This is a genomic window from Streptomyces sp. NPDC086080 (genome assembly GCF_044540255.1).
Lineage (GTDB): Bacteria > Actinomycetota > Actinomycetes > Streptomycetales > Streptomycetaceae > Streptomyces.
In genome coordinates this window covers 57,672-110,944 of record NZ_JBITRU010000001.1, presented here as the reverse complement: position 1 = coordinate 110,944, position 53,273 = coordinate 57,672, and the positions used below count along the sequence as shown (strand labels likewise).

Genomic DNA, 53,273 nt, shown 5'->3' with positions numbered 1-53,273 from the left:
GCGGGTGGTCGGTGCGGCAGTGGTCGGCTGCCGACTGCCATGAGCTGATCACAGACAGCAAACCGTCAGCCCATGGATCACGTCAAGGGCACCCAGGCTGTTACACGCGTCAACTCCGGTCACGAACGGGCAACTTGTGACACCGGAGGCGTCGCGTCATCGCGGGTGCGCGGCGTTCGGGCACCGCTGCTTTGATGGCCGTATGAGTGCTGACGAGATCATCGACATCGTCGACGAGAACGACCGGGTGGTCGGGCAGTCGCCCCGCGGTGAGGCCTACGCCCGGGGCCTGCGCCACCGGTGCGCCTTCGTCCTGGTCCGGGACGCGCGGGGGCGGGTCTTCGTCCACCGCCGCACGGCCACCAAGCTGGTCTTTCCCTCGCTGTACGACATGTTCGTCGGCGGGGTCGTGGGCGCCGGCGAGGGATACGACGAGGCGGCACTGAGGGAGGCGGAGGAGGAACTGGGCGTGCGTGATCTGCCGCGCCCCGCGCACCTGTTCACGTTCCTCTACGACGACGGCGCGGGGCGGACCTGGTGGTCGGCGGTGTACGAGGTGCGCTGCGAGCGGCCCGTGCGGCCGCAGGCGGAGGAGGTGGCCTGGCACGCCTTCCTGCCGGAGGCGGAGGTGGAGCGGCGGCTGGGCGAGGGCGAGTGGGAGTGGGAGTGGGTGCCGGACGGGGTGGCGGCGTACGAGCGGCTCCGGGCGTGGCGGCAGGGAAGGCCCGGGGGGTCGGTAGGGTCCTCGGCGTGATCGAATTCGTGCGGAACGTCCGGTTGTGGTTCGCGCCGGCGGAGGTGCGGCGGGAGGGTACGACGCCCGACTACCGGTTCTCGCTGGCGAACGAGCGGACGTTCCTGGCCTGGCTGCGCACCGCGCTCGCGCTGATCGGCGGTGGATTCGCCGTGGATCAGTTCCTGCCGGATCTGCCGTGGGGGTGGCGGGTCGGGCTCGCGCTCGCATTGCTCGCCGCGGGTGCGCTGTGCGCGCTGCGGGCGGTCAACCACTGGGTGCGGTGCGAGCGGGCGATGCGGCGGGGGGAGGACCTGCCGGTGTCGCGCTTTCCGGCGCTGCTGAGTGCGGTGGTGGCGGTGGTGGCCGTCGCGATGGTCGTGGTGGTGCTCTTCGGGTGGACGGAATGAGCGGGGCGGTCCCCCGCGGGGCCGAGCGGGATCCCGGGCTGCAGCCCGAGCGGACCCGGCTGGCGTGGCGGCGTACGACGCTGTCGAGCACGGTGGTGCTCGCCCTGGCGGGGCGGGCGGCACTGGCGGGCGGGGGGTCGTCGGTGGGTGGGGTGGTGGCGGGGGTGGTGTGCTGCGGGTGCTGGGTGGGGCTTCTGGCCATCGCGCATCGACGGATTCGCGCGTTGGCCCGTGGCGGGGTGCCCGGGGAGCTGGTTCCCCGGTATGCGGCCGCGGTGGCGGTGTGTGTGGTGGGGCTGGTGGGGGGTGGGGCGGGGCTGGTGCTGGGCGGGTAGTCGCGGGCGAGTTGTCTTCGCCCCAGCCGCCCCTTCCCGTCCCGTCCCCGGGGCTGCGCCCCGGACCCCCGTGTCGTCCCCCTTCGGGCTTCGTCCTCGGAGTCCCCCGGAGGGGGTACCACCCCCGGACTCCCCCGCTCACTGGGGCAGCGTGACCACGATCTTGCCCCTGGTGCGGCCCTCCTGGTTCAGGCGGTGGGCCTCCGCCGCCTGGGCCAGGGGGAAGGTCTGTGAGACGTGTACCGTCAGGACGCCCTGGTCGGCCAGTTCGGAGAGGCGGGACAGGTCCTGGGGGTCGGGGCGGACGAACCAGTACTGGCCACCGAGGTCCACCACCCCCGGGTCGGCGATCGAGGCCAGGCGGCCGTCGGGGGCCAGGAGGTTCACGGAGGCCTTGAGGGCGTCCTGGCCCACGGTGTCGAACACCGCGTCCAGGCCCTCGGGGGCCAGACCCCGTACCCGTTCCGCGAGGCCCTCGCCGTAGCTCACCGGCTCCCCGCCCAGTCCGCGGACGAAGTCGTGGTTGTGCTCGCTCGCCGTGCCGATCACCCTGGCGCCGAGGTGGGCCGCGAGCTGGACGGCGATGGATCCCACCCCGCCGGCCGCGGCGTGCACCAGGACGGTCTCACCCCGCTCGACACCGAGGACACGGTGCAGCACCTGGTACGCGGTCAGGCCGACGAGGGGAAGGCCCGCCGCCTCCTCGAAGGACAGGGTGCGCGGCTTGCGCGCCAGGGTGCGTACCGGGGCCGCCACGTACTCCGCGAAGGTGCCCTGGGACAGGACGTCCTTGCGGACATAGCCGATCACCTCGTCACCGACGGCGAACTCCGGTACGGCCGGACCTGGTTGCACCACCACGCCCGCCATGTCCCAGCCGGGGACGACCGGGAAGACCGCCGGAAGGACCGGGTCGAGGTAGCCCTCGCGGCACTTCCAGTCGACCGGGTTGACGCCTGCCGCCCGCACCTTCACCAGCACCGAGTCGGGACCGACCTTGGGGTCGTCGACCTCTCCGAGTTCGAGTACCTCGGGGCCGCCGTACCGTGCGTAGCTGATCGCCTTCATGGATCCGACCCTCCAAGGTCCGCGCCCGCCGTGCAAGCCGGATCGTCCGATACACGCCATTCGCGTGGCGGCGGAACATCCGGCGGACACCCTCAACGCCTATCGTGGGCCCGATCACGTTTCCCCCTCGCTCTGGACGGCATACCGACCGGTCGGCATCATAAGGCGGGTAGTGTTTCCCGCCCGGAGGAGCGACGATGAGCACCGACCACCCGCCCGGACTCGATCTCGACCGGCTTCGCGGCCTGCTGAGCCGGGAGCGGCCCGGCCTGGTGAGCGGCCCGCTCTCCGGCCGGCTGATCGAGGGCGGCCGGTCGAATCTCACCTACGCGGTCTCCGACGGCACCGCGCGATGGGTCGTACGGCGCCCGCCGCTCGGCCATGTCCTGGCCACCGCGCACGACATGCGGCGCGAACACCGGGTGATCAGCGCGCTGCACCCCACCGCCGTACCGGTGCCGCGCCCCGTGCTGCTGTGCGAGGACGAGGAGGTGCTCGGGGCACCCTTCTACGTCATGGAGTTCGTCGAGGGCACCCCGTACCGCACCGCGGACCAGCTCGCCCCGCTCGGTCCCGAGCGCACCCGGGATGCCGTGCTGAACCTGGTGGACACCCTGGTCGAGCTGCACGCGGTGGATCCCGGCGAGGTGGGGCTCGCGGACTTCGGCCGCCCCGAAGGCTTCCTGGACCGTCAGTTGCGACGCTGGGGCAAGCAGCTGGACGCCTCCCGCAACCGGGAGCTGGCCGGGATCGACGAGCTGCACGCAGCCCTCGGGCGCGAGCTGCCCGTCTCCCCGGCGCCGTCCGTGGTGCACGGCGACTACCGGCTCGACAACGCGCTGATCGGCGAGGACGACAGGATCAGGGCCGTCCTCGACTGGGAGATGTCCACCCTCGGTGACCCGCTCACCGACCTCGGGCTGCTGGTGATGTACAGCATGCCGCTGGGCATGCCGGACTCGCCCGTCTCCACGACCGCCGAGGCCCCCGGGCACCCCACACCGGCCGAGCTGGTCGAGCGGTACGCCGTCCGGTCCGGGCGCGACGTCTCCGCGGTGTCCTGGTACACGGCGTTCGCCTGGTTCAAGCTGGCCGTGATCCTGGAGGGCATCCACTACCGCTACACACTGGGCCGGACGGTCGGGCGCGGCTTCGACCGCATCGGCGATCTGGTCCCGGTCTTCATCGAGCACGGTCTGACCACTCTTCAGGAAGGCTGACCCGTCATGGACTTCGCGTTCGACGCACGCACCGAGGAACTGCGCGCCAGGCTTCTCGCCTTCATGGACGAGTACGTCTACCCGGCCGAGCGGCTCGCCCACGAGCAGCGTGCCCGGCTGGCCTCGCCGTGGGAGGACGTCCCCGTCGTGGCGGAGCTGAAGGCCGAGGCCCGTCGGCAGGGGCTGTGGAACCTCTTCCTTCCCGACGACGAGTACGGGGCCGGCCTCACCAACCTCCAGTACGCCCCGCTCGCCGAGATCATGGGCCGCTCCCCGCAGATCGCCCCGACCGTCACCAACTGCGCGGCTCCCGACACCGGGAACATGGAGGTGCTGGCGCAGTTCGGCGACGAGGCCCAGAAGAAGCAGTGGCTGGAGCCCCTGCTGGCCGGTGAGATCCGCTCGGCGTTCGCGATGACCGAGCCGGACGTGGCCTCCTCGGACGCCACCAACATCACCACGCACCTGCGGCGGGACGGCGACGAGTACGTGGTCAACGGCCGCAAGTGGTACATCTCCGGGGCGATGCACCCGGAGTGCAGGATCTTCATCGTGATGGGCAAGACCGACCCGGAGGGGGCGGACGTCCGCCGCCAGCAGTCCATGATCCTCGTCCCGCGCGACACCCCGGGCGTCACGATCACCCGCGCCATGCAGGTGTTCGGTTACGAGGACCATTACCACGGCGGACACGCCGAGGTGATCTTCGACGACGCGCGCGTGCCGGTCTCGAACCTGATCGGTGAGGAGGGCGGCGGCTTCGCCATCGCGCAGGCCCGGCTCGGCCCCGGCCGGATCCACCACTGCATGCGGCTGATCGGCATGGCCGAGCGTGCCATCGAGCTGATGTGCCGCCGCGCGGTGTCCCGGGACGCGTTCGGCAAGCCGCTGGCACAGCAGGGTGTGGTGCAGAACTGGATCGCCGACGCGCGCGTGGCGGTCGAGCAGCTGCGGCTGCTGGTGCTGAAGACGGCCTGGATGATGGACACCGTCGGCAACCGGGGCGCCCACACCGAGATCCAGGCCATCAAGATCGCCACCCCGCGCACGGTCGTCGGCATCCTCGACCGGGCGATCCAGCTGTACGGCGCGGGCGGGGTCAGCCAGGACTTCCCGCTCGCCGAGCTGTACGCCGGTGCCCGCACCCTGATGATCGCCGACGGGCCCGACGAGGTGCACCAGCGGTCGCTGGCGCGCCGGGAGCTGAAGAAGTACCGGTAGGCACGGTCGTCAGGAGCCGCCGGTGGTGGGGGGTGTGCGGACGGACGCCCCCCCACCACCGGGGTACGGGCCCTTCGTCACCCGCGGGCCGGTGAAGGGAGAACGGCGCGCGACGCCGTTCCCGCTCGTCGGCCGGTCAGCGCTCCAGGTCCCCGCGCATCCGCACGAAGAGCTTTCCGGCGTCGGCGAGCGTGCTGTCCTCGAAGAGCGCGACGGCCGCCGTTCCCTCGTCGGCCCACCCGCAGATGACGTTGCCGTCCTCGCTCAGGGAGGCCAGCAGGCACTCCACCGAGCCGCCGAGCGGTCCGGGCTCCACCGGCTCCGCCTGGGGCTGCCCCAGCTCCGGGTCCCACTGGATGTACTCGAGCATGCCCCGGAACAGGTGCTCACGGCGCTTGCTGGTGTCCTCGGGCACCTGGTCCACGCCCTCGAACAGCACCGGCGCGCCCTGTCCGCCCGGGTCGCCGTAGTTCCCGACGACCAGGGTCATGCCGTCGCGCATCTCGCCCGGGTCGACGGGAGTGTCCGTCAGCGCCCTGTCCCCCGTCAGTTTGTCCAGGCCGCCCGCCGTGGGGGCGTCCACCAGGGCGCGCGGAGCGTTGGGCTCCGCGGAGGGCGCCGGTGACTGTGCTCCGGAGACCTGCCCGCTCGGGGAGGCGACCGGGACGGGCACGTCGTCCGCCCGGCAACCGCTGACCGCCGTCAGCATCGCCAGCACCGCCACCGCCGTCAGGCCCGCTCTCGCCGCAGACGCACGCTTCATGAAACCCCCCGCTGTCGATCCACTCGTCCTGGCCGCCGCGCCGGGCGGCGGGCATGATCAGTGACGAGCCGTTCCGGCCGGATGGTTCCCGTTCGGCACGGTCGCCCCGCCGGCCGGGCGCCGCGCGGGGACGGGCGGGGTGACGGCGCGAAGACGGGCCGGCGATGCGGCGGCCCGCCACCACACGGGGCCGCCGCCCCGGCCCCGCAGCGGTGCCCCGGGCGGCCGTCGACGCGGATGCTCCCCGATGCCGCCGGGCGGCTCAGGGGCGCAGCGCCCGCAGCAGCAGGTCCGCCAGGTGGTCGGCGACCTCCTGAGGGCTGAGCGGGCCGTCGGGGCGGTACCAGGTCGACAGGTGGTGCACGGAGCCGAAGTGGTAGTCGACCACGAGGTCGGCCGGGGTGGCCGTGGAGAAGACGCCCTCCCGCTGGCCCTCCTCGATCAGCGCGCGGAAGCGTTCGTGGTAGCGGCGGCGCTCGGCGCGCACCTGCTTGTTCTTCTCCGGGCCGAGGTGGTGCATGGAGCGGAAGAAGATGGACGCGTCGTCGAGGTTCTCGATCGTGGTGACGACGACGTCGGCCGCCGCGCCGCGCAGCCGCTTCTCGATCGGCTCGTCGGCGTTCGCGAAGTGGTCCAGCCGTTCCTGCTGGAGGCGGAGCACGCGCGCGTACACCTCGTGCAGCAGGTCGTCCTTGGAACCGAAGTAGTGGTACAGCGCCCCCTTGGTGACGCCGGCCGCCTCCACGATCTCCTGCACCGAGGTGCGGTCGTAGCCCTGCTCGGCGAAGAGCCGGGTGGCGGCGGCCAGCAGCCGCTGCGGCACGGGAGCCCCGTCACCGTCCGTCGTCCTGGGCACTGCCGCCACCCGCCTTTCCGTGTCGCTGTCAGTCGTCGTGGGCCGGGGAACGCGGTTCCCGACGGAGGATCTTCCCACTGTCCGCGCCCGGCGCGTCCGGCAGGATCTTTGCCCGGTGTGGTTCCGTGCGGGCGGCCAGTCTCTCCCCGGGACGGGCGGCGGGTACAGCCGGGTCCGTGCCGGCACCGGCCGGGGCGGTCACCGGACGGTCTCCCAGTGCTGCTGGATGCGGTTCATGCCGGAGAGCCAGCGGTCGGGATCGGTGGCGCGGGCCGTGTAGTACTCGGCGACCTCGGGGTGCGGGAGGATCAGGAAGCGGTCCTCCTCGATGCCGCGGAAGAGGGCGTCGGCCACGTCGTCCGGTTCGATCGCGGTGGGCTTGAGAACCAGGTCCCCCGCGCTGCCGGTGGCGTCGAGCATGTCGGTGCGCACGCCCTGCGGGCAGATCGCGTGCACCTTCACCCCGCGGTGGCGGTACGTCAGCGACAGCCACTCGGCGAAGGCGTAGGCGCCGTGCTTGGTGACGCTGTAGGGAGCGGTGCCGATCATGGTGAGCAGTCCGGCGGCGGAGACGGTGGAGACGAAGCGGCCGCCGCCGCGCTCCAGCCAGTCCGGCAGCAGTGCGTGCGCCGCGCGGACGTGCGCCATCACGTTGACGTCCCAGGAGAGGGCCCAGCCCGGCTCGTCGAGGGGTTCGCCGGGCTCCCCGCCGTCGCGTCCGACGCCGGCGTTGGCGCAGTAGACGTCGATCGTCCCGCCGAGCGCCTCCCGGGCCTCGGTGACGATCGAGGAGGCGTCGCCCGGGACGGCGGTCCCGCCGATCTCCGCTGCGACGGCCTTCGCGCGGTCCGCGTCCAGGTCGTTGACCACGACCCGCGCCCCCTGGGCCGCGAAGCGGCGGGCGAGCGCCGCTCCGATGCCGCCCCCGGCTCCCGTGACGACCACGTTCGCACCCTGCACGGCTCGCACCATCGGACTCCTTCGACACGGCTCCCAGCGGCTTCCGGCCATCAGACTAACCGGTCGGTATGCACAGTGGAAGAGGTCTTCGGCGTGGGGCCGGTCCGGTTCGTTCCCCGGGCCGGTCGCCCGCGCTAGCGTGCGTGGGCATGACACCCGCCGCGATCACGGAGGTCACCGTATGACGTTGTCCAGACGAAACCTGTTAGCCACCGGCACGGCCGCGTTCGCGGCCTCCGCCGCACCGGCGGCCGCCGCTTCCGGGCCGACGGCACCCCGTGGTGGCGGCGGAAGGCTGCGCACGGGATTCGAACGGCTCGCCGCGGACGGTTACGCGCTGCTCGACGGGCAGCGGGTGGGCGTGGTCACCAACCCCACCGGCATCACCCGGGACGTGCGGCACATCGTCGACGTCATGCACGGCGACGACCGGGTCGATCTGATCGCCGTCTTCGGTCCCGAGCACGGCTTCCGGGGCACCGCACAGGCGGGCGGCTCCGAGGGCCGCCACGACGACCCGGCGACCGGCCTGCCGGTCTACGACACGTATCTGAAGAGCGGTCAGGCACTCGCCGACATCTTCACCGCGTCCGGCGTGGACACGGTGGTCTTCGACATCCAGGACGTCGGCGCGCGGTTCTACACCTACATCTGGACCCTGTTCGACTGCATGGAGTCGGCGCGGACGGCGGGCAAGCGGTTCGTGGTCCTGGACCGGCCGAACCCGGTGACCGGGCGGGCCGCGCTGGGGCCGGTGCTGCACAAGGAATTCGCGACCTTCGTCGGACGGCAGCCGATCTCGCAGGCGCACGGCATGACGGTGGCCGAGCTGGCGCGGCTGTTCAACGGGGAGTTCCTGCCGGCGCCGGTGCCGCTGGAGACCGTACGGATGTCGGGCTGGAAGCGGTCGGACTTCTACGACGCCTCCGGGCTGCCGTGGGTGCCGCCGAGCCCGAACATGCCGACGCCGGAGACGGCGCTGGTGTACTCCGGGACGTGTCTGTTCGAGGGCACGAACCTGTCGGAGGGGCGGGGCACCACCCGGCCGTTCGAACTGCTGGGCGCGGAGGGGATCGGCCGGGACTGGGCGGAGGAGGCGAACGGGCTGGGGCTGGGAGGCGTGCGCCTGCGTGAGGCGTACTTCGCGCCGACGTTCTCCAAGTTCCAGGGGAAGACCATCGGCGGCGTGCAGCTGCACGTCCACGACCGGGAGGCGTTCGACCCGGTGCGGACGGGGATCGGGCTGCTGATCACGGCCAGGCGGTCGTGGAGCGGGTTCGCCTGGCGCCCGGACCACTGGATCGACAAGCTCACGGGCTCCACGCTCGTGCGCACAATGATCGACGCGGGCGCGGACACGGACGAGGTGGTCGGTGGCTGGCAGGAAGAGCTGACGGGGTTCCGGAGGATGCGGCGGGAGTACCTCCTCTACCGCTGAGCGGGGCGGGGCGGACGGCGGCGGGTCACGGACGACGACCCGCCGCCGTTCCGCCTGGGAGCGCCCGCACGGCTGTGACCTGCGGTGTCGCGGGTCTCGCCGGATCGGTACGGGGCTGCGGTCCCGGTGGATCGGTGAGCCGTGTGCATATCGGGCGGCTGTTCAGGAACCCGTGGAAGCCGCGGGGAGTTCTCAGTCTGTCGAGGAGGCGCTCCTTCCCCGCGGGGAGGGCCCGGATCGCGTGACCGGCGGTGTTTCCGTGTCCGACCACAACTGAAGCACGAGCCACAGGAGTTGGCCCGCGTGCCCCCGGCCGCCGGCTGAAGGGGGCAGCGGAAAAAAGGATGGAGCCGATTCATGTGTCGATACGTCTATTCGGCGACGTCCGTTCGACGACGCCGAAGTGACCGGATTACAGGTGCAGGTGTGACGGAGGTGCAGGACGATGGCCGGTTTCCGGAGTCTGGCGAGACAGGTCCGAGATCCGCGGTGTGATCTGGCACTGCGGCGCTATTCGCTGCGCAAGTGCCTTGAGCGGTTCGCTCCTTACGGGCACAGGGCGACCTGGGACCATCTGTGCTCGCGGGCCGGGTTCGATCCCGAGGACCGCTCCGTCGACCCGGTGCGGCTCGTGGCCGCGCTGGACGAGCTGGAGGAGGCCCGGGCGGTCTGGCTGGCCTACGAGGTGGAGTTCGCCGAGCGCCGCAGGAAGGAGAAGCACGACGGACTGCGCAGGCCGGGCAGTGTGGACGACTGGCACCGGCTGACCTGGGGAGGTTTCGGTGTGGCCTGGTGCGACGACCCGCGGGTGCATCCGCGGGAGCCACTGGCCGAGGTGCTGCGGCGGCTGATCGCCGCCCTGGAGCGTGAGCCGGGTACGGCCTGCCCCGTGTGCCGGGGGGAACGGCTCGTGTGGCGGCACGACCTGGATCACGAGCCCTCGACGGGCCCGGTCTGCACGGACTGCGGAATCCTGGTGCCGCGCCCCGTGCTCACCCCCGGGGCCATGGCGGACGCCCGCCGGGCGAGGCTGCTGGTCTCGGCCTGAGACGTAGGGAGCAACGGGGGCAGGGGGTGCGCCGGGGATGCCGCACCCCCGAGGGCTCCGGGGACGGTAGCAGGCGTTAAACCGCTCGTACCGGAAATTTTCACCCTGGACAGTCGGTGGCGACGAAACGCACCTGAGAGCCCAGGGGAGCTGTCCGATGTCGACGCTACGCGTCACCGCCGAAGTCCTGACCGTTCACGAACACCCGGGCGCCGACGCCCTCGAACTGGCCCAGGTGGGCCTGTACCGGGCCGTTGTCGCCAAGGGCGCCTACCGCACCGGCGACGTGGCGGTCTACATCCCCGAACAGTCCGTGCTGCCGGCCGGGCTGATCGAGGAGCTGGGGCTGACCGGGCGCCTGGCGGGCGGGAACCACGACCGGGTCAAGGCGATCCGGCTGCGCGGGGAGCTGTCGCAGGGCATCGTGTGCCGGCCGAAGGCGCTCGCGGATGTCGACCTGGTGCGGTCCGCCGCCGACGGCACCGACTTCGCGGAGCCGCTGGGCATCACCAAGTGGGTTCCACCGGTGCCGCCGACCATGAACGGCGAGGTGGAGTCCGCGCCGGAACTGCTGCCCTGGGTCGACATCGAGAACATCCAGCGCTACCCGGAGATCTTCAGCCCGGGCGAGCCCGTGGTGCTCACCGAGAAGCTGCACGGCACGGCCTGCCTGCTGACGTACTCCGCCGAGGAGAACCGGGTGTACGTCTCCTCCAAGGGGTTCGGCGCCCGGTCGCTGGCCCTGAGGGAGGACCCGCGCAACCTGTACTGGCGTGCGGTGCGCGCACACGGTGTCGCCGAGGCCGCGGCGGAGCTCGCCGTCAGGCTGGGGGCGCGGCGGGTCGGTGTCTTCGGCGAGGTGTACGGCGCGGGGGTGCAGGACCTGACGTACGGCGCGGACGGCCGCCGCGACACCCTCGGGTACGCGGTGTTCGACGTGTCCGCCGAGATCGACGGCCGGGTGCGCTGGCTGGACGCCGCGGCACTGCTGGAGGACCGGCTGCCGCTGGTGCCACGGCTGTTCTCCGGCCCGTACGACAGTGAGCGGGTGCTGGCGATCGCCAGTGGCCGGGAGACGGTGTCCGGCCGGGAGCTGCACCTTCGGGAGGGCGTGGTGATCCGGCCCGCGGTCGAGCGGCACAGCCCGGTGACCGGCGGTCGCGCGGTGGCCAAGGCCGTGAGCCCGGCGTATCTGACCCGCAAGGGCGGAACCGAGTACGAGTGAGCCGGACGTCGCGGGCCGCCGGCCTTCCGGCACCGGTCCGCGAACCCGGCCCGCGCCGGGCAGCCCGCGAAACCGCCGTGCGTGGCGGCCCGCGGTCCGCCCCGGACGGGCGCCCGTGCGGGACCCACGGGACAGCCCCAAGCGAGCACCATGCGGGTCGACACCGGCGGACGACGTGCAACGACACGGAGGGCCGTCCGCGAGGGCGGCCCTGGCGGGCTGCACGGGACGGCCACCCGGGCGGAGCGCACGGGAGAACGACCTGGAGGGGCGGCCCGCGGGACGGGCCCTCAGCGGCCGACCAGGAGATCGACTAGAAGAGACAGCCCGCCGAGGGCGGCGCGGGACGGTGACCCGGGCGGACAGTCCTCGAGGCGGCCCTGCGGGGCTCCCTCGGAAGGCCGGTCCCTGTGGGCGCCCCGCGAGGCCGGTCCACGAGCCCGGCGCGGGTGGCCGTCCGAGCCACGGCTCCGGGAGACGGACACCGGACGGCGGACCCCGGGCACCGGGCCGTGCACCGGTCCGAGAGACCGCCCGGACCACGGACCGGCCTACCGACCAGCGAGAACGGCCCGCTGGACCGGGCCGTGGCGCGCCCTCCGGCCTGGTCAGTGGTCGTCGCGTGCCCGCTGCCCGTTCCCGGTCAGCAGGCGGGAGCCGGTCTGGCGTTCGCCGAAGGCGTCGTCCGGGTTGGACAGGACACAGCTGTCCAGGGAGAGGCAGCCGCAGCCGATGCAGTCCGTGAGGTGGTCGCGCAGGCGGTTGAGCTGCCGGATGCGCTCGTCCAGCTCCGAGCGCCAGGCCTCCGACAGATGCGCCCAGTCGTCCCGGGTGGGGGTTCGTTCCTCCGGCAGCTCGGCGAGCGCCGCGCGGATCGTGGCGAGCGGGATGCCGACGCGCTGGGCGGCGCGGATGAAGGCGACCCGGCGCAGGGTGTCACGGCTGTAGCGGCGCTGGTTGCCCGGTGTGCGCCGACTGCTGATCAGGCCCTTGGACTCGTAGAAGTGCAGGGCGGAGACGGCGGCGCCGCTGCGGGCGGCGAGCTGGCCGACCGTGAGCTCGTGGATCTTCTCTGGAATCCGGTGCACTCCTCGAACCCTACCGACGCCGCGACGCCCGGGTGCGTTGACAGGGGCTCCCCGTCCGACCATGCTAAGCAGTTGCTTAGGCATGCGCACGCGGATGCGCCTGCTACTACGTGACGCGAGAGGCCGGGACATGGCAGAGCCGAGGATCTTCACGTCCGTCGACGACCTGAAGGCGGCGGTGGGTGAACAGCTGGGGTACACCGACTGGCTGGAGGTCGACCAGAAGCGGATCGATCTGTTCGCCGAGGCCACCGGGGACCACCAGTGGATCCACGTCGATCCGGAGAAGGCGGCGACGGGCCCGTTCGGCACGACCATCGCGCACGGCTATCTGACGCTGGCGCTGCTGCCGCTGTTCGGCCCGCAGCTGATCTCCGTCGAGGGCGTGCGGATGGGCGTCAACTACGGCACCAACAAGGTGCGCTTCCCCGCCCCGGTACCGGTCGGCTCACGCCTGCGAGCCACCGCGACGGTCACCGCCGTGGACGAGGTGACGGACGGCGTGCAGTTGACCACGGCGTTCACCGTGGAGCGCGAGGGCGGCGACAAGCCGGTGTGCGTGGCCGAGTCGGTGGCCCGCTACTACTTCTGAGCGGCGCCGGCCCTCCGGGCCCCGACCATCCTGAGCACGAGATCGGCGTAGAGCTCGCCGACCTGCTCGGGGGTGCGGGGCCCGTCGACGTTGAACCAGCGGGCGACGTCGATGCACAGGGAGAGCACGGCGAGGGTGGTGCCCGGTACGTCGGTGACGTCGAAGTCGCCGGAGCGCACACCCTCCTCGATGATCCCGCGCACCTCGGCGTCGACCTGGCGCCGCAGGCCGACGATCTCCGCGCGGGCGTCGGGTCCGAGCGAGTCGAGTTCGTACTGCACGACCCGGGCGGTGGTACGGCCGCCGGCGTGCCAGCGGACGAAGGAGCTGACCGCGTCCGCGAGCCGCTCGGCCGGGGTGCCCTCGGCGCGGGCCGCCGTGCGCAGGATCTCCACGGCCTTCTCGTGGCCGATCCTGCTGATGCGGTGCAGCAGTTCTTCCTTGGTCTTGTAGTGGATGTAGAGCGCCGCCGGGCTCATCCCGGCGCGGCCCGCGATGTCGCGGGTCGTGGTGGCGTGGTAGCCGCGCTCCGCGAACGCCTCCACGGCGGCGAGCAGCAGCCGTCGGGCCGCATCGGGCGTGACCTCACCCCACGGCTGCGCCTCACCGCCGGCCGTCTCCTCCGCCGTACTCATCGCTCACCCCATTCGCTGGCAGGGACAACACCATACCGGCTAGGGTGAGCGAGCGCTTAGCGCCGGTCCGGCGGAGCATCGCGGAGCCCGGTCGGGGAGCCCTCGCCGGCCGAAGGACGCCGGCCCCGCCCCGGCGGCACCGGTCGGGTGCCGGGCTCCCCCGCCCGCCCGCCCGCGGCTCCGCCCCTCCGCCCGAGCCCGAGTGCCCGGCTCGGGGCCACCGCGTCGACGCCCTCCTCCGCCTCGCGGCTGGGTGTCGCCCTCCGCCCGCCCGTGCGCGACGCGGATCCCCGGTCCCCGCGCCCGCTCCGCCGGGACGGGATCCGGCGCTCCGCCTCAGAGCTTCTGCAGGGGGTCGTGCTCGGCGAGCAGCTTCTCCAGGCGGGCCTGGTCGACGCGGTTCACGATCTGTCCGGCCTCCTGGCGGTCGCGGATGACCTTGGCCAGGGTGAAGGCCGAGGTGACGAGGTACAGGACCGCGATGCCCAGGAAGGCGCGGACCCAGGCATCGGTCTCCAGGTTGAAGATGCCGACCGCGGTGGCGCCCAGGGCCACTCCGAAGGACGCCACGGCCTGCCCGTAGAAGGCGGCCGTGCTCTGCTGCTTGACCGGTGTGTCGCTCATGGTGACAAGACTCCGCGGATGTGGCCGCGGCCACATCCGCTCGGATACTCAGGCGCGTACTCAGAAGGCCGAAACCCCGGTCAGGGAACGGCCGATGACCAGCTTCTGGATCTGGCTGGTGCCCTCGTACAGGGTCATCACGCGCGCGTCGCGCAGGAGTTTGCCCGCCGGGTACTCGTCGATGTAGCCGTAGCCGCCGAAGACCTGCAGGGCGTTGTTGGCCGCGCGGACGGCCGCCTCCGAGGCGAAGAGCTTGGCCTTGGAGGACTCGACGGCGAACGGCCGCCCCCGGTCGATCAGATCGGCGACGCGCCAGGTCAGCAGCCGGGCCGCGTCGACGTCCACGGCGATGTCGCTGATCAGCTCCTGGACGAGCTGGTGGCGGGCGATGGGCTTCCCGAACTGCTCGCGCTCCCTGGCGTAGCGCACGGCGGCGTCCAGGGCGGCCTGGGCGATCCCGACGCAGCCGGCCGCCACCGACATCCGGCCCTTGGCGAGGGCGGCCAGGGCGATCGAGAAGCCCTTGCCCTCCTCCCCCAGCATCGCGCCGGCGGGAACGCGGACGTCCTGGAGGACCAGCTCGGCGGTGGCCTGGCCGCGCAGACCGAGCTTGCCGTGGACGGTGCGGCGGGTGAGCCCCGGGGTGTCCGTGGGGACGAGGAAGGCGGAGACGCCCTTGTGACCGGGGGCGTCGGTGGAGCGCGCGAAGAGCAGGACGACGTCGGCCCAGGTGCCGTTGGTGATGAACATCTTGGTGCCGGTGATGACGTAGTCGTCGCCGTCCCGCACCGCGCGTGCGGTGAGGTTGCCGGCGTCGGAGCCGGTGCCCGGCTCGGTGAGGCCGAAGCAGCCGACGTACTCCCCGGAGGTGAGGCCCGGCAGCCAGGTGCGCTTCTGCTCCTCGCTCCCCCGGGCGGCGATCGTCTTGGCGACCAGGCCGAGGGAGACCGAGACGATGCCGCGCACGGAGGAGTCGCCACGGCCCAGTTCCTCGGTGACCAGGCAGTACGCGAGATGGTCGCCGCCACAGCCGCCGTACTCCTCGTCGACCGTCAGCCCGAGGAAGCCGACCTCGCCGAGCTTCCTGACGATGCCGCGGTCGACTTCCTCGGCGCGGTCCCAGGCGGCGGCGTGGGGCGCCACCTCGCGTTCCACGAAGTCGCGGGCGAGCCGGCGGACGGCCTCCTGCTCGTCGCTCAGCTCCAGGTCCATACCGAGTCACCCCACGTGAGATCCGCTTGCCGTGCGCCTTCGAAGGCCGCACCCGATTTAATTAGCACTGCTAGTTTCTGTTCGCGGTCCTACTATGTGCCCCATGGCCCGACCGCGCAAGCCCTTGCTCAGCACCGACCGGATCGTCGAAGCGGCCCGGGCGCTCGTGGACGCGGAAGGCCTGGCCGCCGTCTCCACGCGCCGGCTCGCCGCGGAGCTCGGGGTGAGCGGGCCCTCGCTCTACAACCACTTCCGCACCAAGGACGAGATCCTCGAGGCGGTGGCCGACTCGGTGAGCGCGCTGGTCGACCTGTCGATGTTCGAGGACGGGCGGGACTGGCGGACCGCACTGCGCGACTGGGCGGTCTCCTACCGCGGCGCGCTGCGCGACCATCCGAACATCGTCCCCGTGATGGCCCGCGGCCCCGGCCGCCGTCCGGCAGCCCTGCGGCTGGCGGACGCGGCCTATGGGGCGATGGTCGAGGCGGGCTGGCCGCCCGCGCAGGCCACCTCCATCGGCGCGCTGATGCGGTACTTCATCATGGGCTCCGCGCTCGGCTCCTTCGCGGGCGGCTTCGTCGACGACGCCGGCGCCTACGACCCCGCCGACTACCCGCACCTCGGGCAGGCCCATCTGCTCTCCGAGCAGCAGGAGAAGATCGACGAGCGGGCCTTCGAGACGGGCCTGGCCGCCCTGCTGGACGGGCTGGCGCTCCAGTACGAGCACGTGCGGAGGGGTACCTGAGGTCTGAGGCGAACCGCCGGAGGGGCTGAAGTCAGCGGGTGCCGCCGGCACGGCGACGGCGCCCGCCGTCGCAAGGGCGCCCGGACAGCCGCGGGCCGGCCGGGCCTCCGGGCCGGTCTGACGCGGACGGCGGACCCCCCGCCACGCCGGGGAACCGTCCCCCTCCGGCTCCGTCCGGGGCCCGCGGCCCAGGCGCCCACGGGCGCTTCGGTGGTGGACGCCTCCCGGGGGACCGGGGCAACTGCCCGCGGCCCGGCTCACCGGCCTACCCCAGGTTCTCGGGGAGCCGGGGCATGACGGGGCCGCGGGCGCGAGCGGGCCAGCGTATTGTCAGAAGATCACCAGTGCCCGTCCGCCCTTGCCCGCGAGCATGGTGTCGAAGGCGGACGGGATGTCGTCCAGGGTGATCCGTTCGGTGACGAGGGCGCCCAGGTCCAGGCGGCCCGCCCGGATGTGCCCGGCGAGGACCGGAAGGTCCCGGGCCGGGTCGGAGTTTCCGTAGACGCAGCCGGAGAGGGTCCGGCCCCAGTGGAAGATCTCCAGGGCGTTGAAGGTGACCTGCTGGTCCTTGCCGCCGATGCCGACGACCGTGGTGCGCCCGCCGCGCCGGGTGGATTCCCAGGCGGTACGGATGGTGATCGCCCGGCCCACACACTCCACGGCCACGTCCACGCCTTCCTTGCCGGTGCGGGCGCGGATCTCCCGGGCGGTGGTGTCCGACGCGACCAGGTAGTCGGTGGCGCCGGCGGAGCGGGCCAGTTCCTCCTTCTCCGGGGAGACGTCGACCGCGACGATCGTGGACGCGCCCGCGATCCTGGCGGCCTGGAGAGCGGCGAGACCGACTCCCCCGACGCCGAACACCGCCACGGTCTCTCCGGGCCGCACCTGGGCGGAGTGGTGGACGGCGCCGTAGCCGGTGAGCACCGCGCAGCCCAGCAGGGCGGCGTCGGTGAGCGGGACACCGTCCGGGGCGGGCAGCACGCAGGAGGCGGGCACCACCGTCTCCTCGGCGAACGCGGCGACGTTCAGCCCGGGGTACAGGTCGGTGCCGTCGTCGGCGCGGCGGGCGTGTACCTCGGCGGCGCCGGCCAGCGCGTTCGCGCAGAGCCAGACCTCGCCGCGCGCGCAGGCGGGGCAGGCGCCGCAGGACGGGGCCCAGTTGAGGACCACACCGTCACCGGGCGAGACATGGGTGACGCCCTCGCCGACGGCGAGGACCGTACCGGCACCCTCGTGGCCGAGGACGGCCGGAACCGGCAGGCGCATGGTGCCGTTGGACAGAGACAGATCGGAGTGGCAGACGCCGGCGGCGGCGAGCCGGACGCGGACCCGGCCGGGTCCGGGCGCGGGCAGGTCGATCCCCGTGATCTCCAACGGGGCGCCGACGGCGGGCAGAACGGCGGCACGTACGGCCATGATGGTGACGACTCCCCTAGAACTGGAGGGACTTGGTCTGGAGGTACTCGGTCATGCCGTGCACGCCGAGTTCACGGCCCACGCCGGACTGCTTGTAGCCCCCGAAGGGCGCGAGCGGGTTGAAGCGGCCGCCGTTGATGTCGACCTGGCCGGTGTCCATGCGGCGGGCGAAGGCCACCGCCTCCGCCTCGTCCCCGGCCCAGACGGCGCCCGCGAGGCCGTAGACGGTGCCGTTGGCGATGCGCAGGGCGTCGTCCTCGTCGTCGTAGCGCAGGACGGACAGGACGGGGCCGAAGATCTCCTCCTGGGCGATGGTCATCCCGGGGGTGACGTCGGCGAAGACGGTGGGGCTGACGTAGTAGCCCTTCTCGCGCGGTGCCTCGGGGCCGCCCGCGACGAGCCGGGCGCCCTCCGCGGTGCCCTTCTCGATGTAGCCGCGGACCCGGTCCCGCTGTCTGGCGTTGACCACGGGGCCGATGCGGTCGCCGTATTTGGCGGCGGCGGTCGCGGCGAGCTCGACGGCCTCGTCGTACCGCTCGCGATGGACCAGCATCCGGGTCCAGGCGCTGCATGTCTGACCGGAGTTGGACATCACGTTGGCGACGCCGACATGGACCGCGCGGGCCAGGTCGGCACTGGGCAGGATGACGTTGGCGGACTTGCCGCCGAGTTCGAGGGCGACCTTCTTCACCGTCCCGGCGGCGATCGCGCCGATCCGGCGGCCGACGGCGGTGGAGCCGGTGAAGGAGACCAGGTCGATGTCCGGGTGCTCGGCGAGGGCCTGGCCGGCCACCGGGCCGAGGCCGGTGACGAGGTTGAACACACCGGCCGGGATCCCGGCTTCGTGCACGGCCTCGGCGAAGAGCCGGGCGACCAGCGGTGTGTCCTCGGCGGGCTTGACCACGAGGGTGCAGCCGGCCGCGAGGGCGGGGGCGGTCTTGGCGACGATCTGGTGGAGGGGGTAGTTCCAGGGGGTGATGGCGCCGACCACACCGATGGGTTCGTGGAAGACCGTCGAGTTGCCCACCCGTTCCTCGAAGGCGTACGTCGCCGCGAGGTCGGCGTACGAGCCGGCGACCGCGACCGGCACGCCGGCGTGGACGGTCTGGGAGAGCTTGAGGGGCGAGCCCAGTTCGGCCGTCACGGTCGCGGCGATCTCGTCCTGGCGGGCGAGGAGCACGTCGCGGAGGGCGGTGAGGCGGGCGGCGCGCTCGGCGGGCGGGGTGGCCGCCCAGGCCGGGAGGGCGGCGCGGGCCGCCCGTACGGCGGCGTCGATGTCCTCCAGGGTGCCCGCGGGAACGGTGGCGATCACCTGTTCGTCGGCCGGGTTCACGACCTCGATCACGCCTGGTCCCGCGGCGGGGCGCCAGGTTCCGTCGATGTACATGCCGTCGTATGCCTTCATCGCGCTTCCTCCGGGGGCGGGCGTCGGTGAGCGACTGCTCGGGTTCGTCTCCGCCACTTAAACTAGCGGTGATAATTTTCCGGCGCCAGAGGTGAGCCCGTACGCTCCCGTCACTCCTCCAGATCGGGCAGCCGGTCCGGGTTCGGGCAGATGCGCCGGCCGTACTGGTCGAAGACGAACAGATGGGCGAGATCGACCAGGAGCGGCACCTGCATGCCGTGCCGGAGCCGGATGTCGGGGGTGGTCCGGACGATGAGGTCACCGGGCAGGCGCGCTTCCACGGCGGCGGAGGCCTGGCCCGGCTCTCCGGGCCCGGCCGGCGCCGCCACGGACCCGGCACGCAGTGCCCCGGCCCGCACCCGCAGGCGCTCCATGACGGTTCCGCCCTCGCGGCGGCGACGCCGGTCCGGACGGTCGGGCGCGGGGCGCGGGGCCTCCAGTTCGGGGACCAGGGCGGGGCTCGAACCGGTGTTGAAGTGGACGAGCACCTCGTGGCCCTGGAACTCCAGATGCTCCACCAGGCCGGTGAGGGCCACCTCACCGGTCCGGGCGGCGGCCGGTTTGGCGATCCGTACGGCCTCCGAGCGCAGGCCCACGATCACTTCCCTGCCCTGCTGCACCCGCAGCAACTGGTGGTCCAGGGAGAGTGGTTCGGGGAGCCGCAGAAACTGTTTGCCCAGGCTGATGGTCATCGCCCCGTCCAGCGGGGCGCGCACCAGACCGCGCAGCAGATTGATGCGCGGGGTACCGATGAACGCGGCGACGAAGACGTTCTCGGGCAGCGAGTACACCGCGCGCGGGCTGCCGACCTGCTGGAGGACGCCGCCGCGCAGTACGGCCACCCGGTCGCCGAGCGACATCGCCTCGGACTGGTCGTGGGTGACGTAGACGGTGGTGACGCCCAGTTCGCGGGTGAGCTGGGAGATCTCGGCGCGCAGATGGTTGCGGAGTTTGGCGTCGAGGTTGGACAGCGGCTCGTCCATCAGGAAGGCGGAGGGGTGGCGGGCGATGGCCCGGCCCATGGCCACCCGCTGGCGCTCGCCGCCGGAGAGCTGGGCGGGGAAGCGGTCGAGCAGGTCCTCGATGCCGAGCATGCGGGCGGTGGCGTCGACGCGTGGGGCGGGGTCGGCGCCGGGGGCCTCGATGCGCAGCGGAAAGCCGATGTTGTCACGGCTGGTCATGCTCGGGTAGAGGGCGAAGTTCTGGAACACCATCGCCATGTCCCGGTCGGACGGGGGCAGATCGTTGCTGTACTCGCCGTCCAGGAACAGCCGGCCCTCGTCGATCTCCTCCAGTCCGGCGATCATCCTGAGCACGGTGGACTTGCCGCAGCCCGAGGGGCCGAGCAGGACGAGGAATTCGCCGGGCGTGATGTCCAGCGACAGCCGGTCCACCACGCGGGCGTCCCGCGTGTATGCCTTGCTCACGTCGTTCAGGGAGATGGCGCGTGTCATGAGGGTGCCCCCGGGGGCTCAGCAGGGCGGTGGCGCTCCGCGGTCGAACGCCTCGTGCGGGTCGTACGGGGCGCGTGAGTCACGGAAGCTAACGGAAAGTACGCGCCCGGGGGAAGATGCGGGACGGGATCTCGGCTTTTCGTCCGATCCGTGGGAAAGCGGACGTCCCGATTCAGAGTGCGGGGAAACCGTGGAGGCGTGAGCCGACAGGAATACTCACCGTTCCGAAAGCCCCTCACCCGACACACCGGCCGGGCCGAGGCGCACGGACGGGGGTCGTGCGGCCCCCTCTTTCTTCGTCAGCACAGGGGGCCGCACGTGGTGCGGCGTCGAGTGGCGCCTTGGGACATCCATGATGAGGGATCGCGTGCAATTGCAGAGCAGAACTGCTGTTTTTCCCCTCAAAGGGATGAACCCGCGCGCCATCGGAGGGCGGGTGGCGGGGCGTGGCGCGAGGGGGCGGATCAGCTTATTGTTCCGTAATCCCATGATCACATAGCGTGGGGCGACCGTGTGCGGTCATCCTGGCTGTCTTCCTGACGGCGCTTCAGCACCGCCCGAGGGAAAGCCTGTTGGTGCCGTTCGCTAGAGAGACCGAGTGCGATGTCGAGTAAAAAGGTGGTGGCCGCCGTCGTCCTGGCGGTGGCCCTCACGTGGAGCACGGTGATGACCGTGCTGGGACACGCGGCCGCCGCGGCGGTCCTGCTGCCCTCCCTGGGCCTGCTGGTACAGCAGGTCGTCCAGGCCTTCACGGCACCCGAGGGACGCTCCCGTCCCGCGGATGCCGTACCGTGCCGTGCCGATGGTCCGGCCGGGCTGCGGGACGGTCAGGAGGCGCCGCGATGATGCCGTCGTCCGATGCCGCCCAGCCCCCGCCGCACAGCGTCAGACGGGGCCGCCCGCCGGCCCCCATCTCCCCCGACGCCGGCCCGCTGCACCGCGCCTGGCTCGAACCCGTCCGCAACGTGTACTTCACCAGCGGTCTGACCCAGGACGACCTCGTCGACCGGTCCGGCTACTCCAAGACCCGGATCAGCGAACTCCTGCGGGGAAACGGCTACTACCCGCCCTGGGAGATCACCTTCAGCGTGATCCACGCCCTGGGGATGCCCACGCCGCCCATGGTCCGGCTGTGGAAGGCCGCGGCCCTCGAAGCCGACAAGGGCCCGGAGTGGATCCGCCAGTGCATCGAGCAAGTCGCCCACGAGGCCGAAGGACCCCCGCTGCCGTACCAGGCGTTCACCGAGACCATGCACCGCCCCTACCTGGAGTACGCCCGCGCCTTCCTCCTGACGGACCGGCGGGCCCGGGGCGTCGTCGCGGAGACCAACGACATCCTGTGGCTCTCCTGGAAGGAGGCCACCGCCAGCGAGAACCTCAACCGCTACGCCTGGCTCCTGCTGCGCTCCCGCGTGATGCTCCGCGCCGCCCGCGACGGGGGCCGCCCCGATCTGCGCGCCGCGGTCTTCTCCACCCGCGAGATCCGCGCCCACCAGGACCCCGGGCGCATGGTCGCCCTGTCCGAACTGACCGACCTCTTCGACGCCGTCAGCCGCCTGCCGGACGACCAGATGGACGTCGCGGTCCTGCACTACCTGTGCGGCATCCCCGACCAGCGCATCCCCGACGTCCTCGGCCTGAGCCCCGCCATCGCGCACGCCGTCGACCACCACGCCCGCGCCACCGTCGAGGCCCTCCTCGGCATCCCCGACACCCGGGAGTGACCCAGCCCGCCATGTCTGCCATCGACCAGCTCCTCGCCCGAGCCCGCCTGTACCACCACCCCGACGTCCCCGACGACACCGTCCCCCACGACGACGGCGTCTGCACCGACCACCTGCCGGCCGCGACCGTGCCCACCGTCCCCGGCGGCACCGCCCCCACGGACCCGGCCGCGGCCCGGCAACTCCACACGCTGTGCGAGACCGCCGTCACCGCGGTCACCCCCGACGTCCTGGACTTCTTCACCGACCAGGTTCCCGACCACCACTGCGCCTGGCTCCTGGGCTGCGCCCTCCACCTCGCCGGCCTCGAGGACGGCGCCCGCTTCTGGTGGCAGTACGCCGCCGGTGACGGCCACCCTCCGGCCTGCTACACCCTCTCCCTGCACCACCGCGTCCGCGGCGAACAGCACGCCGCCGCCTTCTACGCCCAGCAGACCGGCCTCGACCTCACCTCCGAGGGCGGGGCGGCGGAAACCCTGACCGTCGTCGGTACGTGCCCGCCCACGGACATCCGCTTCGACACCGGAGTCTCCACCGTGCTCCGTATCCTCAGCGAACTCGCGGCCCCGGGCCACCGCCGCCGGCCCCACCGCGTCGACGCCCTGACCAACTACGTCGCCGACGCGGTCACTCCTCACTACCACCGCTACCCGAACATCGAACTGCCCGTCCCCGAGCCCCGGTTCGCCGACCGGGTCGGCTTCCTCCTCAGCGCCGCCCCGCCCTGGAAGGCCCGCCCCCCGCGCGCCACCGCGCCCGCCCTGCCCGTGCGCACGGAGACACCCGGCACGGCCCCCGGGCCCTGACCCGGACACCGGAGGCACCGGAGGTATCGGCCGAGTGGCCCAGGGGGCGTCCGGCGTTCGTGCGGCACCTCGCCGCGGGTCACTCGGCTGTGCCCCCGGCGTCGGAGCCGTTCGTCGTGTCGCCGCTGCCGCTGCCGCGCGGACGGACCACCCGGACCAGTTCGCCCGCCGTCAGGGTCGCCGTCGCCACCGCGCGCGCCCAGCGCGGGCCGCCCCGTGAGGCCCGGACGACGCAGGCGCATCCCCCGAGGACCACCAGAAGCACACCGCTCAGGACGATGACGAGCATGGGATCCCTCCCCGTAGGTGTACGGGGGCGAAATCCCTTCGCCCGGACCCTACTTGTGTGTGATCCCGCCATCCTCTCAGGTGCGCACGGCGGTCCGCGGGGTCAGCTCGACGGGCACCCCGTTGAGGACGGCGTTGCCCGACAGCGGGTCGAGGAGACGGCCGTCGAGGAGCTGGTTGACGTTGGCGCCGGGATCGACGGCCGCGTGTCCCATGCGGGTGCCGGGGCGGTCGTGTCCCCAGCCGTGCGGCAGGCTCACCACACCGGGGCGCACGGCGTCGGTGACCTCGGCGGGGACGGTCACCTCTCCCCCGGGACCCTTGACGCGGACCGGCTGCCCGTCCCGGACGCCGAGGCGTTCGGCGTCGTCGGGGTGGAGGTGCAGCGTGCAGCGGTTGGAGCCGCCGGTCAGGGCGGGCACGTTGTGCATCCAGCTGTTGTTGGAGCGCAGATGGCGGCGGCCGACGAGGACGAGCCCGCCGGGGCGACTCTCCAGGGCGGCGCGCAGGCGCGGGAGGTCGGCGGCGATCGGCTCCGGGAGCAGTTCGACCTTGCCGCTGCGGGTCTTCAGCGGCTGGGGCAGCCTCGGGCGCAGGGGGCCGAGGTCGATGCCGTGCGGGTGGGCGAGCAGCTTCTCCAGCGTGAGCCCGTCCGGGTCGGCGCCGAAGCCGTCGCCGTAGGGGCCGAGGCGCAGCATCATGTCGAGGCGCCGTTCGGGGCCGTTGTCGCCGGTGAGCAGGCCGGCCAGGTGCCCGGGGTCGCGGTCGTGGACCGGGGAGTGCGGATCCCGGACCGCCTTGCCGAGGGTCCGGTCGATCACCATGGTGTCCACGGCGGCGGGGTCGGCGCCGTGCATACCGGTCGCGACGAGGACGAGCCGGGCGAGGATCTCGGTCTCGGCCATCCGGCCGGGTTCCAGGGGGACGGCGGGGCGGGTGTAGCGGACCTGGTTGCGTACGGCGAGGGCGTTGAAGGCGAAGTCGTGGTGCGGGCTCTGCGCCGGCGGGGGCGGCGGCAGGACGACGTCGGCGTGGCGGGAGGTCTCGTTGAGGTACGGATCGACGCTGACCATGAAGTCCAGGGCGTCGAGCGCCTTGTCGAGGCGGTCGCCGTCCGGGGCGGAGAGCACCGGGTTGGCGGCGACGGCGATGATCGCGCGGACCGGCTCGCCCTCGTCGGTGAGGGTGTCGATCTCCTCGGCGAGGGCGGACAGCGGGAGTTCGCCCTTGGCCTCGGGGTGCCGGCGCACCCGGGAGTGCCAGCGTCCGAGGGCGAAGCCGCGGCCGGGTCCGGCGGGGCGCGGGGTCCTGTCGGTGGCGGCCTGAGGGAAGAGGGCGCCACCGGGGCGGTCGAGGTTGCCGGTGAGGACGTTGAGGACGTCGACGAGCCAGCTGGCCAGTGTGCCGTGCGGGACGGTGCAGCTGCCGATGCGGCCGTAGACGGCGGCGGCGGGGGCGGCGGCGAGGTCGCGGGCGAGGGTGCGAATGGTCTCCGCGTCGATGTCGCAGGCGGCGGATACGGCCTCGGGTGTGAAGTCGCGGAGGGCGGCGGAGAGTTCGTCGAGTCCCTGGATGTGCGGCGCCCGCTCGCCGGGATCGGCGAGGCCCTCCTCGAACAGGGTGTGGGCCATCGCCGCGAGGAGCAGGGCGTCGGTGCCGGGGCGGATGGCAAGGTGGCGGTCGGCGAGGCGGGCGGTGCGGGTGCGGCGGGGGTCGATGACGGTGAGCGTTCCGCCACGGGCCCGCAGGGCCTTGAGCCGGCCGGGGAAGTCGGGTGCGGTGCACAGACTGCCGTTGGACTCCAGGGGGTTGGCGCCGATCAGCAGCAGATGCCCGGTGCGGTCGAGATCGGGTACGGGGATGAGCTGGGCGTCCCCGAAGAGCAGTCCGCTGGAGACGTGTTTGGGCATCTGGTCGACCGTGGAGGCGGTGAACAGACTCCGGGTGCCGAGCCCGGCGATCAGCACGGGCGGGTAGAGGGCACCGGCCATGGTGTGGACGTTGGGGTTGCCCAGGACGATACCGACGGCGTGCGGGCCGTACCGCTCGACGACGGGCCGTATTCCGGCGGCCACGGCGTCGAACGCCTCCTCCCAGGTGGCCTCGCGCAGTTCGCCGTCGACGCGGACGAGCGGGCTGCGCAGCCGGTCGGGATCGGAGTCCAGGGCGCCGAAGGCCGCACCCTTGGGGCAGATGAAGCCCTTGCTGAACACGTCGTCGCGGTCGCCGCGGGCGCCGGTGACCCTGCCGCCCTCGATGGTGAGGGTCAGGCCGCAGGTGGCTTCGCACAGGGGGCAGATACGCAGGGCGGTGCGGGGCACGGGGCCTCCCGGTACGGCGGCGGTGGCGGGGCACGGACGGACCGAGCATACCGACCGGTACGCATGCTGGGGAGAGGTGGCGTGGACCTCTCCCCGTGGCCTCTCGCCGTGGCCTCTCGCCGTGGCCTCTCGCCGTGGCTTCTCGCCGTGGCTTCTCGCCGTGGCTTCTCTCCGTGGACCTCTCTTCAGTCCAGCACCCGGGCCAGGTAGGCGCGCAGCATCTCGCGCAGCTCGCCGATCACCTTCTCGTCCCCTTCGGGCGCCATCCGGAACGCCAGGTGGACGAGGGCGTCCGCGGTCTCGACGGCGACGAGGAAGGTGCGGCGCAGATCCTCGTCGGCCTCGCGGCCCAGGTAGGCGGAGAGCAGGTCGGTCAGGCGGTCGGCGACCCTGTGGTTGGGTTCGGCCCTGCGGGTGCCGACCGGGATCTGGTTGCCGAAGTCGACCAGGGAGAAGCCGGGTGCGGTGCGCTTCATGTCCAGGTACGCGTCGAGCACGACGTCCATGGCGTGCCGCCAGCCCTGGTCGCCGGTGGCCCTGAGACGTTCGGTGACCCGTTCGGAGAACCGCTCCAGATTGCGCTGGGCCAGGGCGTCGGCCATCTGGCGCTTATTGCCGAAGAAGCGGTAGACGGAACCGATCGGCACCCCGGCCCGTTCCGCGACGGCACGGGTGCTGAGGTCGTCGTAGCCCGCCTCGTCGAGGAGCTCGGCGCAGGCGTCGAGGATCCTGGCCAGGCGCTCGGTACTGCGCCGCTGCACGGGCGCCCTGCGGAGCGAGGTCGCGTCGGGCACGGGCTTCATCATGTCCGTCCGGCCCCGTCCGGCGAGGTCCGCCGTCCGTCACGGACGCGGCCGTCCGGCTCCGGCCCGGCCGTCCCGGGCACCGCCGCCCCGGCGATCGGCTCCACACTCGGGTCCGCGCCCGGTGTCTCCCGCGCCACCGTGATGTCGGCCGTGCTCTCCACCGGCTCCCCGTCCACGGCCCACACCGAGCCGTCGTCCGCGTACAGGCGCGCGGTGACCTCGTGCGTACCGTGCGGGACGAAGCCGCTGGAGAGGTGGTACTCCGGGGTGCGCAACAGGGCGACACGGCGGCCGTTCACCTCGAGATGCGCCATACCGCGGCCGGCCACCGCCCGTTCGCCCGTCCCGTCCGGGGAGAAACGGAAGTTGCGCACGCGCAGCCGTACGTCCCAGCCGCCTTCGGAGTCGGGCTGGACCTCCACACCCACCTCGGGCGCCTCCCCCGCGTCCACCTCGCGGTAGGGGCGCCCCTCCTCGTCCCGCTCGTCGAGCAGCCGGCCGCCGGGTGAGGACGACGCCTCGCCCTCACCCTGGGCACGGAACGCACAGCCCGCGGATCCGGCCAGCAGTACGACACAGACCGCGAGCGCGGTGATCAGCCTCCGCCTCCACGTCATGCCGGGAGCCTAGAACACCGGTGCGAGCCCGCGGATCCACCTGAAGTCGGGCCCCGTCCTACGCCGGGAGGAGGAGGGGTGGACGAACCGGGCCCGCGCGCCCCCCTTGCGCCGGAGAAAACGCAATCCTACGGTGTCCTATAGGAATCGACTCCGAGGGAGCAGTGAGCATGAGCGATGGGGGCACCGCCCACGCGAGCGCGTTCGAGCGCGCGGCAGCGCGCAAGGCCGCCGAGGGGCTGGAGCATCTCTCCGGCTTCGGCAACGAGCACAGCTCCGAGGCGATCCCGGGCGCTCTGCCCGAGGGCCGCAACTCGCCGCATCGCGCACCGCTCGGACTGTACGCGGAGCAACTGAGCGGATCGGCCTTCACCGAGCCGCGGGGGGAGAACCGCCGTTCCTGGCTGTACCGGATCCGTCCGTCCGCGGCCCACCCGGCGTTCACCCGCACCGGCAACGGCGCACTGCGCACCGCGCCCTTCACCCAGACGGTCCCCGACCCCAACCGGCTGCGCTGGAACCCGCTGCCGGAGCCGGCCGCGGGAACCGACTTCCTGGCCGGCCTGTGGACCCTGGGAGGCAACGGCGACGTCACCCAGCGCACCGGCATGGCCGTGCACCTCTACCACGCGACCGCCTCGATGGACCGTGTGTTCAGCGATGCCGACGGTGAGCTGCTGATCGTCCCCGAGCACGGAGGGCTGCTGCTGCGCACGGAGTTCGGGCTGCTGCACGTGGAGCCGGGACACATCGCGCTGGTGCCGCGCGGGGTACGGTTCCGGGTGGACGTCCTGGACGAGTCCGCCCGCGGATATGTGTGCGAGAACTACGGAGCACCCTTCCGGCTCCCCGACCTCGGCCCGATCGGCGCCAACGGGCTGGCCAACGCCCGGGACTTCCGGGCGCCGGTCGCGGCCTTCGAGGACGTCGAGGGCCCCGTGCAGGTGGTGAACAAGTTCTGCGGCAACCTCTGGTCGGCCACCTATGACCATTCCCCGCTGGATGTCGTGGCCTGGCACGGCAACCATGTGCCGTACGCCTACGATCTGCGCCGCTTCAATGTGATGGGCACCATCTCCTACGACCACCCGGACCCCTCGATCTTCACGGTGCTGACGGCGCCGAGCGACACCCCCGGCGTCGCCGGGGTGGACTTCGTGGTCTTCGCCCCGCGCTGGCTGGTCGGCGAGGACACCTTCCGTCCGCCGTACTTCCACCGGAACGTGATGAGCGAGTACATGGGCCTGATCGAGGGCGCGTACGACGCGAAGGCGGAGGGCTTCGTGCCCGGCGGCGGCTCGCTGCACAACATGATGTCGGCGCACGGACCGGACCGGGAGACGTTCGAGAAGGCGAGCGCCGCGGAGCTGCGCCCAGAGAAGATCGACGACGGTCTCGCCTTCATGTTCGAGACGCGCTGGCCGGTGTCCCTGACCCCCCAAGCGGCACGGGCCGAGCATCTGCAACAGGGGTACGACGACGTGTGGCAGGGGATCGAGCGCACCTTCCGACCGTTGCGCTGAACCGTTCCTGACCGGTACGGATAGCCCGTGACCTCCTTCGCTCCGGATTCGATCGTCCTGAACCGCAAGTTGCCGCTCTGGTACCAGGTGTCGCAGTCGCTGCGCGCCTCGATCCTCGGCCGCTCGCCCCACGATCCCCTGCGTCTGCCCACCGAGGAACAGCTGGCAGGGCATTACGGGGTGAGCGTGCTGACCATGCGGCAGGCGCTGAAGGAGCTGGAGGACGAGGGGCTGATCACCCGCCACCGCCGGCGCGGCACGTTCATCGAGCCCGACGCCCGGCGGGGCGCCCCGGTGCGGCTGCTGGGGTCGGTGGACGCGATCGTGGCCCAGCAGTCCGGGATGACCACCGAACTGCTGGAGCACGGCCCGGCGCCGGTGCCGGCGGAGATCGCCGAGTACTTCCCCGGCCTGTCCGAGGTGGCGGCGTACCACCGGCTGCGCAGCGACGAGAAGACGGGCGAGCCGACCAACCACGCCCGCAACTACGTGCGCCCCGAGATGGCCGCCCGGATCGATCCGGCCGACCTGGTGCGGTGGCCGATGACCAAGGTGCTGCGGGATGTCGTCGGGGCGGACATCAGCCGGATCACGGACACGGTGGAGGCACGGCTGGCGGACCCGGAGACGGCCCGCCTGCTCCAGGTCCCGCTGCTCAGCCCGATCCTGCACTACACGGGCATCACCTACGACGGCGACGGCCGGGTCCTGGACGCGGCCGTCATCAACTACCGGGGCGACCGCTTCTCCTTCACGGTCACGCTGGACGCCACCTGACCCACGCCCCCGGGACCACCGCCGGACGCCCGCCGCCCCCCAGGCCGCCCCCGCACGTCAGGCCCGCGCTCCGGGTGGCCCGGCGGAAGGCCGGGGCCGGCCCTGGCGCGTCCCCCGCCGGCGGGCCGGGAAGTCCCGGGGTCTGCCGGAAGGACCGGGAGAGCCCCAGGGTCCGCCGGAAGGACCGGGAGAGCCCCAGGGTCCGCCGGAAGGACCGGGAGAGCCCCAGGGTCCGCCGGAAGGACCGGGAGAGCCCCGGGCGGAGCCGGGGCCCGGACCGTGCGCGGCCTCGTGACGCGCGCGTCACGCCGGACGCCACCCGATCCCCGCCACCGGAACTCTCGGCGGACACCCGCCGCCACCGGGCGACCGGTCCCCACATCAGGCCCACTCCGGGTGCCTGCCGCGACAGGCCCGGGGAGCGCCGAGGTCCTCCGGCAGTGGCGGCGGGAGCCGTCCGCGGCCTCGTGCCGCGAGCGGGAGTACGCCGACGGGGCCGGGGTCGTACGATGCCCAGCGTGACGCACGACGACGCTCCGCTGCTGGCGGACCTCATGCCGTGGTCCGTCGCACCGCCGCGGCTCGGCCGGGGGTGGCCGGCGGCCCCCGACCCGGCGTCCCTGAAAGCGCGTTGGGACGCTCTGGTGAAGGCCGGGGCAGCGGACCGCGAGGTCCTGTTCCAGCCGACCCGTTCCCGCACCCCGCACACGGCGGTCGGGCAGTTGCCGGGCCGAAGCGGCGGCACGGAGAGGCTGGCCCGCGCCCCGGGCCCGTGCCCCGAGCCGGTGCGGGTCCTGTACGCCCCGTTCGACGAGCAGTGGCTCATCCCGGACCAGCGGCTGATCGACGCCGCCCGGCCCGAGTTGTGGCGGGTGGCGGACGAGCGACAGGTGTTCGTCGTCGAGGCGGTCACCTCGCGGGGCACCGCCGCCGTCGACGACTCCACCGGACCGCCGCTGCTCGCCACCTCCCTGCTGCCCGTGCTCCGTACAGGACGCGTCCGCCCGCTGTACCGCAGGCCGGGCGCCGCGGAGCCGAACCTGGCCCCGGGTCTGACGGACCACCTCGCCTCCCGGCTCGGCCGCGACACCTCCCCCGTGGACGTCCTCGCCTGGGCGACAGCCGTGGCCCGGCCCACCCCCGGGGGCCTCGCGGTGCCGCTCACCGGGGACGCGGACACATGGGAACGGGGTGTGGCCGTGGGCCGCAGGATGCTGTGGCTGATGCGGCGCGACGGGGAGCGCCCGAAGCTGCCGGGCGGGCGCCGCCCCTACGTCCGTGCCCCGCTGCCCTCCCGGCCGCCGGCCGTGCGCTACGACCGGGACGAGGAGGCCCTGCTGCTCGACGAGGGCCGCATCTCCCCCGTGCCGCCCGCGGCCTGGGACTTCGAGGCGGGCGGTGTCCGGGTGCTGGAACAGTGGTTCGCGGCCCGCACGGAGCCGGGCGAGCCGGGCACCCTGGCCGCGATCCGGCCCGCCGTCTGGCCCCAGACCTGGACCTCGGAGCTCCTGGAGCTCCTCACGGTCCTCGCCCTGCTGGCCGAACTGCGCCCGCAACGGGAGGCGTTGACGGGCCCGGCGGTCCCCGACCCGGTCACGCCGGCCGAACTGCGCGAGGCTGGCGTGCTCCCGGTACCGCCCGGGGCGCGCCGCCCCGCCTCTGTGCTGGACGCCCGCGAAGAAGGCCCGGAGGGCCAGCTCGCGCTCATCTGACGTCCACCGGCCCCGCGGGTTCAGCGGCGGGGGTCGAAGCCGTCCAGCATCCGGCCGAGCGCCCGCTCGAACACCGCCTCCAGATCGATCGGCCCCGCGTCCTCCGCGAAGGCCGCCGCCATCCTCGGGTAGTCGCCGGTCGCGATCCGGCCGCCCAGGTAGGCGATCCGCATCGCGTTCTCCCGCTCCTGCGACCAGGGCAGCGAGCGGGTGCGCTCGTCGGTCGCCAGCTCGTTGGCGACGTAGGTCGTCACGATGCCGTTGAGCATCGCGATCAGCTCCAGCTTCGTGCCGTAGGGCTCGGGGAGCGGGTCCAGGCAGGCCAGACAGTGTTCGAGATAACGCAGGGCGTTGGGGCTGAAGCCGTAGACCGGTGACATCAGCCGGGGCAGCCACGGGTGGCGGTGCATCAGCGCGCGGGTCTGATGAGCCACCCGGAGCATGTCGGCACGCCAGTCGCCGGCGGGCTCCCACAGCTCGTGCTCGCCGCCGGCCGCGTCCACCATCAGTTCGTACAGGTCCTCCTTGCGCGGGACGTAGTTGTACAGCGACATGGTGCCGCAGCCGAGCTCGGCGGCGACGCGGCGCATGGAGACCGCGTCCAGGCCCTCGGCGTCGGCGATCCGTACCGCCGCGGCCGCGATGTCGCCGCGGGTGTACGCCGGTCGCGGTCCACGGCCGGTGCGCTCGGGGCGCGCCCAGATCACTTCGGGTTCGGACGCTCGGCCCGCCATCGGTCATCACCTCCCCACCATCGTAGTTACGTACACCGTACGTAGTGCGCTATGGTCACCCCATGACTACTACGTACGCTGTACTTAGTGAGGGTCTGGAGAAGCGTTTCGGGGAGGTCCATGCCCTGCGCGGGCTGGATCTGGCGGTGCCCGAGGGCACCGTGTGCGGGGTGCTCGGGCCCAACGGCGCGGGCAAGACGACCGCCGTCCGGGTGCTGACCACGCTGCTGCGGCCCGACGCGGGCTCGGCGCGGGTCGCGGGCCACGACCTCGTCCGGGAGGCAGCCGCCGTACGGCGCGGGATCGGCGTCACCGGACAGGACACCTCCATCGACGCAGACCTCACCGGCCGTGAGAACCTGCGGCTGTTCGCCCGGCTGCACCGGGTGAGCGGGGCCGCCGCACGCGCCGCCGAGCTGCTCGACCGGTTCGGGCTCACGGAGGCGGCCGACCGGCCGGCCTCCGGCTGGTCGGGCGGCATGCGACGCCGGCTGGACCTGGCGGTGAGCCTGATCCGGCGTCCGCAGGTGCTGTTCCTGGACGAGCCGACGACCGGACTCGACCCGGCGAGCCGGGCGCTGATCTGGGAGGCGGTGCGGGAGCTGACCGGCGAGGGCACGACCGTACTGCTCACCACCCAGTATCTGGAGGAGGCCGACCGGCTCGCCGACGACATCGCCCTGGTGGACCGGGGACGCGTCGCGCACACCGGCTCACCGGCCGAACTCAAGGCGCTGATCGGCACGCACGCGGAGGTGGTCGTCGCGGACGCGGACGCGCTGACAGCGGCGGCCGGAGTACTCGACCGGCTCACCGGATCGGAGCCGTCCCTGGACCGGGAGCGCAACGCGGTCGGCGCGGTCACCAGGGACACGACGCTCACGCTCCCGCACCTGGTGCGCACGCTGGACGCGGCAGGCGTGCCGCTGCTCGACGCGAGCCTCAGGCCCCCGACCCTCGACGACGTGTTCCTCCGGCTGACCGAGGACCCGGGGGCCCTCGCCGGCCATCGGACCGACGACGACAAGGAGCGTGCGGCATGAGCACGTTGGCGTACGACGGCACCGCGATGCTCGGCCGGCAGCTGCGGCGGGTGCGCAACAACCCGGGGCTGATGATTCTCAGTCAGACGATGCCGGTCAGCATGCTGCTGTTCTTCGGTTACGTCTTCGGCAGCGCGCTCACCGTGCCGGGCACCGCGTACCGGTCGTTCCTGGTGCCGGGTCTGCTGGTGGCCACGGCGGCGGGCGGGTTGATGACCGGCATGTTCCAGTCGGCCCAGGACGTGCACCGGGGGGTGACGGACCGGTTCCGCACACTGCCGATGAGCCGGGCGGCGGTGCCACTGGGCCAGGCCTTGGCGGATGTGCTGGTGACGGCCGCCGGGACGGTGCCGTTCCTGCTGGTGGGGCTCGCGGTCGGCTGGCGGGTGGAAGGGAGCGCACCGGCGGCGGTGGGCGCCCTCGCGCTGCTGCTGCTGTTCCGCTTCGCCTGCGTGTGGACCGGGATCTGGCTCGGCCTGCTCACCCGGAGCGAGGAGGCGGCGGGTCAGCTGGGCGGGGCGACCTTCCTGCTGCCGCTGCTGTCCAGCGCGTACATCCCCACCGAGGGCCTGCCGGGAGGGCTGCGCACGGTGGCGGAGTGGAATCCGGTCAGCGCGGTGGCGACGGCGCTGCGGCACCTCTTCGGCAACGCGTCGGCACCGGAGGGGGCCGCCTGGCCGGTGGCACATCCCGTCGCGGGGTCACTGGCCTGGTGTGCGGTGCTGCTCGCGGTGTTCGTGCCGCTCGCGGTGCGGGAGTACGCCCACGGCAAGCGGTGAGGCACGGGGAGGAGCGGTGAGGCACGGTGAGGAAGGGAGGGACCGGCGGGCCCCCGGCATCACTGCCGGGTGGGACCGGGGGCGCCGGCGAGGGGACGTGAGGGCGCTCCGACGCGCCCGGTGCCCACCAGTGCCGCGGGGACGACGGACGGGGGCAGGGCGCTGCGCCGGGACGGTGGGACCGTCCGGCGCGGGCGCTACCGGCTGCCGAAGAGGGAGCGGCGCAGTCGACGCAGCGGGGCGAACAGCGAGACGCGGCTCGTCCGGGCCCGTGAGCCCCTGGCGCCGCGGCCGTGCACGGGCTCACGCGCGGTCAGCTCACGCATCAGCGAGGTCGCCTCGGCCGTCTCCCGCTGCGGGACCGCCGGCCCCGCGAGCACCGAGAGATGGCGGTCGAGGCGCGAACTGCTCGCGCCGCTGCCGCAGGTGATCGCAGGGACCCTGGCCCTGCTGCGCACTGTTATCTGTTCCATGTCACTCCCCACCCGTACGAGTCCACCCGGCCCGGGCAGGGTAACCCTATCGCCCCATCCGGGCACGCGTGTATCGCGGTCACAGGATTCACCTTCCCTGTAAGGGCGTTGACGAACCCGGGACGGTTACTCTCCGAATCCGACCGTTTTCAGGGCGAGTTGGACGATGGGCCGGCCGGTGGGCTGCGGTGACCCGCCGTCGGGCTCGACGGTCACCGCCAGTGACGTCGCCGAGGTGTCGAGGCCGGACGCGACCAGGGGCGTGTCGGCTTCGAAGAGCCCCAGGGAACGCGGCTGCTCCCCCGGACCCATGAGCCAGAGCTGACGCACACGTCCGTTCGGAGGGTCGTCGTATCCGCCCAGAGTGACGACCGCACCGCGCGCCGACGCGGAGGCGATCACTTGGATGGTGCGACCCCGCGCGTCCCGGCCGCTGCTCGCGCGGGCATCCGGGGCGGCCAGAACGTGGGCGATCTCACGTGTCCGGTCGCGTTCGGCGTTCAACTGGTCCTGGGTCCGGTCCGCCTGGACGGCGAAGAGCGAGGCGACGACGAGCGCCGCGGCGGCGGTGGCGGTCGCGAACGGCACGAACAACGGTGACCGGCGCCGCTCCCGGTCGCGCGGCGGCGGAGCGGCACCCCAGACGTGGGGTGGCAGCTGCGGCGTCCGCGCGCGTGCGGAATCCTGGGGCGCGGGCTCCTGCGCGGTGGTCCGTACGGCGGCCAGCACCCGGTCCCGCATCGCGGGCGGCGCGGGTGCGGCCGTGGACCAGGCGAGGCGGACGGCGTCCTCGGCGAGTTCGCGCACCTCGGCGGCGCAGCGGGCGCAGGACCGCAGGTGCTTCTCGAACCGGACACGCTCGGCGGGTTCCAGTGCGTCGAGGGCGTAGGGGGCGGCCAGCGAGTGCGGAGCGCCGCGGGCTCCCAGTCGGCCGAACAGGCTCATGCCGCGCCTCCCAGGCAGTGGCGCAGGCGGGTGAGGCCGTCGCGCATACGGGTCTTGACCGTCCCCAGCGGCAGGGACAGCCGCTCGGCCACCTCCCGGTAGGTGTAGCCGTCGTAGTAGGCGAGGGTGACCGACTGGCGCTGGAGCGTGGTGAGACGGTCCAGACAGCGGCGTACCCACTCGCGTTCGAGCCCGGCCTCGACCTCTTCGGCGACCTGGTCGAAGGCGGGGCCGGGTCCGCGCCGGGCCTCACGCTGCTCACGCTCCCCGGCCGCGCGGGCGCTGCGCACCCGGTCGACGGCGCGGCGGTGGGCGAGGGTGAGCACCCAGGACAGCGCGCTGCCCCGGCCGGGGTCGAACCGCGCGGCGGAGCGCCAGAGTTCGAGCAGCACCTCCTGAGCCACCTCCTCGGACTGGGCGGGATCGCGCACCACGCGCCGCACCAGCCCGAACACGGGGCCCGAGACCAGCCCGTACAGGTCCTCGAACGCCTTCTGGTCACCCGCGGCCACAAGCATCAGCAGCTCGTCCGCCTCCAACGCGTGTCCCCCTCTCCAGGCCCTGCCGGGCCGACCGGTCCCACAAGGCATTCGCAGCGAGCGCGCCTCCGGATGGGAAGTACGGATCACCGGGCCGAAAACGCGGGTCGGCAGCGAGAAATGCTACGGCCGGAGCGGCTGCGCGGGAGGGGGCGGGGAAAGACTTTGAAAAGTCACCAATCCGGCCCGCCCCGTGCTCCGAATCCCAGTGCGTCAGGCAAGTTGGCACTGAGGACGGACGGCATGACAACTGACTCCAGGACCGGTGCGGGGCGCAGGAGCCTCGCGACCCTGATCTGTGGCGCGCTGGCGGCAGGGGGGCTCGCAGCGGCCGGTACGGCCGCGCTGGAACCGGAGGCGGCCTCCGCCTCCTCCCACCGGGAGGCCCCCCTCATATCGGGCACCCCGCAGTACGACAACACGGACCTGTACGCGTTCGTCAGCCCCGACAAGCCGGACACGACGACGATCATCGCGAACTGGATCCCCTTCGAGGAGCCGGCCGGCGGACCGAACTTCTTCACCTTCGCCGAGGACGCCCAGTACGACATCCATATCGACAACAACGGTGACGCACAGGGCGAGCTGCTCTTCCGCTACACGTTCAAGACCCACACGAAGAACGACAAGACGTTCCTCTACAACACCGGTCCGGTCACCAGTCTGGACGACGACGATCTCAACATCACGCAGACCTACGACATCGAGCTGCTGAAGCTGAAGGACCAGCACGTGGTGTCCCGCACGAAGATCGCGGACAACGTGCCGGTCGCTCCGTCGAACGTCGGCAAGGCGTCCATGCCGGACTACGACACGCTGCGCAAGCAGGCCGTGCACGAACTGGCGGGCGGGGCGACGACCTTCGCCGGGCAGGCCGACGACCCCTTCTTCCTCGACCTGCGGGTGTTCGACCTGCTGTACGGCGGGAACCTCTCCGAGGTCGGCAACGACACGCTCAAGGGGTACAACGTCAACTCCCTGGCGCTCCAGGTGCCGACCCACATGATCACCGAGTCGGCGGACCAGCCGGTCGTCGGCATCTGGTCGACGACACAGCGCGAGAACGCCGAGGGGCACTTCGTCCAGGTGTCGCGGCTGGGCAGTCCACTGGTGAACGAGGTCGTCAACCCGCTGAAGGACAAGGACACGTTCAACGCGTCCGCGCCGTGGGACGACGCGCAGTTCCTGAAGAACGTCACCGAGCCGGAGCTGCCGAAGCTCATCGAGGCGATCTACAAGATCCCGGCGCCCAAAGAGCCCCGCAACGATCTCGTCGACGTGTTCCTCAAGGGTGTCGAGGGGCTCAACCAGCCGCCGCATGTGACGCCGTCGGAGATGCTGCGCCTCAACACGTCGATCGAGCCGGCCGCGAAGCCGAAGCGGCTGGGCGTCCTGGACGGGGACACCGCCGGCTTCCCCAACGGGCGGCGGCTGAGCGACGACGTGATCGACGCGGCGCTCCAGGTCGTCGAGGGTGAACTGGTGGGCGCGGAGAACGACCTGGGTGACGCGGTCGACGCCAACGACAAGGAGTTCGGGACCGCCTTCCCCTATCTGGCGAACCCGACGGAGGGATCGCGCGGCCCGCTCGCCAAGGGTGTGGACAGCGGCAACGACGTACGCAACCAGCTCGGTGACGCGCTGCGGCCGGCGGGCGCGGACGGCTCGGACGACACGGCCCTGATCGCCGCGTCCGCGGGGGCCGGCGCCGGCGGGCTGCTGCTGATCGGCGTGGCGCTGATGTGGTGGCGCCGGATGCGCGGCCGGGCGTACTGAGACCCCGGCGAGTCCCCGGGCGGCCGGTACGCCGGCCCGCCCCCATCCGCCGGCGCGGCCCGTCCCCCGTCCCCCACGGCACGGGCCGCGCCGCCGAACACCGAGGAGAGGCAGAGGTCATGGCTGCCCGCACGAACGACAGGGCCGGGGAGAACGAGCCGACGGCCGCGGAGCCGGCCTCCGGCCGCACGGACTCCGCACAGGAACCGCGGACCACACGCCACGCGGAGGCGCGGCGGCGGCCCGAGGGCGACCGTCACCCGGAGAACCGGTCCGGGACGGCGGCCTCCGGTCGCGTACCGGCGACGGGTGCCCCGGAGAACGGCCACCCCGCGCGGGCGGACCACACCCACGGCGTGGACGCGGGAGACGGACCGGAGCGCGGTCCGCGGACGGACGCGGAGGGTGGCGGGCGGGATCGGGCGGCGGTCCCCGGTGAGGGCGTCGTCCGGGAGCGGGTCGCGGCTCTGCGGCGGTTCGCCGCCGCCGCGCGGCGGGGGCCCGGGTTGCACGCCGCCTCGTGTGCCGTCCTGCTGGCTGTCGCGATGACCGCCGGGAGCGTCGCGGTCGGAGGGGACCGGGACCGCGGGCGGGACGCGGCTCCCGCGGGCGGGACGGTCGCGGCCGGTGTGTTCGCCGGGGGTGATCTCGGGGCCGGAATCCGGTCCTTGCAGGCCCACCTGCGCGCGCAGCCCAGGGACTTCGGTGGCTGGGCCACCCTGGGGACCGCCTACGTGGAGCAGGCGCGCACCCAGGGGGACCCCTCGCGCTACCCGCAGGCCGAGCGGGCGCTGGAGCGTTCCCTCGCCCTCGCACCGGACAACGAACCCGCCCTCGCCGGACAGGCAGCCCTCGCCGCCGCCCGGCACGACTTCACCGGCGCCCTGCGGCACGCCGACCGCGCGCTGGAGGAGAATCCCTACAGCGAGCGCGCCCTGTGCTCCCGTATCGACGCCCTGGTCGAGCTCGGCCGGTACCAGGAGGCCGCCGAGGCCGCGGCCACCGCCGACCGCAGGCGGCCGGGGGTGCCGGTGTTCACGCGGTACGCCTACGTCCGGGAGCTGCGCGGCGACGTGGACACCGCGCGGGAGGTGCTGCGACGGGCCCTGGACAGCGCGGCCTCGCCGGCCGACGTGGCGTATGTCGCGACCGCGCTGGGACAGCTCGCCTGGAACCAGGGCGAGTACGAGACGGCCCTCACGCACTACGCGCGGGCACTCGCCGCCGACGACGGCCACCTCCCCGCCCTGGAGGGCCGGGCGCGCGCCCAGGCCGCGAGCGGCGACCGCGCGGGGGCCATCGCGACGCTGGAACAGGTCGTCGCCCGCTCCCCACTGCCCGGACCGCTCGTCGCTCTCGGCGAGTTGTACGAGGCGCGCGGCGCCGACGGGGACCGCGCGAAGGCGGGCGACCAGTACGCCCTCGTCGACGCCTGGACCGCGCTGGCCCGCGTCGGCGGTGTCGACGTCGACCTCGATACCGCGCTCGCCGCCGCCGACCACGGGGACGCCGGTGAGGCGCTGCGCGCGGCCCGCTCGGAATGGGACCGGCGGCGCAGTGTGCACACCGCGGACGCCCTCGCCTGGGCGCTGCATGTCAACGGGCGTGACGAGGAAGCGCTCCGGTACGCCCGCCGGGCCACCGCCACCGGCTACCGCAACGCCGTCTTCCTCTACCACCGGGGCATGATCGAGAAGGCCGCCGGACACGACCGCGCCGCCCGCGGCTCCCTCACCGCGGCGCTGGAGCTGAACCCCGGCTTCTCGCCGCTGGGCGCCCGCGCGGCACGGACCGCGCTCAAGGAACTGGAGGCGGCACGTTGATCCCCCGTCGTTCCGTCGCCGCCGGTGCCGCCGTCCTCGGCGCCGCCTGCGCGCTCACGCTGGTCCCGGCCTCCGCGGCGAGCGCGCATCCGCTCGGCAACTTCACCGTGAACCGTTACGACGGGCTGGTGGCCACGCCCGGTGAACTCCGCGTCCACCATGTCGAGGACCTCGCCGAGATCCCGGCCACGCAGGCCGGGCCGGACATCGAGCGGCTGGGCCGCGACGCCTGGGCCCGGGAACGCTGTGCCGGCGCCGCGCGGGACAGCGAGGTGCGGGTCGACGGCCGTACGGCCACGCTGACCGTGCGCGACGCACGCGCGGGTGTGCGGCCCGGTCAGGCGGGCCTCGACACCCTGCGCGTGGAGTGCGCCCTGACCGCTCCCCTCCCGGAGCGGGACACCGTGGACCTCCGCTTCCGGGGAGCCGGCGAGGCGTCCGGGCCGGGCTGGCGGGAGATCACCGCGCGGGGCGACCGTATGACACTCACCGCCTCGGACGTACCCACGGCCTCGCTGTCCCGCGAACTGACCCGGTATCCGGAGAAGCTGCTCTCGTCCCCGGCCGACACCGGGACGGCGACCCTGCGCATCCGCCCCGGCGGCCCGGCCCTGGCCGAGGAGAAGGCCGACGCACCGGCCTCCGCCGTACTGCCGCGCGGCGCCGACCGCTGGACCCGCGCACTCGACGAACTCGTCGCCCGGCGCGACCTCACCGTCGGTTTCGCCGCGCTCGCCCTGCTGATCGCGGTCGTCCTCGGCGCGATGCACGCGCTCGCCCCGGGCCACGGCAAGACCCTGATGGCCGCGACGGCGGCGGCACGCGGAGGCAGGGCCCGGCTCCGGGACGTCCTGCCGATGGCCGCCTCGGTGACCGTCACCCACACCCTCGGTGTGGTCGCCCTGGGCCTGCTGGTCACGGCCGGTTCGGCCGCCGCGCCCTCGGTGATCGCCTGGCTGGGCATCGCGAGCGGCATCCTGGTCACCCTGGCCGGCGCGAGCCTCGTACGGCGTGCCCTGCGCAGCCGGAACCACGGGCAGCAGGACGCCGGGCACGACCACGGACACGGGCACGGGCACGGGCACGGGGAGGACCACGGGCACGGGCACGACCACGGGCACGGGGAGGACCACGACCACGACCACCCGCACGGCCACGAACACCCGCACACGCACGGCCACGTCGAGCACACCCACGGCGGCCGCACCCACACCCACCCCACCGCGCCCACCCTGCGCGGCACGATCCTGCTCGGCTTCGCCGGCGGGCTGGTCCCCAGTCCGTCCGCCGTCGTGGTCCTGGTCGGCGCAGCGGCCCTCGGCCAGGCCTGGTTCGGGCTGCTGCTCGTCGTCGCGTACGGCGTCGGACTGGCCCTCACCCTCACCGCGGCCGGATACGCGGTCGTCAAGGCAGGCAGCGGCATCACCCGGCTGCTGGACCGCCGCCCGCGCTGGACAGCGGCCCCCTGGGCGGCGCTGGTGCGCCGGAGCGCGCCCCTGGGATCGGCGTTCGTCGTCGTGGTCCTGGGAGCCGGATTGGTGTTCAGGGGGGCCGCATCCGCCCTCGGCTGAGCTACTTTCACAAGGAACGGGAGAATTCGCCCGGATGCGAATGGGGGCGCCGTGTCCGAAGAACCGGGCAGTGAGCGGGTGATCGGGGGCCGCTACCGGCTGCTGTCACCGCTCGGCGAGGGCGGGATGGGAACGGTGTGGCGGGCCCACGACGAGCTGCTGCACCGCGAGGTCGCCGTCAAGGAGGTGCGCGCACCGGCCGGGCTGCCGGGGGCGGACATCGAGCGGATGTACGCCCGTCTGGAGCGGGAGGCGTGGGCGGCGGCCCGGATCGCCGACCGCAACGTCGTGACGGTGTACGACGTGGCGACCGAGGACGGGCGTCCGTGGATCGTCATGGAGCTGGTCCGCGGCCTCTCGCTCGCCGAAGTGCTGGAAGCGGAGGGCCCGTTGACGCCGCAGCGGGCCGCGCACGTCGGTGCGGAGGTGCTCGCCGCGCTGCGCGCCGCGCACGGTGCCGGGGTGCTGCACCGGGACGTGAAGCCGGCGAACGTCCTGATCTCGAACGACGGGCGGGTCGTGCTCACCGACTTCGGGATCGCCATGGTCGAGGGCAGCTCCGCGCTGACCATGACCGGGGAGGTCGTCGGTTCGCCCGAGTTCCTCGCGCCGGAGCGTGCGCTGGGCCGTACTCCGGGACCCGAGTCGGATCTGTGGTCGCTCGGAGTGCTGCTGTACGCGGCGGTGGAGGGTGCCTCGCCCTTCCGGCAGGACACCCCGCTGAGCACGCTGCGGGCGATCGTGGACGAGGAACTGCCGCCACCGCGACGGGCCGGTCCGCTCGCCCCGGTGATCGAAGGGCTGCTGCGCAAGGACCCGGCGGAGCGGCTGCCGGCGGAGCGGGCGCAGGAGGACCTGCGGATCGTCGCGTCCGGTGGGGCCCCGCGCGGGGACACGGCGCCATCGGGACCGTACGCCCCCACGGTGGCCGCACTCCCGCTGCCGCCGCCCGGGACGGCGTCTTCGCCCACTCCCCCGCAGCCGGTCACGGGGACGCCGGCCACCGCGGTCACCCGGCCGGGGCGCGACCAGCGCAGTGCCGTCGTCCTGGTCGTGGGCGTGGTCGCCGTGGCCCTGGCGCTGGCCGGGCTGACGTACGCGCTGCTGAACCGCGGGGACGGCGGGCCGGAGGGCAAGAACACCGGTGGTGGGGCAAGTTCACCCGCGCGGACCGGCGGCCAGGACGAGAGGGAGGACGGCGGCGGGGCGACGGGGACGAAGGATCCGGCACCCGGTCCCGCCACGCGTGACGAGGACGACGAGGGGAGCGCTCCGCCGCCGCAGACCGTGTCGGTGACGGTGACCGGCGCGCGCACGGAGTACTCCGGGAGCTGTCCCCCGCCGGGCGAGCGGGCGCCCGCGTTCACGGCGACGTTCACCGTGGGGCGGTTGCCGGCCGAGGTGTCCTACCGCTGGGTGGCCGAGGACGGCTCGGTGGCCGATCTGGGCTGGCGGAAACTGTCGTTCCCCGAGGGGGGCGGGCGGTCCAAGGGGGACACGGTGACCGTGACGACGTACGCGGAGCGGGGAACGTACCGGAGCGAGATCGGCGTGGAGGTCAGGGAGCCGGTGCACACCACCTCCGAGACGGTGCCGTTCTCGGTGACGTGCGGGACGGAGACCCCGACGGGCGGGGCCTCCGGTACTCCCTCCGGTACTCCCTCCGGTACTCCTTCCGGTTCGGACGACGACGGCTACTGAGGGATCAGGCCGCCGCGTCCAGCGCCGGCAGGTAGCCGCCCGACTGGCCGGCCGCCTTCGGGTGGTACGAGTTGCCGATGTTGAGCCAGTCCACGCTGTGCAGCCAGGAGCTGCCCGAGCAGATCTCGTGGCCGGAGAAGGTGGTGCGCACGTCGCCGAAGGTGAAGCCGTGCGCCTGGGCACGCTGGGCGATGGTGTTGTCGAGGAGGTCGGCGGCGTCGTTGATGGCCCTCCGCTTGGTCTCGGAGAGTCCGATGCAGAAGGTGCCGAGCTTGTAGAAGCGGGGGTAACCGAGCACCACGACGTCGGCGTTCGGCGCCCGGTCGCGGATCGCCGAGTAGACGCTGTCGAGCCTGCCGGGCAGGGTCGAGTTCACATACGCCCGCGCGGTGGCGATCCGGTTGAGGCAGGAGCTGTCGGACTGGAGCACACAAGTCGTCATGACGTCGGCGAATCCGGCGTCGTTGCCGCCGATGCTGATCGAGACCAGGCCGGTGGCGGTGGAGAGCGGGCCGAGTTGCCCGGAGAGAACATCACCCGTGCGGGCGCCCGAGCAGGCGGTGAAGTCGAAGGACGAGGGTGAGTTGGCCGCGGCCCAGAGGTAGGGGTAGGCCTTCGTGCTGCGTTTGCAGTCGCCGCTGGAGGAGATGTAGCTGCCGGCTCCGACACCCGAGGAGTAGGAGTCGCCGAGCGCCACATAGCCGCCGTTCGCGGCCTGTTGGGACGCCTGAGCCGCCGTGGCCCCGGTGAGGGCGGTGGTGACGGCGAGAAGGAGTGTGCCGAGGAAGAGGACAAGTCGGGAACGTCTCATGGAACCTCCCTTTAGCAGGGTCTCTGCCGCAACCGTGGTACCAACTACGCGTGTTGACTGGAAGTGTCCATGCCAAAATTGTTACTGTCCCCCCGACCGGAATCCGACTTCAGGAACCAGCCCGGCATCCAGGGCTTCGGGCGCAAAGCCGTTCACGCAGACACATACGCCCGGGCAAGAGACACCCGTAACGGCCAAATCACCAATAACGTGAGATGACATTCCAGGTCTTGCCATACGGGTCCAATCGTCAATACCGTCATTCATCTCACCCGCATCGGTCCGTCGGTACGCGCTCAGGGGAGGGCTCGGGAGCACGACGAACCGGCGCGGGGCGCGGTAGGGGGGTGCCGTGCCCGGTGACCGCGATGGTGACCGGGCCGTGCCGCGCGGGCGGCCGCCGCTCAGGCGGCCGGCCAGATGTGCCGACTCACCCGGCGCGCACGTCGGTTCCAGCCGTCGTGCCGTGGGGTGAACAACCCCCCTTTCGAACCGGACGAACAGCCGGGCCGCCCGAGGGGCGGGCGGTCCACCGGACGAGAGGGACCAGAACCATGAGTTCCGTACTGCAGCCTGCGGCCGCGGATCAGGATCCGCCGGCCGCCAGGACGTACCGGCCCGTCTCCTCGCACCTGGCCATCGCGCCACCGGTGAGCGTGGTGATACCGGCCATGAACGAGGCGGAGAACCTTCCGTACGTCTTCAAGACGCTTCCCGACTGGATCCACGAAGTGGTCCTGGTCGACGGCAACTCCACCGACGACACCGTCCAGGTGGCCCGCACACTGTGGTCCGACGTGCTGGTCGTCGGGCAGCGCGGCAAGGGCAAGGGGGACGCACTGCGCTCCGGGTTCGAGGCCTGCACCGGCGACATCATCGTGATGGTCGACGCGGACGGCTCGGCGGACGGCAACGAGATCCTCAGCTATGTCTCCGCGCTGGTCTCCGGCGCGGACTTCGCCAAGGGATCGCGCTTCGCCAACGGCGGCGGCACCGACGACATGACCTTCATCCGCAAGCTCGGCAACCGGGTGCTGTGCGCCGTGGTCAACCGCAAGTTCGGCGCGCGGTACACCGACCTCTGTTACGGCTACAACGCCTTCTGGCGGCACTGCCTGGACAAGATCGACCTCGACTGCACCGGCTTCGAGATCGAGACCCTGATGAACATCCGGGTCGTCAAGGCCGGTCTGAAGGTGCAGGAGATACCCAGCCACGAATACCTGCGCATCCACGGCACCAGCAATCTGCGGGCCGTACGCGACGGCTTCCGGGTACTGAAGGTCATCCTCCAGGAGCGCTCCAACCGGCGTGCGCTGCGCCGCCGCCCGCGCCACTCCCCGCTGCTGGACACGGGCCGGGAGACGGTGTCTTGAGCGATCCCGGCACCCCGGGCGTCTCGGTCGTGATCTGCGCCTACACCGAGGAGCGCTGGGAGGACGTCCTCGCGGCCGTCGCCTCCGTGCGGGCGCAGTCACGGCCGGCTCTGGAGACCCTGCTGGTCGTCGACCACAACCGGGCTCTCCTGGACCGTCTGGACAAGGAGTACAAGGAGACCGGGGAGGTGCGGGTGCTCGCCAACGCGGGCCCCCGCGGCCTGTCCGCCGGCCGCAACACCGGAATCGCCGCCTCACGCGGTGAGATCGTCGCCTTTCTCGACGACGACGCCGTGGCCGAACGCGACTGGCTCGGGCACCTCGCCGCGGGGTACGCCGATCCGCGCGTGATGGCGGTCGGCGGGCGCACCGAGCCGGTCTGGGCGTCGGGCCGCCGCCCCGACTGGTTCCCCGAGGAGTTCGACTGGGTGGTGGGCTGCAGCTACCGGGGCCTGCCGGGAGGGCGGGTGCGGGTGCGCAACGTCCTCGGTGGTAACGCCTCCTTCCGGCGCGAGGCCTTCGACGCGGCGGGCGGCTTCGCCACCGGTATCGGGCGCGACGGCGACAAGCGCCCGCTGGGCGGGGAGGAGACGGAGCTGTGCATCCGCCTGAGCCGGGCCCGGCCCGACGCGGTCCTGCTGATCGACGACCGCGCGGTGATCCACCACCGGGTGCCCGGGGCCCGCGAGCACTTCCGCTACTTCCGTACCCGGACCTACGCGGAGGGCCTGTCCAAGGCACTGGTGGCCCGCAGCGTCGGCACCCGGAGAGGACTGGAGTCCGAACGCCGGTACACCACACGTGTGCTGCCGGCCGGAGTGGTGCGGGGGCTGCGCGACGCCCTGCTGTTCCGCCCGGGTGGCGCGGGCCGGGCGGGGGCAATCGTCGCCGGGGTGCTCACGGCGGCGGGCGGATACCTGGTGGGCAGTGTGCGGGCCCGCCGGGGCGCAGTCACCTTCTGCGTGGTGGCCGCCGGGAAGGACGACGACCGTGACTGACGCACCCGTGCCGATCCTGATGTACCACGCGGTCATGGCCCGGCCGAACGGGGCGACCCGGGCGCTGTCCGTGTCCCCGGAGGCGTTCGCCGAGCAGATGGCGGTGCTCGCGGACCGGGGCCTCACCCCCGTCACCACCGCCGAACTGGCCGCCCGCTGGCGCTCGGACCGGCCGCTGCCCGCGCGGCCGGTCCTGGTCACCTTCGACGACGGCTACGAGGGCGTGCACCGCCACGCCCTGCCCGTCCTGGCCCGGCACGGCTTCCCGGCCACCCTGTTCGTCTCCACCGGCTGGCTCCGGGGTCCGTACGACACCGGCGGCGGCCTCGACACCATGCTCGACTGGGGTCAGGTGCGTGAGCTGGCCGCCCGGGGCGTGGAGATCGGCGGGCACAGCCACAGCCATCCGCAGCTCGACCTGCTCGACGACGGCCGGTTGCGGGCCGAGCTGATCCTCTGCAAGGAGATCGTCTCGGACCAGCTGGGCTCCGTACCCGCCTCGTTCGCGTATCCCTACGGCTACTCCAGCCGCCGGGTGCGCGAGGCGGTGCGGGAGACGGGGTACGCCCAGGCCCTGGCCGTCGGCAACGGCCTCGCCCGCCGCACCCAGGGGCCGTACGCCCTGCGGCGCGTGACGGTGCGCAGGTCCACATCCGCCGCCGACTTCGCACGCCTGGTGGAAGGCCGGGCCGTCACCCGCGCCTTCGCCCGGGACCGCGTCCTGACCAAGGGGTACGCGATGGTGCGCCGCACCCGGCAGGCAGGGCGGTTGGTCCGCCGTCCACCGGACCGCACACCGGGGGCCGTACGGTGACCCTGCGCGCGCACCCCGGAAACCGGGTGCACACGGCGGCCCGGTGACCGATCATGGCGGCATGTCCGCGCACCCGCACGACGCACTGCCGATCCGGCTCAACGTCGACGACAGCGACTCCCCGTCCGATGTCGTCGACGCCCTGTTCCTCGGCCGCTTCGCGACGGGCGAGCAGCCGTACTCGCACGCCGCCAACATCGACCGCGTGCGCTCCGGCGCGACCCTGCTCCCCGCGAGCGCGCGGGTCCTGCGGCTCGCCAAGGACGACGACCGCAGCGCCACCCTGGCCGAGGGCGACGGCTGGACGCTGCTGGTCTCGCGCTGGAACCGGGGCGCCGACGTCACGGTCACCGCGACCAGCGCCGACCTCGCGGCGAAGATCCTGGACGAGGCCACCGACGGCGCGGCGGACGAGCCCGAACCGCAGCCGGAGAACGTCACCATGGGGTTCTGGTACGTCTCCCCCAGGCGCGGCCCGCACCGCACCACCCGGCAGATCTCGGCGGGCACCTGGGAGGAGATCCGGCCCAACTACACCGCGCCGGTGGCGGACGCGATGGACCGCCTGATGAAGACCACCCCCGAGGACATCTCGGGCCGGCTGCTCCTGCTGCACGGCCCGCCGGGCACCGGCAAGACCTCCGCGCTGCGCACGCTGGCCCGGTCCTGGCGGGACTGGTGCCAGGTGGACTGCGTCCTGGACCCGGAGCGGCTCTTCTCCGACGTCGGCTATCTGATGGACATCGCGATCGGCGAGGAGGACGCGGCCGGCAAGGGCCGCTGGCGGCTGCTGCTCCTGGAGGACTGCGACGAGCTGATCCGCGGCGAGGCCAAGCACACCGCCGGGCAGGCGCTCTCCCGGCTGCTGAACCTGACGGACGGTCTGCTCGGCCAGGGCCGCAACGTCCTGGTCGGGGTCACCACCAACGAGGACCTGGAGCGGCTGCACCCGGCCGTGGTCCGCCCCGGCCGCTGCCTGGCCAGGATCGAGGTGGGGCGGCTGACCCGTACGGAGGCGGTGAACTGGCTGGGCGGTGAGGAGGGCGTCGGCCGCGAGGGCTCGACCCTGGCCGAGCTGTACGCACTGCGCCGGGGCACCTCCCCGACGGCGCTTCCGGAACCACGCGGGAACACGGACGCGGGCCTGTACCTGTAGGTGCTTTGATGGGTGTATGACCCTGTTCGTCGGGACGTCGGGGTGGCAGTACAAGGACTGGCGAGGGGAGCTGTATCCGGCCGGTCTTCCGGTGCGGCTCTGGCTGGAGGAGTACACGGCGCACTTCGCCACGGTCGAGATCAACAACGCCTTCTACCGGCTGCCGTCCCGGGAGACCTTCGTGTCCTGGCGGGAGCGCACCCCGCCGGGCTTCGTCGTCGCGCTGAAGGCGAGCCGCTACCTGACCCACATCAAGCGGCTGCGCGATCCCGAGGAGCCGGTGGACCGCCTGATGAGCCGCGCGACCGGGCTGGGCGACCGGCTCGGCCCGGTCCTGCTCCAGCTCCCGCCCACCCTCCGGGCCGACCCCGCGCTGCTGCACGCCTGTCTGCGCCGCTTCCCGGAGTCGACCCGGGTCGCGGTCGAGCCGCGCCACCCGTCCTGGTGGACACCGGAGGTCCGCGCCGTACTGGAGTCCCGGGGCGCCGCCCTGTGCTGGGCCGACGTGCTGTCCCGCCCCGCGACCCCGCTGTGGCGGACCGCCGACTGGGGCTACGTCCGCTTCCACCAGGGCCGGGCCCACCCCTGGCCCCCCTACGGTCGTCAGTCCCTGCGCACCTGGCTGCACCGCATCGCCACGACCTGGCCTGCGGACGAGGACGTCCACGCGTACTTCAACAACGACCCGCACGCGGCAGCGGTCACCGACGCGAAAACCTTCACCCACCTGGCCCACACAGCCCACCTACCGGTCGCCCCCGTCCCCCGGGGCAACCGGAACCTGCGCATCTAGCCCACCAACGACCCCCCAGGGGCGCGGGGAACTGCGCGCCCAGCCCCCACCACCCGCACTCGCACCCCAGGGGCGCGGGGAACTGCGCACCCAACCCCCACCACCCCGCACCCGCCCTCAAACCCCCACCACGACGGCGCCCACCCACCACCCACACCCCCGCACCCTCACCCCAGGGGCGCGGGGAACTGCGCACCCAACCCCCACCACCCCGCACCCGCCCTCAAACCCCCACCACGACGCCCCTCACCCGTAAGCCGCCCGCAGAGCATCCCGCACGGCGGCGAGCGCCGCCTCCTCCGAGCACCCCAGCCGCCGCGCCCGCGCCGCATACGCCTGCCCGGCGGACGCCAGTTCCCGCTCCGCCCCCGACCCCGCCGCAGCGACGAAGGTCCCGTTGCGCCCCCGCGTCTCGATCACCCCGTCCTCCTCCAGCGCCCGGTACGCCTTGGCCACCGTGTTCGCCGCCAGGCCGAGCGTCCCGGCCAGCCCTCGCACCGTCGGCAGCCGGTACCCCACCGGCAGCACTCCCGCGCGGGCCTGCTCGGAGATCTGCGCCCGCACCTGCTCGTACGGTGGCGTTCCGTCATCGATATGGATCTTCAAGGTCACGGCCCGATTGTCCCGCACCGCCGCACCGCCGGGGGCACCCGCGCGCACCCGAAAATGGGAGGCGTCCCCGGACTCGTCCCCCATAGCGTGCGCCTCCATGACAGTGACCGTCCGCGATCTCCGCTCCGACGCGCCCGCCGACCTCGAGGGTTTCGCCCGTGTCCGGCAGGCCGCGCTGCCGTTCGTCCTCGTCACCCCCGACTCCCTGGCCCACGACCTGGCCCAGCTGCGTCCCGACGCCCGCTACCGGCCCCTGGTGGCCGTGGCCGACGGTGAGGTGATCGGTACGGCGCAGGTGCATCTGGCCCTGGAGAGTGCCGAGCCGGGCCAGGGCAACCTCAATGTGTACGTCCACCCGGCCCACACGGGCCGGGGCGCGGGCACGCTGCTCGTACGCGCCGCCGAGGAGCACCTGGCCGCGCACGGGGCGACCCGGCTGTTCGCGTGGGTGCTGGACGAGCCGGGCAACCGCGCCTTCGCCGAACGGCACGGCTACCGGGCGAGCCGCTCCGCCCACTTCCTCCGCCTGGACCTGGCGAAGGGCGCCCTGCCGCCGCTCCAGGACCCGCCGCCGGGCGTGGAGCTGCGCCCGGCCTCGGACTTCGCCGCCGATCCGCGCCCGCTGTTCGCACTGGACGCGGAGACGACCGCGGACGAGCCGGGCGACGTGGACACCGAGCTCACCGACTACGAGGCCTGGCTGGCGGAGACCTGGCGGCACCCGCTGTTCAGCCCCGAACTGACCACCGTGGCGCTGGTCGACGGCCGTCCCGCCGCCTTCTCCGCGGCCCGCACGGACGGCGGCACCCGGTACGCCACGGGCATGACCGGCACCGCCCGGGCCCATCGCGGCCGGGGCCTGGCCAAGCTCGCCAAGAACGACTCCCTGCATCGGGCGCGCGCGGCCGGGTACACGGAGGCGTTCACGGGCAACGACACCGGGAACGGGCCGATGATCGCGATCAACACGTGGTTCGGCTACGAGATCTGCGGGACGGAGGTGCGGTATGTCCGCGCACTCGGCTGACGGGCCGGCCAGGGTGGAGGTCGTCCTCGTCAAGGCGGGACGGATGAAGATCCGCTATCCGGCCGAACTGCTTGCCGACGACGGCACCCATGTCCGCGTGCGCGCCCCCTGGGCGGGGGCCGGTGTGCGCGACTTCGGCTTCGTCCGCTTCGAGCCGGGGGACGTCTTCACGGAGCACTACTGGCGCGACCGGTGGTATTCCGTGAAGGAGGTCCGCACCGCCGGGGGCGCCTTGAAGGGCCACTACTGCGACATCACCCGCCCGGCGGAGCTCTCCGCCGGGCGGCTGGTCGTCGAGGATCTGGACCTGGACCTGTGGGTCTCCGCGGACGGTACGGACGTACGGCGGCTGGACGAGGACGAGTTCACCGCGAGCGGTCTGCTCACCACGGATCCCGAGGCGGCGGCGGCCGCGGTGGCCGCCCTCGACGAGCTGGACACCCGGGCCCGCGAGGGCGGGTTCGGCGCGCTGCTCGCATGACAGCAGCGGATCACCCGGGGACCGCGACGAGCGCGTACCGCTCGTCGTCCACCTCGCGGCCCCACAGTGCCATGTCCCCGGACAGCCGCTCCACGCGCACCGTCCCGCCGATCGGGGCCAGGAGCGCGGTGAGCCGGTCCGCCGGTATCCCGGCCGGGTTCACCGTCCCCCACACCCCCTCGACCAGCACCAGCCGCCCACCCGGACGCAGCAGGTCCCGCCAGTGCCGCAGGGCCCGCTCCGGGTCCGGCAGGGTCCACAGCACATGCCGGACGAGGACGGCGTCGTAGCGCTCCTCGCCGACCGGTGGTGCCGCCGCGTCACCGATCAGGAACACCGCGTCCCGCCCGGCGAGCTTCTCCCGGGCGAGCGCCACCATGGCCGGGGAGCGGTCGACCCCGGTGATCCGGTGCCCCTGCTCGGCCGCGAGCAGCGACAGGCTGCCGGTGCCGCAGCCGAGGTCCAGGACGTCGCCGGCCCGTCCGGGCAGCCAGGACCGCAGCCGGCCGGCCCAGGCCGCGCGCACCTCCGGGTCGCGCAGTCCGTGGTCCGGCTCCTCGTCGAAGGCGGCGGCCCGGGCGTCCCAGTCGACACCGCCCGTGCCCGTCCCGTCACTGTCGTGGGTGGTCATGGGCCAAGAGTGACACCCACCACTGACAATCGATTCGTGACGGCCGCCACAGACAGAACGGGACCGATGAGGAACTGTCCCCCGAAAGGTCTGCCTCCGTGACACCGCGGAACCCGGTGGACCCTGGAGGAGGCAGCCATGCGCCGTGTCACCGTGCACAAGCCCCCGAGGAAAACGGACACCCGCCGGGTCCGCGAGGAGACCGACGAGCGCCCCGCGGGACGCCCCGAGGTCCGCGAGGACATCGCCCGCACCTGGTGGCCCGAGGACTGAACGCGCCCGCCGTACGGGACTCAGTCCAGCCGCTTGTGGTACTCGATCCGGTTGTACGGCCCGATCGCCCCGGGCTCCACGACCTCGTAGCCGAACTTCGGATAGATCCTCTGGTTCTCCCACATCATCACGTGGGTGAAGAGCCTGATCCCGGACAGTCCGAGCGCACGCGCGCGTGCGTCCACGAGCTCCAGCAGCAGCCGCCCCACCCCGGTGCCGTGCGCGTCGGGGCGGACGGCGATGACGTCCAGGTGAAGATGGCCCCCGCGCGGCTCGACCACCACGAGGCCGGTCACCCGCGCGGTGCCCGCCGCACCTCCCGGCGCCCGGACCACGAACACCCTGCCCGCGGCCACGTTCGCCGCGTGGTCCGCCTTCATGGGCACCGGCACGGCCCCGATGCGCGCGATGTACGGCCGGAAGGCGGCGTCGATCACCGCCTTCACCTCGGGAGCGTCGGCGGCGACTGCCGGGCGGATCCGCTCGTTCGTCATGCCACGCACCGTACCTACCTGATCCCAGCCTGAGCACTCCCTTAACGCGGCCATAAGAATCCCTCTCCAGGGCCTTCGGCAGGCGTTTTCGCGGCTTCCCGGGGCTAGCTTCTGAGCCACCCCCACGGGATTCGTCCCCAGGATCCACAGACCGCCGTTCCGAGGAGTTGCTGCCCCATGTCCGCACGCCGCAAGGCCGCTGTCGCCGCCGTCGGTCTCGTCCCGCTCACCCTGACCGGGCTGTCCGCCACGCCGGCGTCCGCGCACGGTTCACTGGGCGACCCGGTCAGCCGGGTCGCCCAGTGCTACGCCGAGGGCCCCGAGAGCCCCCGGTCGGCGGCGTGCGGGGCGGCGGTCGCGGCCGGCGGCACCCAAGCGCTCTACGACTGGAACGGCATCCGCATCGGCGACGCGGGCGGACGCCACCAGGAACTCATCCCCGACGGCAGGCTGTGCAGCGCGGGCAACGATGCCTTCAAGGGCCTCGACCTGGCCCGCGCCGACTGGCCGGCGACCGCGGTGAACAGTGGCTCGTACACCTTCAAGTACCGCGTGACGGCCCCGCACAAGGGGACCTTCAAGGTGTACATCACCAAGCCCGGATACGACCCGTCGCAGCCGCTGGCCTGGAACGACCTGGACCTGGCCGACCCGGTGGCGACGTCCACCGACCCGGCGGCGTCGGGCGGCTTCTACACCTTCGGGGGCACGCTCCCCGAGCGTTCCGGCAAGCAGCTGCTGTACGCGGTGTGGCAGCGGTCGGACAGCCCGGAGGCGTTCTACTCCTGCTCGGACGTCACCTTCGGCGGCGGGAACCAGGCGGGCGGGAACCAGTCGGGCGGCGAGGAGGCCGGGGGCGGCGGGGCCGCCGGACCGGGCGACGCGCCGAAGCAGGAGGTGGCCCCGGCTCCGACCGCCTCCGCTCCGTCCGAGGAGCAGATCAAGGACGGTGCCGACAAGTCGACCGTCGAGAACCACGGGCACGGTGACGACGATCCCGGCACCTCGGCCGAGCCGACGGCGGCGGCCGAGGCGGGCGACGGCACCGCCGCGGCCGCCGCCGCCGAGGTCCCCAACCAGCCGAAGGCGGCCGGAACGTCGCAGAACCTCGCGGAGACCGGCGGCGACGCCGGCACCCCGTACCTGGTGATCGGCGGCGCCGCGGCGCTGGCGCTCGGCTCGGCGGCGCTGTTCGCCTCCGCGCGGCGGCGCACGGCGGCCGGACGGTCCGGCCGCTGAACCGACTCGGGGGCCCTGTCCGGCGGCTCAGGCCGGACAGGGCCCCCGCGCGTACGCCGCGCGGCTACACGTGTCAGCTGAACACCGAGGCGCAGGTGGTCGGCTTGGCACGGGCAGGGTCGAGGGCGTTCGCCACCTCGTGGAAGGCGATCCGGTCCAGCA

Annotated in this window: 55 protein-coding genes (1 of these 55 only partly in view); 31 read left to right on the top strand and 24 right to left on the bottom strand. The window is 72.9% G+C overall.

Annotation, left to right across the window (positions count from 1 at the left end):
• The first annotated feature begins 202 nt into the window (after window positions 1-202).
• The 3 genes from ACIF9R_RS00525 to ACIF9R_RS00515 are packed head-to-tail and all read left to right on the top strand — an operon-like array spanning window position 203 to window position 1,478.
• On the top strand, window positions 203-754 hold the full coding sequence (locus tag ACIF9R_RS00525) for an NUDIX domain-containing protein (RefSeq protein ID WP_399972255.1): 552 nt from the start codon (window positions 203-205) through the stop codon (window positions 752-754).
• Window positions 751-1,143 carry a YidH family protein gene (locus ACIF9R_RS00520; protein WP_399972252.1) on the top strand — a complete coding sequence of 131 codons (393 nt, stop codon included), beginning with the start codon at window positions 751-753 and terminating at the stop codon, window positions 1,141-1,143. The genes ACIF9R_RS00525 and ACIF9R_RS00520 overlap by 4 nt, the downstream gene beginning before the upstream one ends.
• Window positions 1,140-1,478 carry a DUF202 domain-containing protein gene (locus ACIF9R_RS00515; protein ID WP_399972249.1) on the top strand — a complete coding sequence of 113 codons (339 nt, stop codon included), beginning with the start codon at window positions 1,140-1,142 and terminating at the stop codon, window positions 1,476-1,478. The genes ACIF9R_RS00520 and ACIF9R_RS00515 overlap by 4 nt, the downstream gene beginning before the upstream one ends.
• Before the next feature lie 138 nt (window positions 1,479-1,616).
• Here ACIF9R_RS00515 and ACIF9R_RS00510 read toward each other — a convergent pair whose 3' ends face one another.
• Window positions 1,617-2,546, bottom strand: coding sequence for an NADP-dependent oxidoreductase (locus ACIF9R_RS00510; protein WP_399972246.1), 930 nt, complete (start codon window positions 2,544-2,546; stop codon window positions 1,617-1,619).
• Between the two features lie 197 nt (window positions 2,547-2,743).
• Between ACIF9R_RS00510 and ACIF9R_RS00505 the strand changes: the two genes are divergently transcribed.
• Together ACIF9R_RS00505 and ACIF9R_RS00500 are read left to right on the top strand one after the other, a co-directional pair.
• Entirely contained in the window at window positions 2,744-3,766 is a 1,023-nt protein-coding gene (locus tag ACIF9R_RS00505; protein ID WP_399972244.1) for a phosphotransferase family protein, read from the top strand.
• A 6-nt stretch (window positions 3,767-3,772) separates the two neighbouring features.
• Window positions 3,773-4,987, top strand: a complete 1,215-nt coding sequence (locus ACIF9R_RS00500) for an acyl-CoA dehydrogenase family protein (RefSeq protein ID WP_399972241.1) — start codon at window positions 3,773-3,775, stop codon at window positions 4,985-4,987.
• Window positions 4,988-5,123: 136 nt separating this feature from the next.
• Here ACIF9R_RS00500 and ACIF9R_RS00495 read toward each other — a convergent pair whose 3' ends face one another.
• The 3 genes from ACIF9R_RS00495 to ACIF9R_RS00485 all read right to left on the bottom strand — a co-directional run bounded on the left by ACIF9R_RS00495 (window position 5,124) and on the right by ACIF9R_RS00485 (window position 7,578).
• On the bottom strand, window positions 5,124-5,750 hold the full coding sequence (locus ACIF9R_RS00495) for a hypothetical protein (protein ID WP_399972239.1): 627 nt from the start codon (window positions 5,748-5,750) through the stop codon (window positions 5,124-5,126).
• Between the two features lie 262 nt (window positions 5,751-6,012).
• Window positions 6,013-6,606 carry a TetR/AcrR family transcriptional regulator gene (locus ACIF9R_RS00490; RefSeq protein WP_399972236.1) on the bottom strand — a complete coding sequence of 198 codons (594 nt, stop codon included), beginning with the start codon at window positions 6,604-6,606 and terminating at the stop codon, window positions 6,013-6,015.
• 198 nt (window positions 6,607-6,804) lie between these two features.
• A complete protein-coding gene (locus tag ACIF9R_RS00485; RefSeq protein WP_399972233.1) occupies window positions 6,805-7,578 on the bottom strand; it encodes an SDR family oxidoreductase in 774 nt (257 codons plus the stop codon).
• Window positions 7,579-7,747: 169 nt separating this feature from the next.
• Between ACIF9R_RS00485 and ACIF9R_RS00480 the strand changes: the two genes are divergently transcribed.
• The 3 genes from ACIF9R_RS00480 (at window position 7,748) to ACIF9R_RS00470 (ending at window position 11,277) form a co-directional block, all read left to right on the top strand.
• A complete protein-coding gene (locus tag ACIF9R_RS00480) occupies window positions 7,748-9,004 on the top strand; it encodes an exo-beta-N-acetylmuramidase NamZ domain-containing protein (RefSeq protein WP_399972230.1) in 1,257 nt (418 codons plus the stop codon).
• A gap of 445 nt (window positions 9,005-9,449) precedes the next feature.
• On the top strand, window positions 9,450-10,052 hold the full coding sequence (locus ACIF9R_RS00475; RefSeq protein ID WP_399972227.1) for a hypothetical protein: 603 nt from the start codon (window positions 9,450-9,452) through the stop codon (window positions 10,050-10,052).
• 157 nt (window positions 10,053-10,209) lie between these two features.
• Entirely contained in the window at window positions 10,210-11,277 is a 1,068-nt protein-coding gene (locus ACIF9R_RS00470) for an RNA ligase (ATP) (RefSeq protein WP_399972225.1), read from the top strand.
• A gap of 608 nt (window positions 11,278-11,885) precedes the next feature.
• Here ACIF9R_RS00470 and soxR read toward each other — a convergent pair.
• Window positions 11,886-12,365, bottom strand: a complete 480-nt coding sequence (soxR, locus tag ACIF9R_RS00465) for a redox-sensitive transcriptional activator SoxR (protein ID WP_399972222.1) — start codon at window positions 12,363-12,365, stop codon at window positions 11,886-11,888.
• A 130-nt stretch (window positions 12,366-12,495) separates the two neighbouring features.
• Between soxR and ACIF9R_RS00460 the strand changes: the two genes are divergently transcribed.
• Complete coding sequence (locus ACIF9R_RS00460) at window positions 12,496-12,957, top strand: MaoC family dehydratase (protein WP_399972220.1); 462 nt, start codon at window positions 12,496-12,498, stop codon at window positions 12,955-12,957.
• On the opposite strand, the gene ACIF9R_RS00455 is transcribed toward ACIF9R_RS00460, so the two are convergent.
• The 3 genes from ACIF9R_RS00455 to ACIF9R_RS00445 all read right to left on the bottom strand — a co-directional run bounded on the left by ACIF9R_RS00455 (window position 12,948) and on the right by ACIF9R_RS00445 (window position 15,428).
• A complete protein-coding gene (locus tag ACIF9R_RS00455; protein WP_399972217.1) occupies window positions 12,948-13,592 on the bottom strand; it encodes a TetR/AcrR family transcriptional regulator in 645 nt (214 codons plus the stop codon). The two genes, ACIF9R_RS00460 and ACIF9R_RS00455, sit on opposite strands and share 10 nt — an antisense overlap.
• Window positions 13,593-13,928: 336 nt before the next feature.
• Entirely contained in the window at window positions 13,929-14,216 is a 288-nt protein-coding gene (locus ACIF9R_RS00450; RefSeq protein WP_150153759.1) for a YiaA/YiaB family inner membrane protein, read from the bottom strand.
• 60 nt (window positions 14,217-14,276) lie between these two features.
• Window positions 14,277-15,428 (bottom strand): acyl-CoA dehydrogenase family protein, encoded by a 1,152-nt coding sequence (locus tag ACIF9R_RS00445; RefSeq protein ID WP_399972214.1) that lies wholly within the window; start codon window positions 15,426-15,428, stop codon window positions 14,277-14,279.
• A gap of 103 nt (window positions 15,429-15,531) precedes the next feature.
• On the opposite strand from ACIF9R_RS00445, the gene ACIF9R_RS00440 reads away from it, so the two are divergent.
• Window positions 15,532-16,173, top strand: coding sequence for a TetR/AcrR family transcriptional regulator (locus ACIF9R_RS00440; RefSeq protein WP_399972211.1), 642 nt, complete (start codon window positions 15,532-15,534; stop codon window positions 16,171-16,173).
• Between the two features lie 330 nt (window positions 16,174-16,503).
• On the opposite strand, the gene ACIF9R_RS00435 is transcribed toward ACIF9R_RS00440, so the two are convergent.
• The 3 genes from ACIF9R_RS00435 to ACIF9R_RS00425 all read right to left on the bottom strand — a co-directional run bounded on the left by ACIF9R_RS00435 (window position 16,504) and on the right by ACIF9R_RS00425 (window position 20,448).
• On the bottom strand, window positions 16,504-17,589 hold the full coding sequence (locus ACIF9R_RS00435; protein ID WP_399972208.1) for a Zn-dependent alcohol dehydrogenase: 1,086 nt from the start codon (window positions 17,587-17,589) through the stop codon (window positions 16,504-16,506).
• 16 nt (window positions 17,590-17,605) lie between these two features.
• Window positions 17,606-18,994: an aldehyde dehydrogenase family protein gene (locus ACIF9R_RS00430; protein ID WP_399972206.1), complete on the bottom strand. Its 1,389-nt coding sequence runs from the start codon at window positions 18,992-18,994 to the stop codon at window positions 17,606-17,608.
• A gap of 110 nt (window positions 18,995-19,104) precedes the next feature.
• On the bottom strand, window positions 19,105-20,448 hold the full coding sequence (locus ACIF9R_RS00425; RefSeq protein WP_399972203.1) for an ABC transporter ATP-binding protein: 1,344 nt from the start codon (window positions 20,446-20,448) through the stop codon (window positions 19,105-19,107).
• A 603-nt stretch (window positions 20,449-21,051) separates the two neighbouring features.
• On the opposite strand from ACIF9R_RS00425, the gene ACIF9R_RS00420 reads away from it, so the two are divergent.
• Genes ACIF9R_RS00420 through ACIF9R_RS00410 form a run of 3 tightly spaced genes read left to right on the top strand, consistent with a single transcriptional unit; the run spans window position 21,052 to window position 22,978 of the window.
• A complete protein-coding gene (locus ACIF9R_RS00420; RefSeq protein WP_399972201.1) occupies window positions 21,052-21,294 on the top strand; it encodes a hypothetical protein in 243 nt (80 codons plus the stop codon).
• Window positions 21,291-22,172, top strand: coding sequence for an XRE family transcriptional regulator (locus ACIF9R_RS00415; protein ID WP_399972199.1), 882 nt, complete (start codon window positions 21,291-21,293; stop codon window positions 22,170-22,172). The genes ACIF9R_RS00420 and ACIF9R_RS00415 overlap by 4 nt, the downstream gene beginning before the upstream one ends.
• Window positions 22,173-22,183: 11 nt before the next feature.
• Window positions 22,184-22,978 (top strand): hypothetical protein, encoded by a 795-nt coding sequence (locus tag ACIF9R_RS00410; protein WP_399972197.1) that lies wholly within the window; start codon window positions 22,184-22,186, stop codon window positions 22,976-22,978.
• Between the two features lie 79 nt (window positions 22,979-23,057).
• On the opposite strand, the gene ACIF9R_RS00405 is transcribed toward ACIF9R_RS00410, so the two are convergent.
• From ACIF9R_RS00405 to ACIF9R_RS00390, 4 genes are all read right to left on the bottom strand, one after another.
• On the bottom strand, window positions 23,058-23,267 hold the full coding sequence (locus ACIF9R_RS00405) for a hypothetical protein (protein ID WP_399972195.1): 210 nt from the start codon (window positions 23,265-23,267) through the stop codon (window positions 23,058-23,060).
• A 76-nt stretch (window positions 23,268-23,343) separates the two neighbouring features.
• Window positions 23,344-25,587: a molybdopterin oxidoreductase family protein gene (locus tag ACIF9R_RS00400; RefSeq protein WP_399972192.1), complete on the bottom strand. Its 2,244-nt coding sequence runs from the start codon at window positions 25,585-25,587 to the stop codon at window positions 23,344-23,346.
• A 185-nt stretch (window positions 25,588-25,772) separates the two neighbouring features.
• Complete coding sequence (locus tag ACIF9R_RS00395) at window positions 25,773-26,390, bottom strand: TetR family transcriptional regulator (RefSeq protein WP_399973006.1); 618 nt, start codon at window positions 26,388-26,390, stop codon at window positions 25,773-25,775.
• Window positions 26,390-27,010, bottom strand: a complete 621-nt coding sequence (locus tag ACIF9R_RS00390) for a hypothetical protein (protein ID WP_399972189.1) — start codon at window positions 27,008-27,010, stop codon at window positions 26,390-26,392. Before ACIF9R_RS00390 ends, ACIF9R_RS00395 begins: the two co-directional genes overlap by 1 nt.
• 170 nt (window positions 27,011-27,180) lie before the next feature.
• Between ACIF9R_RS00390 and hmgA the strand changes: the two genes are divergently transcribed.
• From hmgA to ACIF9R_RS00375, 3 genes are all read left to right on the top strand, one after another.
• A complete protein-coding gene (hmgA, locus tag ACIF9R_RS00385; protein ID WP_399972186.1) occupies window positions 27,181-28,533 on the top strand; it encodes a homogentisate 1,2-dioxygenase in 1,353 nt (450 codons plus the stop codon).
• 27 nt (window positions 28,534-28,560) lie between these two features.
• Window positions 28,561-29,310 carry a GntR family transcriptional regulator gene (locus ACIF9R_RS00380; protein WP_399972183.1) on the top strand — a complete coding sequence of 250 codons (750 nt, stop codon included), beginning with the start codon at window positions 28,561-28,563 and terminating at the stop codon, window positions 29,308-29,310.
• A 509-nt stretch (window positions 29,311-29,819) separates the two neighbouring features.
• On the top strand, window positions 29,820-31,022 hold the full coding sequence (locus ACIF9R_RS00375; protein ID WP_399972180.1) for a type ISP restriction/modification enzyme: 1,203 nt from the start codon (window positions 29,820-29,822) through the stop codon (window positions 31,020-31,022).
• Between the two features lie 20 nt (window positions 31,023-31,042).
• Here the strand turns inward: ACIF9R_RS00375 and ACIF9R_RS00370 are convergent, their stop codons facing one another.
• Window positions 31,043-31,756, bottom strand: coding sequence for a TetR/AcrR family transcriptional regulator C-terminal domain-containing protein (locus ACIF9R_RS00370; protein ID WP_399972178.1), 714 nt, complete (start codon window positions 31,754-31,756; stop codon window positions 31,043-31,045).
• Window positions 31,757-31,818: 62 nt separating this feature from the next.
• Between ACIF9R_RS00370 and ACIF9R_RS00365 the strand changes: the two genes are divergently transcribed.
• Both ACIF9R_RS00365 and ACIF9R_RS00360 read left to right on the top strand, forming a co-directional pair.
• Window positions 31,819-32,799 carry an ATP-binding cassette domain-containing protein gene (locus tag ACIF9R_RS00365; RefSeq protein ID WP_399972175.1) on the top strand — a complete coding sequence of 327 codons (981 nt, stop codon included), beginning with the start codon at window positions 31,819-31,821 and terminating at the stop codon, window positions 32,797-32,799.
• Window positions 32,796-33,578, top strand: a complete 783-nt coding sequence (locus ACIF9R_RS00360; protein WP_399972172.1) for an ABC transporter permease — start codon at window positions 32,796-32,798, stop codon at window positions 33,576-33,578. The genes ACIF9R_RS00365 and ACIF9R_RS00360 overlap by 4 nt, the downstream gene beginning before the upstream one ends.
• A 197-nt stretch (window positions 33,579-33,775) precedes the next feature.
• Here the strand turns inward: ACIF9R_RS00360 and ACIF9R_RS00355 are convergent, their stop codons facing one another.
• The 3 genes from ACIF9R_RS00355 to ACIF9R_RS00345 form a co-directional block, all read right to left on the bottom strand.
• Window positions 33,776-34,051 (bottom strand): hypothetical protein, encoded by a 276-nt coding sequence (locus ACIF9R_RS00355; protein ID WP_399972169.1) that lies wholly within the window; start codon window positions 34,049-34,051, stop codon window positions 33,776-33,778.
• 126 nt (window positions 34,052-34,177) lie between these two features.
• Window positions 34,178-34,996 carry an anti-sigma factor domain-containing protein gene (locus ACIF9R_RS00350; protein WP_399972166.1) on the bottom strand — a complete coding sequence of 273 codons (819 nt, stop codon included), beginning with the start codon at window positions 34,994-34,996 and terminating at the stop codon, window positions 34,178-34,180.
• Complete coding sequence (locus ACIF9R_RS00345) at window positions 34,993-35,535, bottom strand: sigma-70 family RNA polymerase sigma factor (RefSeq protein WP_399972163.1); 543 nt, start codon at window positions 35,533-35,535, stop codon at window positions 34,993-34,995. Before ACIF9R_RS00345 ends, ACIF9R_RS00350 begins: the two co-directional genes overlap by 4 nt.
• Before the next feature lie 243 nt (window positions 35,536-35,778).
• On the opposite strand from ACIF9R_RS00345, the gene ACIF9R_RS00340 reads away from it, so the two are divergent.
• From ACIF9R_RS00340 to ACIF9R_RS00325, 4 genes are all read left to right on the top strand, one after another.
• Window positions 35,779-37,311, top strand: a complete 1,533-nt coding sequence (locus tag ACIF9R_RS00340) for a DUF4331 domain-containing protein (protein ID WP_399972160.1) — start codon at window positions 35,779-35,781, stop codon at window positions 37,309-37,311.
• Window positions 37,312-37,430: 119 nt separating this feature from the next.
• Window positions 37,431-39,134 carry a tetratricopeptide repeat protein gene (locus tag ACIF9R_RS00335; protein ID WP_399972158.1) on the top strand — a complete coding sequence of 568 codons (1,704 nt, stop codon included), beginning with the start codon at window positions 37,431-37,433 and terminating at the stop codon, window positions 39,132-39,134.
• Window positions 39,131-40,705, top strand: a complete 1,575-nt coding sequence (locus ACIF9R_RS00330) for a sulfite exporter TauE/SafE family protein (RefSeq protein WP_399972155.1) — start codon at window positions 39,131-39,133, stop codon at window positions 40,703-40,705. The genes ACIF9R_RS00335 and ACIF9R_RS00330 overlap by 4 nt, the downstream gene beginning before the upstream one ends.
• Window positions 40,706-40,783: 78 nt before the next feature.
• On the top strand, window positions 40,784-42,406 hold the full coding sequence (locus tag ACIF9R_RS00325; protein ID WP_399973003.1) for a protein kinase: 1,623 nt from the start codon (window positions 40,784-40,786) through the stop codon (window positions 42,404-42,406).
• A 4-nt stretch (window positions 42,407-42,410) separates the two neighbouring features.
• Here the strand turns inward: ACIF9R_RS00325 and ACIF9R_RS00320 are convergent, their stop codons facing one another.
• On the bottom strand, window positions 42,411-43,217 hold the full coding sequence (locus tag ACIF9R_RS00320) for an SGNH/GDSL hydrolase family protein (protein WP_399972152.1): 807 nt from the start codon (window positions 43,215-43,217) through the stop codon (window positions 42,411-42,413).
• Window positions 43,218-43,771: 554 nt separating this feature from the next.
• On the opposite strand from ACIF9R_RS00320, the gene ACIF9R_RS00315 reads away from it, so the two are divergent.
• From ACIF9R_RS00315 to ACIF9R_RS00295, 5 genes are all read left to right on the top strand, one after another.
• The gene (locus ACIF9R_RS00315) at window positions 43,772-44,593 is read left to right on the top strand and encodes a glycosyltransferase family 2 protein (protein WP_399972149.1); all 822 of its coding nucleotides are present in this window, start codon (window positions 43,772-43,774) and stop codon (window positions 44,591-44,593) included.
• Window positions 44,590-45,591: a glycosyltransferase gene (locus ACIF9R_RS00310; RefSeq protein WP_399972147.1), complete on the top strand. Its 1,002-nt coding sequence runs from the start codon at window positions 44,590-44,592 to the stop codon at window positions 45,589-45,591. The genes ACIF9R_RS00315 and ACIF9R_RS00310 overlap by 4 nt, the downstream gene beginning before the upstream one ends.
• Window positions 45,584-46,405, top strand: a complete 822-nt coding sequence (locus tag ACIF9R_RS00305) for a polysaccharide deacetylase family protein (protein WP_399972144.1) — start codon at window positions 45,584-45,586, stop codon at window positions 46,403-46,405. Before ACIF9R_RS00310 ends, ACIF9R_RS00305 begins: the two co-directional genes overlap by 8 nt.
• Before the next feature lie 61 nt (window positions 46,406-46,466).
• Window positions 46,467-47,561 (top strand): DUF5925 domain-containing protein, encoded by a 1,095-nt coding sequence (locus ACIF9R_RS00300; protein ID WP_399972141.1) that lies wholly within the window; start codon window positions 46,467-46,469, stop codon window positions 47,559-47,561.
• Between the two features lie 16 nt (window positions 47,562-47,577).
• Window positions 47,578-48,354, top strand: a complete 777-nt coding sequence (locus ACIF9R_RS00295) for a DUF72 domain-containing protein (RefSeq protein ID WP_399972138.1) — start codon at window positions 47,578-47,580, stop codon at window positions 48,352-48,354.
• A gap of 246 nt (window positions 48,355-48,600) precedes the next feature.
• Here the strand turns inward: ACIF9R_RS00295 and ACIF9R_RS00290 are convergent, their stop codons facing one another.
• Window positions 48,601-48,966 (bottom strand): GntR family transcriptional regulator, encoded by a 366-nt coding sequence (locus tag ACIF9R_RS00290; RefSeq protein ID WP_399972136.1) that lies wholly within the window; start codon window positions 48,964-48,966, stop codon window positions 48,601-48,603.
• Window positions 48,967-49,063: 97 nt separating this feature from the next.
• Here ACIF9R_RS00290 and ACIF9R_RS00285 point away from each other — a divergent pair, with 97 nt between their 5' ends.
• Together ACIF9R_RS00285 and ACIF9R_RS00280 are read left to right on the top strand one after the other, a co-directional pair.
• Complete coding sequence (locus ACIF9R_RS00285; RefSeq protein ID WP_399972134.1) at window positions 49,064-49,993, top strand: GNAT family N-acetyltransferase; 930 nt, start codon at window positions 49,064-49,066, stop codon at window positions 49,991-49,993.
• Window positions 49,974-50,474, top strand: coding sequence for a DUF402 domain-containing protein (locus ACIF9R_RS00280; RefSeq protein WP_399972131.1), 501 nt, complete (start codon window positions 49,974-49,976; stop codon window positions 50,472-50,474). The genes ACIF9R_RS00285 and ACIF9R_RS00280 overlap by 20 nt, the downstream gene beginning before the upstream one ends.
• A gap of 10 nt (window positions 50,475-50,484) precedes the next feature.
• Here ACIF9R_RS00280 and ACIF9R_RS00275 read toward each other — a convergent pair whose 3' ends face one another.
• On the bottom strand, window positions 50,485-51,105 hold the full coding sequence (locus ACIF9R_RS00275; protein WP_399972129.1) for a class I SAM-dependent methyltransferase: 621 nt from the start codon (window positions 51,103-51,105) through the stop codon (window positions 50,485-50,487).
• 138 nt (window positions 51,106-51,243) lie between these two features.
• Here ACIF9R_RS00275 and ACIF9R_RS00270 point away from each other — a divergent pair, with 138 nt between their 5' ends.
• Complete coding sequence (locus ACIF9R_RS00270; RefSeq protein WP_399972127.1) at window positions 51,244-51,378, top strand: hypothetical protein; 135 nt, start codon at window positions 51,244-51,246, stop codon at window positions 51,376-51,378.
• Between the two features lie 20 nt (window positions 51,379-51,398).
• Here ACIF9R_RS00270 and ACIF9R_RS00265 read toward each other — a convergent pair whose 3' ends face one another.
• Window positions 51,399-51,872, bottom strand: a complete 474-nt coding sequence (locus tag ACIF9R_RS00265) for a GNAT family N-acetyltransferase (RefSeq protein WP_399972124.1) — start codon at window positions 51,870-51,872, stop codon at window positions 51,399-51,401.
• A gap of 177 nt (window positions 51,873-52,049) precedes the next feature.
• Here ACIF9R_RS00265 and ACIF9R_RS00260 point away from each other — a divergent pair, with 177 nt between their 5' ends.
• Window positions 52,050-53,111 carry a lytic polysaccharide monooxygenase gene (locus ACIF9R_RS00260; protein ID WP_399972122.1) on the top strand — a complete coding sequence of 354 codons (1,062 nt, stop codon included), beginning with the start codon at window positions 52,050-52,052 and terminating at the stop codon, window positions 53,109-53,111.
• Window positions 53,112-53,184: 73 nt separating this feature from the next.
• Here the strand turns inward: ACIF9R_RS00260 and ACIF9R_RS00255 are convergent, their stop codons facing one another.
• A protein-coding gene (locus ACIF9R_RS00255; protein ID WP_399972120.1) for an esterase/lipase family protein crosses the window boundary here: on the bottom strand, window positions 53,185-53,273 show its end. 775 nt of this gene lie beyond the right edge of the window; only the last 89 of its 864 coding nucleotides appear in the window; its start codon lies off the right edge, out of view — the gene reads right to left on this strand; the stop codon is at window positions 53,185-53,187.

What these genes read in the sequence shown, in the direction of transcription:
- ACIF9R_RS00275 (WP_399972129.1), bottom strand. Translation starts at nt 51,105, where the DNA reads ATGACCACCCACGACAGTGACGGGACGGGCACGGGCGGTGTCGACTGG.
- ACIF9R_RS00515 (WP_399972249.1), top strand. Translation starts at nt 1,140, where the DNA reads ATGAGCGGGGCGGTCCCCCGCGGGGCCGAGCGGGATCCCGGGCTGCAG.
- ACIF9R_RS00420 (WP_399972201.1), top strand. Translation starts at nt 21,052, where the DNA reads ATGTCGAGTAAAAAGGTGGTGGCCGCCGTCGTCCTGGCGGTGGCCCTC.
- ACIF9R_RS00390 (WP_399972189.1), bottom strand. Translation starts at nt 27,010, where the DNA reads ATGACGTGGAGGCGGAGGCTGATCACCGCGCTCGCGGTCTGTGTCGTA.
- ACIF9R_RS00370 (WP_399972178.1), bottom strand. Translation starts at nt 31,756, where the DNA reads ATGGCGGGCCGAGCGTCCGAACCCGAAGTGATCTGGGCGCGCCCCGAG.
- ACIF9R_RS00460 (WP_399972220.1), top strand. Translation starts at nt 12,496, where the DNA reads ATGGCAGAGCCGAGGATCTTCACGTCCGTCGACGACCTGAAGGCGGCG.
- ACIF9R_RS00375 (WP_399972180.1), top strand. Translation starts at nt 29,820, where the DNA reads ATGCCCAGCGTGACGCACGACGACGCTCCGCTGCTGGCGGACCTCATG.
- ACIF9R_RS00415 (WP_399972199.1), top strand. Translation starts at nt 21,291, where the DNA reads ATGATGCCGTCGTCCGATGCCGCCCAGCCCCCGCCGCACAGCGTCAGA.
- ACIF9R_RS00495 (WP_399972239.1), bottom strand. Translation starts at nt 5,750, where the DNA reads ATGAAGCGTGCGTCTGCGGCGAGAGCGGGCCTGACGGCGGTGGCGGTG.
- ACIF9R_RS00285 (WP_399972134.1), top strand. Translation starts at nt 49,064, where the DNA reads ATGACAGTGACCGTCCGCGATCTCCGCTCCGACGCGCCCGCCGACCTC.
- ACIF9R_RS00315 (WP_399972149.1), top strand. Translation starts at nt 43,772, where the DNA reads ATGAGTTCCGTACTGCAGCCTGCGGCCGCGGATCAGGATCCGCCGGCC.
- ACIF9R_RS00300 (WP_399972141.1), top strand. Translation starts at nt 46,467, where the DNA reads ATGTCCGCGCACCCGCACGACGCACTGCCGATCCGGCTCAACGTCGAC.
- ACIF9R_RS00440 (WP_399972211.1), top strand. Translation starts at nt 15,532, where the DNA reads ATGGCCCGACCGCGCAAGCCCTTGCTCAGCACCGACCGGATCGTCGAA.
- ACIF9R_RS00355 (WP_399972169.1), bottom strand. Translation starts at nt 34,051, where the DNA reads ATGGAACAGATAACAGTGCGCAGCAGGGCCAGGGTCCCTGCGATCACC.
- ACIF9R_RS00470 (WP_399972225.1), top strand. Translation starts at nt 10,210, where the DNA reads ATGTCGACGCTACGCGTCACCGCCGAAGTCCTGACCGTTCACGAACAC.
- ACIF9R_RS00505 (WP_399972244.1), top strand. Translation starts at nt 2,744, where the DNA reads ATGAGCACCGACCACCCGCCCGGACTCGATCTCGACCGGCTTCGCGGC.
- ACIF9R_RS00280 (WP_399972131.1), top strand. Translation starts at nt 49,974, where the DNA reads ATGTCCGCGCACTCGGCTGACGGGCCGGCCAGGGTGGAGGTCGTCCTC.
- ACIF9R_RS00320 (WP_399972152.1), bottom strand. Translation starts at nt 43,217, where the DNA reads ATGAGACGTTCCCGACTTGTCCTCTTCCTCGGCACACTCCTTCTCGCC.
- ACIF9R_RS00455 (WP_399972217.1), bottom strand. Translation starts at nt 13,592, where the DNA reads ATGAGTACGGCGGAGGAGACGGCCGGCGGTGAGGCGCAGCCGTGGGGT.
- ACIF9R_RS00335 (WP_399972158.1), top strand. Translation starts at nt 37,431, where the DNA reads ATGGCTGCCCGCACGAACGACAGGGCCGGGGAGAACGAGCCGACGGCC.
- ACIF9R_RS00500 (WP_399972241.1), top strand. Translation starts at nt 3,773, where the DNA reads ATGGACTTCGCGTTCGACGCACGCACCGAGGAACTGCGCGCCAGGCTT.
- ACIF9R_RS00360 (WP_399972172.1), top strand. Translation starts at nt 32,796, where the DNA reads ATGAGCACGTTGGCGTACGACGGCACCGCGATGCTCGGCCGGCAGCTG.
- ACIF9R_RS00525 (WP_399972255.1), top strand. Translation starts at nt 203, where the DNA reads ATGAGTGCTGACGAGATCATCGACATCGTCGACGAGAACGACCGGGTG.
- ACIF9R_RS00410 (WP_399972197.1), top strand. Translation starts at nt 22,184, where the DNA reads ATGTCTGCCATCGACCAGCTCCTCGCCCGAGCCCGCCTGTACCACCAC.
- ACIF9R_RS00340 (WP_399972160.1), top strand. Translation starts at nt 35,779, where the DNA reads ATGACAACTGACTCCAGGACCGGTGCGGGGCGCAGGAGCCTCGCGACC.
- ACIF9R_RS00480 (WP_399972230.1), top strand. Translation starts at nt 7,748, where the DNA reads ATGACGTTGTCCAGACGAAACCTGTTAGCCACCGGCACGGCCGCGTTC.
- ACIF9R_RS00430 (WP_399972206.1), bottom strand. Translation starts at nt 18,994, where the DNA reads ATGAAGGCATACGACGGCATGTACATCGACGGAACCTGGCGCCCCGCC.
- hmgA (WP_399972186.1), top strand. Translation starts at nt 27,181, where the DNA reads ATGAGCGATGGGGGCACCGCCCACGCGAGCGCGTTCGAGCGCGCGGCA.
- ACIF9R_RS00270 (WP_399972127.1), top strand. Translation starts at nt 51,244, where the DNA reads ATGCGCCGTGTCACCGTGCACAAGCCCCCGAGGAAAACGGACACCCGC.
- ACIF9R_RS00405 (WP_399972195.1), bottom strand. Translation starts at nt 23,267, where the DNA reads ATGCTCGTCATCGTCCTGAGCGGTGTGCTTCTGGTGGTCCTCGGGGGA.
- ACIF9R_RS00295 (WP_399972138.1), top strand. Translation starts at nt 47,578, where the DNA reads ATGACCCTGTTCGTCGGGACGTCGGGGTGGCAGTACAAGGACTGGCGA.
- ACIF9R_RS00425 (WP_399972203.1), bottom strand. Translation starts at nt 20,448, where the DNA reads ATGACACGCGCCATCTCCCTGAACGACGTGAGCAAGGCATACACGCGG.
- ACIF9R_RS00365 (WP_399972175.1), top strand. Translation starts at nt 31,819, where the DNA reads ATGACTACTACGTACGCTGTACTTAGTGAGGGTCTGGAGAAGCGTTTC.
- ACIF9R_RS00485 (WP_399972233.1), bottom strand. Translation starts at nt 7,578, where the DNA reads ATGGTGCGAGCCGTGCAGGGTGCGAACGTGGTCGTCACGGGAGCCGGG.
- ACIF9R_RS00265 (WP_399972124.1), bottom strand. Translation starts at nt 51,872, where the DNA reads ATGACGAACGAGCGGATCCGCCCGGCAGTCGCCGCCGACGCTCCCGAG.
- ACIF9R_RS00350 (WP_399972166.1), bottom strand. Translation starts at nt 34,996, where the DNA reads ATGAGCCTGTTCGGCCGACTGGGAGCCCGCGGCGCTCCGCACTCGCTG.
- ACIF9R_RS00445 (WP_399972214.1), bottom strand. Translation starts at nt 15,428, where the DNA reads ATGGACCTGGAGCTGAGCGACGAGCAGGAGGCCGTCCGCCGGCTCGCC.
- ACIF9R_RS00475 (WP_399972227.1), top strand. Translation starts at nt 9,450, where the DNA reads ATGGCCGGTTTCCGGAGTCTGGCGAGACAGGTCCGAGATCCGCGGTGT.
- ACIF9R_RS00510 (WP_399972246.1), bottom strand. Translation starts at nt 2,546, where the DNA reads ATGAAGGCGATCAGCTACGCACGGTACGGCGGCCCCGAGGTACTCGAA.
- ACIF9R_RS00450 (WP_150153759.1), bottom strand. Translation starts at nt 14,216, where the DNA reads ATGAGCGACACACCGGTCAAGCAGCAGAGCACGGCCGCCTTCTACGGG.
- ACIF9R_RS00435 (WP_399972208.1), bottom strand. Translation starts at nt 17,589, where the DNA reads ATGGCCGTACGTGCCGCCGTTCTGCCCGCCGTCGGCGCCCCGTTGGAG.
- ACIF9R_RS00395 (WP_399973006.1), bottom strand. Translation starts at nt 26,390, where the DNA reads ATGAAGCCCGTGCCCGACGCGACCTCGCTCCGCAGGGCGCCCGTGCAG.
- ACIF9R_RS00260 (WP_399972122.1), top strand. Translation starts at nt 52,050, where the DNA reads ATGTCCGCACGCCGCAAGGCCGCTGTCGCCGCCGTCGGTCTCGTCCCG.